56 protein-coding genes and 1 tRNA gene (2 of these 57 only partly in view) are annotated in these 56,438 nt (G+C 54.8%); 23 read left to right on the top strand and 34 right to left on the bottom strand.

What is annotated here, in order from left to right:
- On the bottom strand, positions 1 to 1,157 hold the 5' portion of the coding sequence (gene metC / locus JTA15_RS14025) for a cystathionine beta-lyase (protein WP_020883660.1). Its footprint begins 31 nt before the window's first position; 1,157 of the gene's 1,188 nt are visible here — the first part of the coding sequence; the start codon lies at positions 1,155 to 1,157; its stop codon lies off the left edge, out of view.
- A gap of 251 nt (positions 1,158 to 1,408) precedes the next feature.
- Here metC and exbB point away from each other — a divergent pair, with 251 nt between their 5' ends.
- Positions 1,409 to 2,140: a tol-pal system-associated acyl-CoA thioesterase gene (exbB, locus tag JTA15_RS14020; protein ID WP_014171611.1), complete on the top strand. Its 732-nt coding sequence runs from the start codon at positions 1,409 to 1,411 to the stop codon at positions 2,138 to 2,140.
- Between the two features lie 4 nt (positions 2,141 to 2,144).
- Entirely contained in the window at positions 2,145 to 2,570 is a 426-nt protein-coding gene (gene exbD / locus JTA15_RS14015; protein WP_014171610.1) for a TonB system transport protein ExbD, read from the top strand.
- Between the two features lie 45 nt (positions 2,571 to 2,615).
- On the opposite strand, the gene JTA15_RS14010 is transcribed toward exbD, so the two are convergent.
- Both JTA15_RS14010 and JTA15_RS14005 read right to left on the bottom strand, forming a co-directional pair.
- Positions 2,616 to 3,068 (bottom strand): cytoplasmic protein, encoded by a 453-nt coding sequence (locus JTA15_RS14010; protein ID WP_219372419.1) that lies wholly within the window; start codon positions 3,066 to 3,068, stop codon positions 2,616 to 2,618.
- A 1-nt stretch (position 3,069) separates the two neighbouring features.
- Positions 3,070 to 3,474 carry a hypothetical protein gene (locus JTA15_RS14005; RefSeq protein WP_020883662.1) on the bottom strand — a complete coding sequence of 135 codons (405 nt, stop codon included), beginning with the start codon at positions 3,472 to 3,474 and terminating at the stop codon, positions 3,070 to 3,072.
- 102 nt (positions 3,475 to 3,576) lie between these two features.
- Between JTA15_RS14005 and JTA15_RS14000 the strand changes: the two genes are divergently transcribed.
- Together JTA15_RS14000 and JTA15_RS13995 are read left to right on the top strand one after the other, a co-directional pair.
- On the top strand, positions 3,577 to 4,080 hold the full coding sequence (locus JTA15_RS14000; RefSeq protein WP_020883663.1) for an ESA_00282 family adhesion-associated protein: 504 nt from the start codon (positions 3,577 to 3,579) through the stop codon (positions 4,078 to 4,080).
- A gap of 81 nt (positions 4,081 to 4,161) precedes the next feature.
- Positions 4,162 to 4,650: a TIGR00645 family protein gene (locus JTA15_RS13995; RefSeq protein WP_014171606.1), complete on the top strand. Its 489-nt coding sequence runs from the start codon at positions 4,162 to 4,164 to the stop codon at positions 4,648 to 4,650.
- Positions 4,651 to 4,702: 52 nt separating this feature from the next.
- On the opposite strand, the gene JTA15_RS13990 is transcribed toward JTA15_RS13995, so the two are convergent.
- Together JTA15_RS13990 and JTA15_RS13985 are read right to left on the bottom strand one after the other, a co-directional pair.
- On the bottom strand, positions 4,703 to 5,743 hold the full coding sequence (locus JTA15_RS13990) for an aldo/keto reductase (protein ID WP_032680300.1): 1,041 nt from the start codon (positions 5,741 to 5,743) through the stop codon (positions 4,703 to 4,705).
- 148 nt (positions 5,744 to 5,891) lie between these two features.
- A complete protein-coding gene (locus tag JTA15_RS13985; protein ID WP_255580114.1) occupies positions 5,892 to 8,438 on the bottom strand; it encodes an autotransporter outer membrane beta-barrel domain-containing protein in 2,547 nt (848 codons plus the stop codon).
- A 553-nt stretch (positions 8,439 to 8,991) separates the two neighbouring features.
- Here JTA15_RS13985 and JTA15_RS13980 point away from each other — a divergent pair.
- Positions 8,992 to 10,539 (top strand): methyl-accepting chemotaxis protein, encoded by a 1,548-nt coding sequence (locus tag JTA15_RS13980; protein WP_032678967.1) that lies wholly within the window; start codon positions 8,992 to 8,994, stop codon positions 10,537 to 10,539.
- Between the two features lie 80 nt (positions 10,540 to 10,619).
- Here the strand turns inward: JTA15_RS13980 and JTA15_RS13975 are convergent, their stop codons facing one another.
- On the bottom strand, positions 10,620 to 10,952 hold the full coding sequence (locus tag JTA15_RS13975; RefSeq protein WP_020883667.1) for a glycine zipper domain-containing protein: 333 nt from the start codon (positions 10,950 to 10,952) through the stop codon (positions 10,620 to 10,622).
- A 160-nt stretch (positions 10,953 to 11,112) separates the two neighbouring features.
- The gene (gene yghU, locus JTA15_RS13970) at positions 11,113 to 11,982 is read right to left on the bottom strand and encodes a glutathione-dependent disulfide-bond oxidoreductase (protein WP_020883668.1); all 870 of its coding nucleotides are present in this window, start codon (positions 11,980 to 11,982) and stop codon (positions 11,113 to 11,115) included.
- Positions 11,983 to 12,195: 213 nt separating this feature from the next.
- Here yghU and gss point away from each other — a divergent pair, with 213 nt between their 5' ends.
- Positions 12,196 to 14,058, top strand: coding sequence for a bifunctional glutathionylspermidine amidase/synthase (gene gss, locus JTA15_RS13965; RefSeq protein ID WP_025203162.1), 1,863 nt, complete (start codon positions 12,196 to 12,198; stop codon positions 14,056 to 14,058).
- Positions 14,059 to 14,123: 65 nt separating this feature from the next.
- Here gss and pgaD read toward each other — a convergent pair whose 3' ends face one another.
- From pgaD to pgaA, 4 genes are read right to left on the bottom strand one after another with little or no spacing between them, the layout of a single operon-like run.
- Entirely contained in the window at positions 14,124 to 14,555 is a 432-nt protein-coding gene (pgaD, locus tag JTA15_RS13960; protein WP_014171599.1) for a poly-beta-1,6-N-acetyl-D-glucosamine biosynthesis protein PgaD, read from the bottom strand.
- Entirely contained in the window at positions 14,552 to 15,883 is a 1,332-nt protein-coding gene (pgaC, locus tag JTA15_RS13955; RefSeq protein ID WP_032678962.1) for a poly-beta-1,6-N-acetyl-D-glucosamine synthase, read from the bottom strand. The genes pgaD and pgaC overlap by 4 nt, the downstream gene beginning before the upstream one ends.
- The gene (pgaB, locus tag JTA15_RS13950) at positions 15,876 to 17,879 is read right to left on the bottom strand and encodes a poly-beta-1,6-N-acetyl-D-glucosamine N-deacetylase PgaB (RefSeq protein WP_219372417.1); all 2,004 of its coding nucleotides are present in this window, start codon (positions 17,877 to 17,879) and stop codon (positions 15,876 to 15,878) included. Before pgaB ends, pgaC begins: the two co-directional genes overlap by 8 nt.
- An 8-nt stretch (positions 17,880 to 17,887) precedes the next feature.
- Positions 17,888 to 20,326 (bottom strand): poly-beta-1,6 N-acetyl-D-glucosamine export porin PgaA, encoded by a 2,439-nt coding sequence (gene pgaA / locus JTA15_RS13945; protein WP_219372416.1) that lies wholly within the window; start codon positions 20,324 to 20,326, stop codon positions 17,888 to 17,890.
- A 671-nt stretch (positions 20,327 to 20,997) separates the two neighbouring features.
- Between pgaA and JTA15_RS13940 the strand changes: the two genes are divergently transcribed.
- Complete coding sequence (locus JTA15_RS13940) at positions 20,998 to 21,525, top strand: LuxR C-terminal-related transcriptional regulator (protein ID WP_151887187.1); 528 nt, start codon at positions 20,998 to 21,000, stop codon at positions 21,523 to 21,525.
- A gap of 54 nt (positions 21,526 to 21,579) precedes the next feature.
- Here JTA15_RS13940 and JTA15_RS13935 read toward each other — a convergent pair.
- Both JTA15_RS13935 and JTA15_RS13930 read right to left on the bottom strand, forming a co-directional pair.
- A tRNA-Phe gene (locus JTA15_RS13935) sits at positions 21,580 to 21,655 on the bottom strand.
- Between the two features lie 95 nt (positions 21,656 to 21,750).
- Complete coding sequence (locus JTA15_RS13930; RefSeq protein WP_025203244.1) at positions 21,751 to 22,464, bottom strand: DUF554 domain-containing protein; 714 nt, start codon at positions 22,462 to 22,464, stop codon at positions 21,751 to 21,753.
- Between the two features lie 255 nt (positions 22,465 to 22,719).
- Between JTA15_RS13930 and JTA15_RS13925 the strand changes: the two genes are divergently transcribed.
- Positions 22,720 to 24,855: an ornithine decarboxylase gene (locus JTA15_RS13925; RefSeq protein ID WP_219372415.1), complete on the top strand. Its 2,136-nt coding sequence runs from the start codon at positions 22,720 to 22,722 to the stop codon at positions 24,853 to 24,855.
- Between the two features lie 50 nt (positions 24,856 to 24,905).
- On the opposite strand, the gene JTA15_RS13920 is transcribed toward JTA15_RS13925, so the two are convergent.
- Complete coding sequence (locus tag JTA15_RS13920; protein ID WP_014171591.1) at positions 24,906 to 25,598, bottom strand: response regulator; 693 nt, start codon at positions 25,596 to 25,598, stop codon at positions 24,906 to 24,908.
- On the bottom strand, positions 25,588 to 27,213 hold the full coding sequence (locus tag JTA15_RS13915) for a sensor histidine kinase (protein ID WP_025203246.1): 1,626 nt from the start codon (positions 27,211 to 27,213) through the stop codon (positions 25,588 to 25,590). Before JTA15_RS13915 ends, JTA15_RS13920 begins: the two co-directional genes overlap by 11 nt.
- Positions 27,214 to 27,558: 345 nt before the next feature.
- Here JTA15_RS13915 and JTA15_RS13910 point away from each other — a divergent pair, with 345 nt between their 5' ends.
- Genes JTA15_RS13910 through citG form a run of 8 tightly spaced genes read left to right on the top strand, consistent with a single transcriptional unit; the run spans position 27,559 to position 34,876 of the window.
- Positions 27,559 to 28,920: a 2-hydroxycarboxylate transporter family protein gene (locus JTA15_RS13910; RefSeq protein WP_014171589.1), complete on the top strand. Its 1,362-nt coding sequence runs from the start codon at positions 27,559 to 27,561 to the stop codon at positions 28,918 to 28,920.
- 17 nt (positions 28,921 to 28,937) lie between these two features.
- Positions 28,938 to 29,801, top strand: coding sequence for a fumarylacetoacetate hydrolase family protein (locus tag JTA15_RS13905; RefSeq protein ID WP_014171588.1), 864 nt, complete (start codon positions 28,938 to 28,940; stop codon positions 29,799 to 29,801).
- A 10-nt stretch (positions 29,802 to 29,811) separates the two neighbouring features.
- The gene (gene citC / locus JTA15_RS13900) at positions 29,812 to 30,837 is read left to right on the top strand and encodes a [citrate (pro-3S)-lyase] ligase (protein ID WP_014171587.1); all 1,026 of its coding nucleotides are present in this window, start codon (positions 29,812 to 29,814) and stop codon (positions 30,835 to 30,837) included.
- Positions 30,838 to 30,853: 16 nt separating this feature from the next.
- Positions 30,854 to 31,147, top strand: coding sequence for a citrate lyase acyl carrier protein (gene citD / locus JTA15_RS13895; protein ID WP_020883681.1), 294 nt, complete (start codon positions 30,854 to 30,856; stop codon positions 31,145 to 31,147).
- Positions 31,144 to 32,019 (top strand): citrate (pro-3S)-lyase subunit beta, encoded by an 876-nt coding sequence (citE, locus tag JTA15_RS13890; RefSeq protein WP_014171585.1) that lies wholly within the window; start codon positions 31,144 to 31,146, stop codon positions 32,017 to 32,019. The genes citD and citE overlap by 4 nt, the downstream gene beginning before the upstream one ends.
- 10 nt (positions 32,020 to 32,029) lie before the next feature.
- Positions 32,030 to 33,547, top strand: coding sequence for a citrate lyase subunit alpha (citF, locus tag JTA15_RS13885; RefSeq protein WP_047356733.1), 1,518 nt, complete (start codon positions 32,030 to 32,032; stop codon positions 33,545 to 33,547).
- A gap of 2 nt (positions 33,548 to 33,549) precedes the next feature.
- On the top strand, positions 33,550 to 34,089 hold the full coding sequence (gene citX, locus JTA15_RS13880) for a citrate lyase holo-[acyl-carrier protein] synthase (RefSeq protein ID WP_032680312.1): 540 nt from the start codon (positions 33,550 to 33,552) through the stop codon (positions 34,087 to 34,089).
- Entirely contained in the window at positions 34,067 to 34,876 is an 810-nt protein-coding gene (citG, locus tag JTA15_RS13875) for a triphosphoribosyl-dephospho-CoA synthase CitG (protein ID WP_219372414.1), read from the top strand. The genes citX and citG overlap by 23 nt, the downstream gene beginning before the upstream one ends.
- A gap of 17 nt (positions 34,877 to 34,893) precedes the next feature.
- Here citG and JTA15_RS13870 read toward each other — a convergent pair whose 3' ends face one another.
- The 4 genes from JTA15_RS13870 to mutY all read right to left on the bottom strand — a co-directional run bounded on the left by JTA15_RS13870 (position 34,894) and on the right by mutY (position 38,874).
- Positions 34,894 to 36,150, bottom strand: coding sequence for a nucleoside permease (locus tag JTA15_RS13870; RefSeq protein WP_020883685.1), 1,257 nt, complete (start codon positions 36,148 to 36,150; stop codon positions 34,894 to 34,896).
- A 239-nt stretch (positions 36,151 to 36,389) separates the two neighbouring features.
- Positions 36,390 to 37,466, bottom strand: coding sequence for a membrane-bound lytic murein transglycosylase MltC (mltC, locus tag JTA15_RS13865; RefSeq protein ID WP_025203253.1), 1,077 nt, complete (start codon positions 37,464 to 37,466; stop codon positions 36,390 to 36,392).
- 56 nt (positions 37,467 to 37,522) lie between these two features.
- Complete coding sequence (locus tag JTA15_RS13860) at positions 37,523 to 37,795, bottom strand: oxidative damage protection protein (RefSeq protein WP_219372413.1); 273 nt, start codon at positions 37,793 to 37,795, stop codon at positions 37,523 to 37,525.
- A gap of 26 nt (positions 37,796 to 37,821) precedes the next feature.
- Positions 37,822 to 38,874: an A/G-specific adenine glycosylase gene (gene mutY, locus JTA15_RS13855; protein WP_169809773.1), complete on the bottom strand. Its 1,053-nt coding sequence runs from the start codon at positions 38,872 to 38,874 to the stop codon at positions 37,822 to 37,824.
- Positions 38,875 to 39,018: 144 nt separating this feature from the next.
- Here mutY and trmB point away from each other — a divergent pair, with 144 nt between their 5' ends.
- Genes trmB through JTA15_RS13840 form a run of 3 tightly spaced genes read left to right on the top strand, consistent with a single transcriptional unit; the run spans position 39,019 to position 40,837 of the window.
- Positions 39,019 to 39,738, top strand: coding sequence for a tRNA (guanosine(46)-N7)-methyltransferase TrmB (gene trmB / locus JTA15_RS13850; protein WP_020883687.1), 720 nt, complete (start codon positions 39,019 to 39,021; stop codon positions 39,736 to 39,738).
- Positions 39,738 to 40,064, top strand: a complete 327-nt coding sequence (locus tag JTA15_RS13845) for a YggL family protein (RefSeq protein ID WP_032678951.1) — start codon at positions 39,738 to 39,740, stop codon at positions 40,062 to 40,064. Before trmB ends, JTA15_RS13845 begins: the two co-directional genes overlap by 1 nt.
- Before the next feature lie 56 nt (positions 40,065 to 40,120).
- Positions 40,121 to 40,837, top strand: a complete 717-nt coding sequence (locus JTA15_RS13840) for a DUF2884 domain-containing protein (protein WP_020883689.1) — start codon at positions 40,121 to 40,123, stop codon at positions 40,835 to 40,837.
- Between the two features lie 61 nt (positions 40,838 to 40,898).
- Here the strand turns inward: JTA15_RS13840 and JTA15_RS13835 are convergent, their stop codons facing one another.
- The 6 genes from JTA15_RS13835 to JTA15_RS13810 all read right to left on the bottom strand — a co-directional run bounded on the left by JTA15_RS13835 (position 40,899) and on the right by JTA15_RS13810 (position 44,639).
- The gene (locus JTA15_RS13835; protein ID WP_219372412.1) at positions 40,899 to 41,261 is read right to left on the bottom strand and encodes an endonuclease domain-containing protein; all 363 of its coding nucleotides are present in this window, start codon (positions 41,259 to 41,261) and stop codon (positions 40,899 to 40,901) included.
- A 63-nt stretch (positions 41,262 to 41,324) separates the two neighbouring features.
- Positions 41,325 to 42,467, bottom strand: coding sequence for a radical SAM family heme chaperone HemW (hemW, locus tag JTA15_RS13830; RefSeq protein ID WP_219372411.1), 1,143 nt, complete (start codon positions 42,465 to 42,467; stop codon positions 41,325 to 41,327).
- A complete protein-coding gene (locus JTA15_RS13825) occupies positions 42,460 to 43,053 on the bottom strand; it encodes an XTP/dITP diphosphatase (protein WP_014171572.1) in 594 nt (197 codons plus the stop codon). The genes hemW and JTA15_RS13825 overlap by 8 nt, the downstream gene beginning before the upstream one ends.
- 3 nt (positions 43,054 to 43,056) lie before the next feature.
- Positions 43,057 to 43,353: a DUF167 family protein YggU gene (gene yggU, locus JTA15_RS13820; RefSeq protein WP_014885193.1), complete on the bottom strand. Its 297-nt coding sequence runs from the start codon at positions 43,351 to 43,353 to the stop codon at positions 43,057 to 43,059.
- Positions 43,350 to 43,916 carry a YggT family protein gene (locus tag JTA15_RS13815; protein WP_014171570.1) on the bottom strand — a complete coding sequence of 189 codons (567 nt, stop codon included), beginning with the start codon at positions 43,914 to 43,916 and terminating at the stop codon, positions 43,350 to 43,352. The genes yggU and JTA15_RS13815 overlap by 4 nt, the downstream gene beginning before the upstream one ends.
- Before the next feature lie 21 nt (positions 43,917 to 43,937).
- Positions 43,938 to 44,639 carry a YggS family pyridoxal phosphate-dependent enzyme gene (locus JTA15_RS13810; RefSeq protein ID WP_219372410.1) on the bottom strand — a complete coding sequence of 234 codons (702 nt, stop codon included), beginning with the start codon at positions 44,637 to 44,639 and terminating at the stop codon, positions 43,938 to 43,940.
- A 17-nt stretch (positions 44,640 to 44,656) separates the two neighbouring features.
- On the opposite strand from JTA15_RS13810, the gene JTA15_RS13805 reads away from it, so the two are divergent.
- Positions 44,657 to 45,682 (top strand): type IV pilus twitching motility protein PilT, encoded by a 1,026-nt coding sequence (locus tag JTA15_RS13805; RefSeq protein WP_219372409.1) that lies wholly within the window; start codon positions 44,657 to 44,659, stop codon positions 45,680 to 45,682.
- Here JTA15_RS13805 and ruvX read toward each other — a convergent pair.
- The 9 genes from ruvX to JTA15_RS13760 all read right to left on the bottom strand — a co-directional run bounded on the left by ruvX (position 45,648) and on the right by JTA15_RS13760 (position 53,089).
- On the bottom strand, positions 45,648 to 46,064 hold the full coding sequence (gene ruvX / locus JTA15_RS13800; protein ID WP_014171567.1) for a Holliday junction resolvase RuvX: 417 nt from the start codon (positions 46,062 to 46,064) through the stop codon (positions 45,648 to 45,650). The genes JTA15_RS13805 and ruvX overlap by 35 nt on opposite strands.
- On the bottom strand, positions 46,064 to 46,624 hold the full coding sequence (locus tag JTA15_RS13795; RefSeq protein ID WP_163329648.1) for a YqgE/AlgH family protein: 561 nt from the start codon (positions 46,622 to 46,624) through the stop codon (positions 46,064 to 46,066). The genes ruvX and JTA15_RS13795 overlap by 1 nt, the downstream gene beginning before the upstream one ends.
- An 86-nt stretch (positions 46,625 to 46,710) precedes the next feature.
- Entirely contained in the window at positions 46,711 to 47,658 is a 948-nt protein-coding gene (gshB, locus tag JTA15_RS13790; protein WP_020883696.1) for a glutathione synthase, read from the bottom strand.
- Positions 47,659 to 47,697: 39 nt separating this feature from the next.
- Complete coding sequence (gene rsmE, locus JTA15_RS13785; RefSeq protein ID WP_219372408.1) at positions 47,698 to 48,429, bottom strand: 16S rRNA (uracil(1498)-N(3))-methyltransferase; 732 nt, start codon at positions 48,427 to 48,429, stop codon at positions 47,698 to 47,700.
- Positions 48,430 to 48,481: 52 nt separating this feature from the next.
- Entirely contained in the window at positions 48,482 to 49,189 is a 708-nt protein-coding gene (endA, locus tag JTA15_RS13780; protein ID WP_020883698.1) for a deoxyribonuclease I, read from the bottom strand.
- A 94-nt stretch (positions 49,190 to 49,283) separates the two neighbouring features.
- Entirely contained in the window at positions 49,284 to 49,781 is a 498-nt protein-coding gene (locus JTA15_RS13775) for a SprT family zinc-dependent metalloprotease (protein ID WP_032670169.1), read from the bottom strand.
- Between the two features lie 58 nt (positions 49,782 to 49,839).
- On the bottom strand, positions 49,840 to 51,237 hold the full coding sequence (gene galP, locus JTA15_RS13770; RefSeq protein WP_014171560.1) for a galactose/proton symporter: 1,398 nt from the start codon (positions 51,235 to 51,237) through the stop codon (positions 49,840 to 49,842).
- 367 nt (positions 51,238 to 51,604) lie between these two features.
- Positions 51,605 to 52,759, bottom strand: coding sequence for a methionine adenosyltransferase (gene metK, locus JTA15_RS13765; protein ID WP_014171559.1), 1,155 nt, complete (start codon positions 52,757 to 52,759; stop codon positions 51,605 to 51,607).
- Between the two features lie 147 nt (positions 52,760 to 52,906).
- Positions 52,907 to 53,089: a hypothetical protein gene (locus JTA15_RS13760; RefSeq protein WP_025203262.1), complete on the bottom strand. Its 183-nt coding sequence runs from the start codon at positions 53,087 to 53,089 to the stop codon at positions 52,907 to 52,909.
- A 332-nt stretch (positions 53,090 to 53,421) separates the two neighbouring features.
- Here JTA15_RS13760 and yqgB point away from each other — a divergent pair, with 332 nt between their 5' ends.
- From yqgB to speB, 3 genes are all read left to right on the top strand, one after another.
- On the top strand, positions 53,422 to 53,553 hold the full coding sequence (yqgB, locus tag JTA15_RS13750; protein ID WP_071605459.1) for an acid stress response protein YqgB: 132 nt from the start codon (positions 53,422 to 53,424) through the stop codon (positions 53,551 to 53,553).
- A gap of 8 nt (positions 53,554 to 53,561) precedes the next feature.
- Positions 53,562 to 55,538, top strand: coding sequence for a biosynthetic arginine decarboxylase (speA, locus tag JTA15_RS13745; protein ID WP_020883700.1), 1,977 nt, complete (start codon positions 53,562 to 53,564; stop codon positions 55,536 to 55,538).
- Between the two features lie 209 nt (positions 55,539 to 55,747).
- Positions 55,748 to 56,438, top strand: partial view of an agmatinase gene (gene speB / locus JTA15_RS13740; RefSeq protein ID WP_014071686.1) — the 5' portion only. It continues 230 nt past the right edge of the window; the window shows 691 of its 921 coding nt (coding positions 1-691); it begins with the start codon at positions 55,748 to 55,750; its stop codon lies beyond the right edge, outside the window.

Genomic DNA, 56,438 nt, shown 5'->3' with positions numbered 1-56,438 from the left:
TCCGCAATTAAATCGTCAACATCTTCTAAACCAATATGCAGTCGGATCAGCGTGCCGCTGAAATCCACTTCTCCACCGGGGCGCAGAGCCGCAATTTGCTCCGGCTGGTTAGGCAGGATCAGGGATTCAAACCCGCCCCAGGAGTAAGCCATGCTGAAAAGGGTAAAATGATCCAGGTAGTTCGCCAGTTCGTCGTTATTGAGCCGTTTTTTAAGAACAAATGAGAACAACCCGCTACTGCCCGTAAAGTCACGTTGCCAGAATTCATGGCCTTTGCTGCCCGGAAGCGCCGGATGGTTAACGCGCTCGACCTGCGGGTGCCGGGCCAGCCATTCGGCCACCTTCAGGCTGCTTTCATGGTGCTGACGCAGGCGCACCCCCAGCGTACGGATACCGCGGCTGGTCATGTAGGCCGTATCCGCATCCACCATCTGGCCCATCAGGTAGGCATTCTCCCGAAGTTGATCCCAGCAGCGCGCGTTGGATACCGCAGTACCGATCATGCCATCAGAGTGGCCAATCAGATATTTGGTCGCGGCCTGAATAGAGATATCAATGTCGAATTCCAGCGCCCTGAACAGCACGCCCGCCGCCCAGGTGTTGTCGATCATGATGATTGCCTCGGGGGCTTTGCTGCGCACTGCTTTCACAATAGCCGGGACGTCGTGCACTTCCATGGTGATAGAGCCTGGGGATTCCAGAAACACAATGCGCGTGTTCGGCTGAATAAGTTCAGCGATACCTTCGCCAATCAGCGGATCGAACCAGCCGGTGGTCACACCGAGCTTGCTGAGGATTTTTGTGCAAAAATCCTGGCTTGGTTCATAAGCGGTATTGGTCATCAGGATATGGTCGCCCTGTTCCACAAACGCCAGAATGGTATTGGCGACTGCCGCCGCACCACAGGGGAACAGGGCGCAGCCCACGCCGCCTTCCAGTTCGCACATGGCTTCCTGAAGTGAAAAATGGGTTAGCGTGCCACGACGGCCATAGAACAGCCCGCCTTTGGCGCGGTTGCGCGTGGCGATTTTTTTATCCTCGACGGTATCAAATACCAGTGAGGAGGCGCGTTGAATCACGCTGTTGACCGATCCCTGAGTGTATTTTTTGCTGCGTCCTGCCTGTACCAGCGTGGTATCAAGATGCTTCTTTGTCATGTTCGCTAACCCTGTTTTTATACGTCTGGACGTCCAGACTACCACGATTGTAAAAATCTGCACCCGGGGGCTTATCGAATAAGCAGAAAATATTAGCAAAAATACGCATAAGAAATTTTTACTGCGTAAGCGCAAGGAAAGTGAACGAAAATTACGGCACTATGTAAATACTAATGAGAACTACTATCAATTCGACGGCGTTTTGATATTATTACGGTCAGATTTTGTGATTTGCGTCCTGGAGATACAGAGTGGGTAATAATTTGATGCAGACGGATCTCTCCGTCTGGGGCATGTATCATCATGCTGACATCGTGGTTAAGATTGTGATGATCGGCCTGGTTCTGGCGTCCGTGATCACCTGGGCTATCTTCTTCAGTAAGAGCGTCGAACTGCTGTCGCAGAAGCGTCGCCTCAAGCGGGAACAACAGCAACTGGCTGAAGCCCGCTCCCTGGATCAGGCCTTAGACATGACCTCATCCTTCCATGGAAAAAGCCTGACCACCCTGTTAGTCAACGAAGCACAGAACGAGCTGGAACTCTCCGCAGGCAGTGAAGATAACGAAGGCATTAAAGAACGTACCGGCTTCCGCCTGGAGCGTCGCGTTGCTGCCGTTGGCCGCCATATGGGCCGCGGTAACGGTTATCTGGCCACTATCGGGGCGATCTCACCGTTCATCGGTCTGTTCGGTACGGTCTGGGGCATCATGAACAGCTTTATCGGCATTGCGCAGACGCAGACCACCAACCTGGCGGTGGTTGCGCCAGGGATTGCCGAAGCGCTGCTGGCGACCGCAATCGGTCTGGTCGCGGCCATTCCTGCGGTCGTCATCTATAACATCTTCGCGCGTATGATTGGCAACTATAAAGCCACGCTCGGTGACGTCGCCGCGCAGGTGCTATTGCTGCAAAGCCGCGATCTTGACCTCAATGCCAGCTCCGTTAAACCGGTGCATGCGGCGTCTAAACTGCGCGTAGGTTGATTGTATGGCGATGCGTCTTAACGAAAATCTGGACGATAACGGCGAAATGCATGAAATCAACGTGACGCCGTTTATCGACGTCATGCTGGTTCTGCTGATTATCTTCATGGTGGCTGCGCCGCTGGCGACGGTCGACGTGAAGGTGAATCTGCCTGCCTCTTCCAGCCAGCCGCAGCCGCGTCCTGAGAAACCTGTCTATTTGTCGGTGAAAGCGGATAAATCGATGTTCCTCGGCAACGACCCGGTGACGGATCAGTCTGTTATCCCGGCGCTGGATCAGCTCACCGGCGGCAAGAAAGACACCACGGTCTTCTTCCGCGCGGATAAAACCGTCGATTACGAAACCATGATGAAGGTAATGGACACGCTGCATCAGGCGGGTTATCTCAAGATTGGGCTGGTCGGCGAAGAGAAAGCGGCCGCGAAATAACAAAGAAGCTGGCGAAAGCCGGCTTTTTTTATGCGTGTCGGGCGATCAGTTTTTTGTCTCAGTGGACGCAGGCGCAGGCGCGTGGGACGCCAGCGCGTCTTCATCAAGCGCAACGCAGGTGACGTTTGACGTGCGGTACTCGCCGTCAGACAGTTTGCGCATCAGACGCAGGGTGGCCACTTCTCTGGCGAGCAGATACTGATAATTGGCCTCCAGACGCCCGAGAAGCTTCTCTTTCAGCTCAGGCCGCTGTTCGATGAGGGTATTCATCACCGCGCCGTATATCTCTTCCTTCACCTGCAGAGGATAAATCTCGCGGCGATTATGCCATTTCAGGCGTACCAGCGTCGCCGGGATCGATACCAGGTCCTGAGTTATTCGCGTCATCTCGGCATTTTTTGTGTTTCGCAGTGCATCGAGATTCTGCTTTAAGATAAATTCATCACTTTTTTTGTTATCTAAAGCCAAATAAACGTCGTTATCTTTAATTTCTGTCACGTTACTCTTCCCCCAGGTTATAAAATATAGGGTTGTTGGTTTCACGCGTAATTAGATTAAGCCAAATTTCATTGCCGGCTTCGTTTATTTCTTTGGTTTTTTCCGCGATTATTTGACTTAGTTTCTGGGCATCTATTTCACCTTCGGCCTGCAGGTCATTCAGCAGGTGGACAAAGGCTTCTATTTTAACGGCGCGAAATAACCGGTCCTTTATATGACGGTCGTGCTCTTCCAGTAACATATTACGGGATTTACCGGTGCGAGAAACGCCTATTAATATGTCAGACTCGTAATCAGAGAGCTTTCTTTTCCCCTGAGTGAAATTAGCCTCTTTTTCTGCTTCCGTCGTTTGCTGTTCCACAGGCGCAATGTGGTACTTAGCCGGGACGAGGTAGTCGGGCAGCATTTTAATTTCCTTTAATTACAACAGGGTGGGGTTGGTAAAGGCGTGAGATTCGTTGACAATATCATGAGGCAATTTTAAAATCAAAAAAAATGGAGCCTACCCATGAACAGCATTTTTTTTACGGTCATCACATTACTATTACTGACCGCTGGTGTTCTTTTATTGATGCAGGAGTTCAATAAAACGCAAGTGTCGAAAGACGCCAGTGAACCTCCGCTACCTGAACTGATGACAAAAGAGGAAGGTGAAGACCATTTCTCCGTATTGATGAACTCGGTTACACCGGTTTGGTACTGGCGGGTGAACCATGAATATATCGACTTTTTGCACGCGACAATTAAGCGAATGAAAATGTCGGAAATTAATGACACGCCTGGGTTGTTTGAAGCGCAGCGCCGCTGCAGCGACCTGAATTCCGCGGTGTATAAATATTATGACAATATCAAAAAGCGTTGCCTTAACGGTGAGAAGGTCTCCTGTTCCGATCTGGACGTATTAAACCTGCGCCAGTGTTTTCGTGAGTTCAGCCTGGAGGCGTATCCGGAACTGGTGGTGCTGGTCTGGCCGGAGTACGCGCGCCCGGACGTTAATCCTGACAATGTCTGAACGTACAACGAGTGAGTTGTTGCAAACAGTCAGCGCCGTTGAGATATACTGGGCGCTGGTTTCGTTTGCAGACAGGACTTTATGGAACGCTTCTTTGAAAACGCGATGTACGCCTCTCGCTGGATACTGGCACCCGTCTATTTTGGCCTTTCGCTGGCGCTGATTGCGCTGACGATTAAGTTTTTCCAGGAAATCTTGCATGTTCTGCCGAACATCTTTTCCATTGCCGAAGCAGATTTGATTCTGGTTCTGCTTTCGCTGGTGGATATGACGCTGGTGGGCGGATTACTGGTGATGGTGATGTTCTCCGGCTATGAGAACTTTGTCTCACAGCTCGATATCGACGAGCGCAAAGAGAAGCTCAACTGGCTGGGCAAAATGGATGCCTCGTCGCTGAAGAATAAAGTGGCCGCGTCGATTGTGGCTATCTCATCTATCCACCTGCTACGCGTATTCATGGACGCCAAGAATGTCCCGGACAACAAACTGATGTGGTATGTGATTATCCATCTGACGTTTGTGCTGTCTGCGTTCGTGATGGGGTATCTGGATAAGATCAGTAAGAAGTAATTTCCCCCCCCTCTTCCCAGGGGAGAGGGGGGCGTGAGCGCGACAGACCGCGCTATTTATCCGACGATGCCTGCCACAAATTCAATTCCCCATCCGCAACATGCTGGTCAATCCTTTTCAGCTCATCGTCGCTAAAGCGCAGGTTATTCAGGGCCTGCACGTTCTCTTCGATCTGCTCCGGACGGCTCGCACCAATCAGTACGGATGTCACGCGTTCATCCTTCAGCAGCCAGCTCAGCGCCATTTGCGCCATCGTCTGACCACGGGCCTGTGCCATCTCATTCAGTAAACGCAGGCTGTTCAGGTTGGCTTCAGTCAGCATGTTTTCCGTCAGACCGCGCACCTTCTTGCCTTCACGCTGCATACGAGAATCTTCAGGAATACCGTTCAGGTATTTTCCAGTCAGCAGACCCTGCGCCAGCGGCGTAAACGCAATGCAACCCGCCCCGTTTTTCTCAAGCGTATCCAGCAGGCCGGTGTGATCGACCCAGCGGTTGAGCAGGTTGTAAGATGGCTGGTGGATAAGCAGCGGGATCTTCCACTCACGTAACAGGTCCGCCATTTTCTGGGTGCGCTCCGTGGAGTAGGAAGAGATACCGACATACAGCGCTTTACCGCTCTGCACGGCCTGGGCCAGCGCAGCGGCGGTCTCTTCCATCGGCGTATTTTCATCCACGCGGTGAGAATAGAAAATATCCACATACTCCAGCCCCATGCGCTTGAGGCTCTGATCGAGGCTGGCGAGCAGGTATTTACGCGACCCGCCCGACCCATACGGCCCCGGCCACATGTCATAGCCTGCTTTGGTTGAGATGATCAGTTCATCGCGATACGCGGCAAAATCTTCCCGCAGCAGACGACCCATGTTTTCTTCCGCGCTTCCCGCCGGCGGGCCGTAGTTGTTGGCAAGATCGAAATGGGTAATGCCGAGGTCGAAGGCTTTATGCAACAGCGCCCGCTGAGAGTCGAGAGGCTGTACGTGGCCGAAACTATGCCACAGACCAAGTGACAGCGCCGGCAGGCGCAGGCCGCTTTTTCCGCAGTAGCGGTACTGCATATTTTCGTAGCGGGCGGGGTAAGGGTGCCAGGACATGATGTCTCCTTTCTTGTCGATGAATTTTCGAAACAACGTTTTCATTCTGTGCTTATCAAATCACAAATCCTGTTGATAAGCGATGACATGCCTGATCACCCTGAATGATTAAAGCCCGGCAGCATCAGACTGACCGGGCGTTCACTCGTCAGAAGCTGTAGCTCATCCCCGCCTGCACGCTGGCATCGTTGTCCACGTCACCGGTGCCGACATACACCCCGGTATTGAGCGTGAAGTTATGCGCGATGGTTGCATTGATGCCTGCTCCGAAGATCCCCATCGTGTTGTTATGGCCGGAGGTGGTGTGGTAATCCGCCGCCTGAATATCAGTATCGTCGCTGAACTCTTTCTGGAAGCGTGCGTCGATCCACGGCATCATCTGCACGTTCTTGTTCAGATCGCGAAGCGTTGTGGTGAGTCTCAACCCGACCCCACTGTTCCAGGAAGAGACCTGACTGTCGGCGAAGGTCACTTCACTGTCGGAGAAGCCGTTTGCTTTGGTTTGATCCCAGCCTAAGGTGGCGTAAGGTTGCAGCAGGGTTTCACCTGGCAGCAACACGTTCACACCGGTACGCGCCTGCGCCATATACAGGGTGCCATCCGTCGAACCGTGCAGTGCTTCGGTCATGCCGCTGGTATTCCCCGTCACGTTATTCGCAGACAGGGTGTACCGCATATCGCCATAGCTGAAGCTACCGTCGGCAAACATACCCCATATTCTGCCGTTAAGCGCCTGCTGCCAGCCACCGTACAGGCTGTAGTAATTACCGTAGACGCTGTCATTAAAGCTATCAGCGCCGTCATGGGTATCCTGCACGCGGCTGCGTGTCCATGCCAGTGCAATACCGCCAGTGACGCTATCACCGTTGTCCAGATGCGCCGTCCAGTCCACGCCACCCTGAGCGCCCTGGGTGATGCTCTTATAGTCAACATCATTGCTGAAATTGCCATTCTGATAGAGGAAATCACCCCAGACCTGCGCACCTTCCTCCTGCTTGCCGAGCAGGTTAGCCAGATGCACCTGATTCATATGGTTGCTGATATCATCAGCCACCTGATGTCCGGCCTGCTCGGCAGCGTCCAGACCGGCAACAAGGCCCTGAACGTCGCTCGCGAGGCTGCCCTTCTGGCTGTTAAATTCGATATTCCACGACTGCGTATTATCGGCGGTAAGGCGTGTCTGCGGCGCGGTATCTACGGCCACAATATTCAGACTGTTGTCATAGTTATAAGCGCCGCTACGGTTTTCAACATTCTGTTGGCCATTTGTGAAGGTGGCCGCCGCATAATTTTGCGGGGTGCTGGTGCCTGAAGTGGTGAACGTACCCAGAATCACGTTCTGCTGATTTTGTGCCGAGGGAGTAATGCTGTTGACGACAACGGCGTTATTAACCCCGGTGATATTGCCGAAATCAACAAAGCTGTCGGTGCTCATATTTACCATCGCATTACTGCCGGTGGTTGTAGCGACAAGCGTTGAGCCATTTTGTAAACTCCAGCTGGTGGCATCGTTAATTTTATCAATGGCGATGCTGTTATTGCTGGTCGTGTTCACCGTCTCGAACTGACTAATTTCACCAGAAACAGAACTGCCGGCATCCATTGACAGCGTGTCGCTACCGTCACCGCCATCAACATTGCCGTTAACATGAGAATTATTGGTCAGCACGACCGTATCATCGCCCGCACCGGTTGTAATATCACCATTTACGGTGGCATCGTTTTGCAGCGTGATGGTGGTATTGCCGCTGTTTTGACCGGTATTTACCGCACCATTAATGGTGCTGTTATCCACCAGAACAGAATTCGCTGAACTGCCGTTCAGGGTAATATTGCCATTCACGACGCTCTTATTAGTAAACGTAAGTGATGTCGACCCCTTTTCATTAATAACGCCAATATCGCCAGTGACGGTACTGTTATTCAGGGCCAGGGAATCGGCCTGGGTGCCGTACATGGCGATGGCAAGATCGCCCACGCCATCCAGGTTGATGTCACTGAACGGCTTATACGCGCTGAGTTTTTCGGCCAGGTCGCCCATGTTCTGCGCGATTTCACTCTGCGAGGCATCGACGGTGGCTCCGGTCAGCGTAATGCGGGTATTTGATTGATCGCTCCCTGCATAAATACCGCCCTTATCCATTGTACTGTTGCTGAGGGTAATATCCTGTTCGCCAGCACCGGCGCTTACAATGCTGCCGTGCAGCACGCTCCCATTCTCAATATTGACGGTGTGGTAGCCTTTATCCAGTGGATCGAGATAAATCGCTGAGCCCATCATATAGGTTTTATCACGCTGGTAATTGCCTGTGCTGTTTTCACCGTTCAGCGTCGCGCCATCAACCGTCACGGTGGTATTGGTGGTCGCGCCTCCGCTACCGACTTCAATCATATCGGCCGTAGCGCCGTTATTCAGGGTGATATTCGCGGTACCGCCGTTGCTTCCCTGGATATAGTGGCCTGACATATCCGTTCCGGATACCGTTAATGACTGCGTGTCGCCATCACCTCGATGACCATCCATGAAAATATTATTCGCCGTGGCGTCGGCCATAACCGCATTTGTCACACCGGGATTTTGATAAAAGCTGTCATCGGTATATTTCGTTAATCCACAGGTTTGCGTCGTCACGCCATCCTCACACGGTGTCGCTGCCGTCATTGCTGCCTGGGTACCGAAAGAGGTTAAAGCCATTAAGACACACTGCGAAAGCAATGTGCGGTTCATAAATTTACGCATCTGAAACTCCGTTAATAAAAAATCGTCGACATCCTTGTAAAGGAATTTATTTAATTTAAGAAATTTCTCATAAGTGAAGGATGTAATGAAATTTGAAAAATGGGGAGGTAAGTTATTGGGGTATTTAAATCAGGAAATCTGATAATTAGGTGTTAATATATTTATGTGATAAATAGAACTGAATAGTTACCCTGCAAATTAAGCGGGTTTTCGCGAAAGGGTAGCGCTATTGATTGACGCAACCTGTTGATGATGTACTCCTCAGGAGGTATGGCCGTTAATTTAATGCGCTGCAGTTTTACATTTATTTATCCACTGACAAAGTAAAACACATTCTTAGCAGGGTAATTTTCCCCTTCGAAAGTGTCTCTTTTTTCTGAATGAATGCAGGGGCAGTAAAAATTTTAATAAAAATAATGCGTGAAAGGTGATGAATTTGCTCATTCCTGCCGATAACGAGGGTAAGACTCGCCTCTGGGCGAATTCACCCTCACGGCAAGGAAGACTTATGAATATGTTGCGTAATTTCACGATCCGTTTCGTCATGCTGACGATTCTCGGGATCTTTTGTTTAATGTGGGCGGGCGTGGGGCTTTACAGCACCTGGTCTCTGTCACGGGTATCAGAGGGCAATGAGGTGGATCGCCAGCTGGTCAAACAGATGACCATACTCAGTCAGGGTAACGATCAGTATTTTCGCTTTGTAACCCGGTTGAGTCGCGCGATGGAAGTGAAAGCCGCGGGCGGCACACCGGACCTGGCCCCTGCCCAGCAGGCGCTGGACAATATGGGGAAGAAACTGGCTGAGATGAAGGCAATCTCACCAGGACCGATGGATGAGCAAGTTTCAGCTCAGGTGATCGGTAGCTGGCAGGCTTTGCTTGAGCAGGGCGTAACGCCGCAAATGCAGCAGGCGAAGCAGTCCTCTCTGGAGGGCTACCGTCAGCAGGCGAATAACATCACCCCTCCGCTGAGTCGTGCGTTTGGTGCTGCTGCGGAGAACTTTAACAACGCGGCCGCCCGGGCACTCGACAGCACCCGAGTCGTCGTAGACAGCCTGACCAGCATGACCCGCACGGTGATTATCACCGCCACGATTATTGGCCTGTTAATACTGCTCTTCACCGACCGTTACCTGGTGGCGATGCTGGTAAAACCGCTGGCTCGCATTCGCCAGCAGTTCCGCCAGATTGCCCAGGGCGATCTCAGTCAACCGATTGAACCGTTCGGTCGCAACTGCGTGGGTCAACTGGTTCCTCTGCTGAGCGCGATGCAGGATAGCCTGCGAGAAGCGGTGAGCTCTATTCGCTCCGGCAGCGAGAATATCTGGCGCGGCGCGACGGAAATCTCCAGCGGTAATAACGATCTCTCGTCCCGTACCGAAGAGCAGGCTGCCGCACTGGAAGAGACGGCGGCCAGCATGGAACAGCTGACCGCCACCGTGAAGCTGAACGCGGAAAGTGCGCGTCAGGCCAGCCAGCTGGCGGATGTGGCGTCAACAACGGCCAGCCGCGGCGGCTCGCTGGTGGAAGAGGTGGTGACCACCATGAGCGGTATTTCTGAGAGCTCGAAGAAGATTGCTGAAATCACCAATGTGATCAACAGCATTGCCTTCCAGACCAATATCCTGGCGCTCAACGCTGCCGTGGAAGCGGCGCGCGCGGGCGAGCAGGGACGTGGGTTTGCCGTCGTGGCCGGCGAGGTGCGTAACCTGGCAAGCCGCAGCGCCAACGCGGCAAAAGAAATTGAGGGATTGATTACCGATTCCGTTTCCCGCGTAGAGCAGGGCGCAAAGCTGGTGGGCGACACGGGCACCACCATGGATGCCATTTTGCGTGATGTGACGGAAGTGACGACCATCATGAAGCAAATCGCGTCTGCGTCTGAGGAGCAAAGTAAGGGGATTTCGCAGGTGGGTATTGCTATCACGCAAATGGATGGCGTGACACAGCAAAACGCCTCGCTTGTGGAAGAGGTCTCGGCAGCGGCCTCCGCGCTTGAACGTCAGACCGAAGAGCTCCAGCGGTCGGTGCAGAAATTCCGCCTCTCGGCATAAACACTGCTAAAAGGCCGCCGTGTGCGGCCTTTTTTTCGGTTAAATGCAGGCGAGCCAAACGGAGCGCCGCCCGCCGCTTATCAGTGGGTGGCTTCACCAATCAGTGCGCCAGAGCCGGCACCGACGGCGGCCCCTTTCAGTACGCTGTTGCCTGTTACCGCTGCAGCACCTGCGCCCACCACGGCACCCACCGCACCGCCTTTACGCGCAGCTTTACCTTTGTCGCCGTTTTTGAACATCGCACCGGTACCCGCGCCAACGACCGCACCGCCTACCGTGGATTTCAAATCTTTGCCCGTGGCTGCGCCAATTGCCGCACCGGCCACTGCACCGGCGGCGGTTTTATCTATCGCCATACCAGAAGTGGAAAAGATCAGGGTGCTGATAATCAGCGCTGTTTTCATCAATTTCATAACAAATCCTTTGTGACTGCTGTCGGTTGAGTCCGTTTTTCTCGTCATCTGATCTGAGAAAAACGTCCGCATAGTGCCAGTAATACCGGCTCAACCCTTAAGCAAATCATGCCCCTGGCAGGGATCCCTGTTGCCGGGCGGTGGTCCGCCCGGCAGAGAATTACGCCTGACGCTTGTCTTCCGTATTGGTCTCGAAGTCGCTCGCCGCGTGGCGTTCGTGGAGCTGCTCGTTGAGCTCGCCGCTGGTGCGGTTAACGATACGCCCGCGCTTCACGGCAGGGCGGTGTGCCACATCTTTCGCCCAGCGCTGAACGTTGGTGTACTTCTCAGCGTCGAGGAACTCGGCGGCGTTATACACGCTACCCAGCGCCACGCAGCCGAACCACGGCCAGACCGCCATATCGGCGATGGTGTACTCTTCACCGGCCACGTAGCGGCTACGCGCCAGCTGTTTATCCAGCACGTCGAACAGGCGTTTGGCTTCCATCGTGAAGCGGTCAATCGCGTACTCAATCTTCACCGGTGCGTAGTTATAGAAGTGGCCGAAACCGCCGCCGAGGAACGGGGCCGCGCCCTGCAGCCAGAACAGCCAGTTCAGGGTTTCCGTACGTCCCGCCGGATCTTTTGGCAGGAAATGGCCGAACTTCTCTGCCAGATAGAGCAGGATGCTGCCGGATTCAAATACGCGCGTGGGTGGCGTCGTGGAGTGGTCACGCAGCGCCGGTATTTTCGAGTTCGGGTTCACTTCAACAAAGCCGCTGGAGAACTGGTCGCCTTCACCAATGCGAATCAACCATGCATCGTACTCGGCACCCGTCACGCCAAGCGCCAGAAGCTCTTCCAGCATGATGGTCACTTTCTGCCCGTTTGGTGTGCCCAGAGAATAGAGCTGCAGCGGATGCGAACCCACGGGTAACTCTTTCTCATGCGTGGCACCGGAGATCGGACGGTTAATATTGGCGAACGCGCCGCCGCCGTTCTTTTTCCATTCCCACACTTTGGGTGGCTGATAGGTATTTTCGTCTGACATGTTGGCCTGCCTTTTTTGTGATGTGTTGAGGGAGTGTAGCAGGAGTTCATAGGAGGGTTTAGCGAACTGAGCGCAATACATTTCCCCTTCGCGCCACACTACACAGACAGCGGAACGGGTGTATGATAAATCCCACCTCTGTCAGGTTAATTACAACGTGCAGACGACGACAACCCTTTCAACATTGCCGCCTGCCCGTCTTAGGTTGGATACATGCGTAAAGGAAAGTTAAGCAGTGACGCGCCATTCGGGACGTTATTAGGTTATGCGCCGGGTGGCGTGGCGATTTACTCTTCAAACTACGGCAGTCTCGATCCGCGTCGTTATCCGGAAGACGCGGATTTTCGCAGCTATATTGGCAATGAATACATGGGCCACAAGTGGCAGTGTGTTGAGTTCGCCCGCCGTTTTCTGTTCCTCAATTATGGATGTGTTTTCACCGACGTCGGTATGGCGTGGGAGATCTTCTCTCTGCGCTTTTTGCGCCAGGTCGTGAACGATAACATCCTGCCGCTTCAGGCCTTTGCCAATGGGTCGAAACGTGCGCCGCAGGCCGGGGCGTTGCTTATCTGGCAAAAGGGCGGGGAGTTTCATGAGACCGGCCACGTTGCCGTGATCGCGCAACTGTTAGACGATAAGGTGCGCATTGCCGAGCAGAACGTTATTCACTCTCCGCTCCCGCTCGGGCAGCAGTGGACGCGCGAGCTGCGAATGACCGTTGAGAACGGTACTTACACGCTGCATGACACCTTTAACGATACCGAAATTCTCGGCTGGATGATCCAGACGGACGACACGGAGCACAGCATCCCGCAGCCGGAACTCGACGGTGAACTGCTGAAAATCAGCGGTGCGCGGCTGAAGAATAAACGTCAGTTTGACGGGAAATGGCTCAACGAAAACGACGCCCTGCAGCAGGCGTATGTCCGTGCAAACGGCCACTTTATCAATAAAGATCCCTGCCAGTATTTTACCATTACCGAAAGTGCCGAGCAGGAGCTGATCAAAGCGACCAATGAACTGCACCTGATGTACCTGCACGCGACCGACAAAGTGCTGAAGGACGATAACTTACTGGCGCTTTTTGACATCCCTAAAATCCTCTGGCCGCGTCTGCGCCTCTCATGGCAGTGGCGTCGTCACCATATGATCACCGGTCGTATGGATTTCTGCATGGATGAGCGTGGCATCAAGGTTTACGAGTACAACGCCGATTCCGCCTCCTGCCACACGGAAGGGGGATTAATCCTCGAAGAGTGGGTGAAGAACGGTTACCGAGGTAACGGCCACAATCCGGCGGAAGGTTTGCTGGAAGAACTTACCGGCGCGTGGAAGCACAGCCATGCGCGTCCGTTCGTGCACATCATGCAGGACAATGACGTCGAAGAGGATTATCACGCGCTCTTTATTCAGCGCTCTCTGCTGCAGGCCGGGTTTGAAACCAAAATTCTGCATGGGCTTAACGCTCTCAGCTGGGATGCGGCCGGGCAACTGATTGACGACGAAGGCCGTCACGTTAACTGCGTGTGGAAAACCTGGGCGTGGGAGACGGCGATAGAGCAGATCCGCGAGGTGAGCGAAACCGAATACGCCGCCGTGCCGATCCGCACCGGGCATCCGGCAGGTGACGTACGGCTGATTGACGTCCTGCTGCGTCCGGAAGTGCTGGTGTTCGAACCGCTGTGGACGGTTATTCCCGGCAACAAGGCGATCCTCCCGGTGCTCTGGCAGCTGTTCCCGAATCACCGTTATCTGCTCGATACCGATTTCGAGGTTAACGACCTGCTGAAACAGACCGGTTACGCCATCAAACCGATTGCCGGACGCTGCGGCAGCAATATCGATCTGATTAGCGCCGGGGATGAAGTGCTGGATAAGTCGAGCGGCAAGTTTGTCGATCGCAAAAATATCTACCAGCAGCTGTGGTGCCTGCCGAAGGTGGATGGCAAGCATATCCAGGTCTGTACGTTTACCGTGGGCGGTAACTACGGCGGCACCTGTCTGCGCGGGGATGATTCGCTGGTGGTGAAGAAAGAGAGCGACATCGAACCGTTGATTGTGGTGAAAGACAAGTAAGCTGTTCCGGCTGTCAACACACACCCGCAAGTGTTCCTTGCGGGTGTTTTTCGTTTTCTGGCGGCTCAGGGATGCTCGTCGTGCTGCTGACTTATCTTCAGGTCAATGATGCGGCCGATCTGGTCATGATAGACCGTCAGCAAATTGTACTGACTCATCTCTGAAATGATTTGTGGGGGAACGTTAAAGCTTCTCGCCAGCTCATCGTGACGCCAGGCATCGGGACGCCGCCGCCTTACCTGAGCGCGACGGCGATTGTACTGATACCACAGAATGAGCAACCAGCCGTTAAGCGCGGCGATCAGCAAATAGATCAGCACCGTATTAAACGAGGCAATAATAATGCCCCAGCGGTAGTTGCTCTCCTCGGTTACCTGCATCCACAGATTGGCATAGAGGAAAAACAGAAAACCTCCCCATGCCAGCAGCGTCAGCACCGCATCAAAAAGACGGGGCAATAGCCGATGTTCAGTCAGAATTAGCGTATTTTCGTTCATTGAATGCTTCCTTTTCCCCGGTCCGGACTGATCCAGCGCGCACGTGCACGCTGGCGTTTAAGCATGACTTTTGGAAAGGCGACGAGGGTGGTGAACAGACCAATCATCCAGTACACCATCGGGAACCAGATCACCCAGAAAAGTGAACTCGCCACGTTTCTTTCATAGCGTCGCTCGATATACAAACTGACGAGGAATTGCATCAGACACATGACCCCCAGAAGCAACCCGGTAAATTCAGGGGGAAACAGGCTCTCGACGGTCAGGTTTGTGGGTAACGTAATGATATGGCTGACAATGAACAGCAACACGGTCACCGCATAGGCGAATGCCCACAGCGTTGACAACGCGTACTCTAAAAACAGCGGCCACATGCGATGATGTTCCCAGCGCACGATCTTACGAAGGTTAACCAGAAAGACCTCTGCACCGCCCTGCGCCCAGCGTAAACGCTGTTTCCACAGACCTTTTAACGTCTCTGGCATCAGGATCCAGCACAGCGCCCGCGGCTCAAAAAAGATATCCCAGTGTCGAAGCTGAAGCTTCCAGCTGATGTCGATATCTTCGGTGATCATATCCGGGCTCCAGTACCCCACATCTGCCAGCGCCTGCCGGCGAAAGGCCGCAATAACCCCGGAGACGGTAAAGACCCTGCCGTAGATCCGCTGTGTCCGTTTGATGAGACCAATAATCGATGAGAACTCGCCTACCTGAATACGGCCAATCAGCGTTGATCGTGTGCGAATACGCGGATTCCCGGTGACGGCCCCGACGTGGGGATACTTAATCAGCGGCTCTACCAGATAGGCTGCGGTATCACGATCGAGCAGGGCGTCGCCATCAATACAGACCAGCAGATCGCCGCGCGCCGCCGCCGCACCGGCCTTAAGCGCCACCGCCTTTCCCTGATTTTCTGCGAGGTGAATGACGCGCAGGCGCGGCTGTTCCTGCGCCAGCTGCTGCAGCACCTCTGCGGTGTTGTCGGAAGAACCATCGTTGATCGCGATAACTTCGATATGGGGGTAGCGCTGATCCAGCGCGGCGCTAATGGTCTCCCGGGCATTTCTTTCCTCGTTGAAACACGGGATCAGGATTGAAATTAACGGATCGCCGTCTAACGTGGGAGCGGGCGTCTGCTTATCCCATGACCAGTGCCGTTCAAGCTGAAACCAGAAATAGAGCCCCCCGGTTATCCAGAGCACGGACATGAACAGTGGCCAGAAGAAGACAAAATCCAGAATCAGTTCTCCGGTAAAGAGGGCAGCCACGCCCAGAGGCAACCCGAATACCAGGCATAAAATAGAGAATGCGATAATGCGATCAGTCATTGTCAGGGTACCAGTACGAAGAGAATTCAGGCCTGATGCGTGAAATATCAGGTTGGTTGTTGATGAAATCGTCGGGGTAGTAACCATAATTTTTGATGCCGTTCAGCTGGAGAACGCGCATCCACTGCGCCAGACGCGTGTCGGGCACGGCACGTTGAGGTTTCTGCTCCCAGTCCCGGGCCTGTAGCTCGAAAAGGGTTTTATTGAGCGCACCGGGCCGTGCGGCAACGGCGGCGATCAACCGCGTGAGCCAGGCATCGCTTTCCTCGGCCGGAACGGATTCCATCAGCGGCATAGCCATCGGAACCGTCCAGTCGTAGGTCATCAGAAAATCATCCAGATTTTGTGCAAACCACGCTTCGCTCTCGGGCTGCAGGATGGGCAGGGCGAACATATTCCGCGCAGTTTTAATCTGCGGGCCGCGTATGTTTTTCACCGCCTGGCTAAGGCTGCGGGTAAAGCCGATGAGCGTCTGACTTTTAAAGCGACTCCAGGCATGAAGGGCGGCCGGATCGTGTTGCATCGCGGCGATGCTGCGGTTATTCCAGGCGCGCAGGGCATCCGGGCCGGCATCTTCAAAGTCTGTCAGCACCGCATCGTCGTGAAATAAGATCCCATTGAAGCTGGCGTAGCGGGCAAGATCTTCATAGATTTCCGTGACCTGCTGACGAACCTCGGGGTTCCACGGGGAGAGGCGGATATAGGGATCGGTAGCCTCGTGCAATTGGCCCGTTTGACGATCCCAGCGCTGTACCCGCGGGAGTGCGGGTGAGAGATCGAAAGAGAGCACCGGCATCCACGCATAGACTTTTACGCCTGCACGGGTTTGCAGCTGCCAGGCGACAAAATTAAACAGATCGGCGCGCACCGGAAGCCGGCTGTTAGGGAAGTAGAGCGCTTTGATCGTGCCATCGCCCACTGGATCGGAAAACGCCTGCAGGAAAACATGACTGATTTTCATGTCGTAAACCCGCTGGACAAGTTTGTTGATGTTGTTGGTTTGCTGGGCCGGATCGGGATCGTAGACATAATCGAGATCGACATGCATGACGCGCACGGGATCGGCCTCCTGAATCTGGCTGACCGTGCTGGCAAAGGATTTGAGCGAGGGATTTCCGGAAATCAAAAGACGCGGAATATTGCCGAGATCGCGCACATCCGCCAGCCCATCCTCAAGGGTAAAGGCCAGCTGATAACCTTGCTTTCTGGCGATGGCGAGCGATGTGCCGTTCGCGGCGCCATAGGGCCAGACCCAGGCGCGGGGCGCTTTTCCCGTCACCCGGGTAATTTTGTCGGTAACTTTGCGCACGTCATCAGCGATCCGCTGGTTGAACTGCCGATCGGTTTCATAACGCCCCGTCGCTTTATCGTAAAAGCGGTTGGCGATGGCGGGTTCACGGCTTCCCTGTGGGTTAGCCGGTATGCCGTAATGCGAAGCCCAGGTATGCGAGCCAATCTCAACCAGCGGAGACTGGCTTAGCTCCCGCACCATATCCCAGGTTGCAAAGCGCTCGCGGGGCGTCATCAGTCCGCCGAAATTGACCTGCTGATTCGCTGGTGTATCTACCCAACTGCCCACCGGTGCCCACAGCGCAGGGACGCTCCAGGCCTGAAGGAGTGGCCAGACGCGGGTGTAGAAACTGCTGTAGCCATCATCAAAGCTGAGTAAATAGGCTCTGGGCGGCAGCGTTTTTTTGCCCTCATGCGCATCCAGAATATCCTGCACGCTAATGGCGTGATAACCGTGATGCACAAGCCAGCCGATCTGCTCGTTTAGGGCGCTGGTACGAACGGACAGGTAGCGCTGATCGGCTGCATCATCTTCAACGTCATGGTAGGCCAGAACCAGAAAATGGTTTTTTGGCCAGGGTTTACTTGCCTCAGGCTGTGGCCGTTCCTGGGGGGACATAAACGAGAGGGCCTGAGCGCAGACGCTCGCGCTGAGGCATAACCAGCCGATAATTATCAGGCTCACAGAAAAACGTTTGTTCAGCATATTCATCCTTAAAAGCGTAAATTCGCATCAAACGTGACGGAGAGATTGCTTTCTCGTTTACCGTCGAAAGGGCGCTTGTCCCAGTTCAGCATCACGCCGCTATCAATGACGTTGTTCCATTGAATGCGCTGCCCGTAACCCAGCAGGGCGATGGCACCAGCAGGCTGATTTTTCTGCCAGTATTCCCCGCCGCCGAGAACGACCTGCTGGCTCCAGAGCGTGTCGTAATGGCGGTACATCTGATGATCGACGGACAGGGCTGCCGTTACGGACAGATCCCGCTCCGGGTTGTAATAGAGCGTGTCCCGCAGGGTGTTAGTACTCGCTGATATACCCGGTTCGAGATCCAGCGTCAGGGTGGGTGTCTGCCACAGCCGCTCTTTACCCGTAAGGGCGAACTCCTGGCGGCGGTTATGGTCGGAAAAGTGGCTGGCAGAAGCGTTAAACTGGTACTCACGGCGTTCGTTTTGATACCAGCGGACCCAGCCTTCTCCCCGGTTTGCGCTGACGCCATTACGCAGTGCCCGTAAAGGCGTCGTGCGTGAAAGACGTTCAAGGTTTCCGCCCACCTGCCAGCTATCGTTCAGGCTGTACGCCGCCGAGAGGCGAGCACCGGGCTTGTTTGCACCGTGATAATGGTTACCGGAGAGTTCTGCTTCGACCAGAAGGTCGCGAGGCCGCCATTCGATGCCGGCAAACAGGTGGCGGCTGCTGCCTTTGCCTTCGTCGAAATTGCCCTGCGCAAATCGGGTTCCACCAAAAAGCCGCCAGTTATCCGCGACGGGCGGACCGTAGAGCGTGGCATCCCAGCTCAGATCGTGTGTGCCGCTGACGGGGTTATCAGAGTGCAGTCCTTTGCCCGCGTTCAGACGCAGTTCGGACAGATGATGGACGTTTCTGAGCCTGTCCAGACGTCGGGCGCTCCCGTCGACAGGCGCGCGGGCGATAACGTCATCGGCCAGTAAATCCATCTGTCGCCACTCCTGCAGATCCATTGCGACGTAGGCCTGCTGCCGTTCCAGCTCGATATTGGATGGCTCCAGCGTCTCGGCCATTTTGAGCTTTTGCTCCGCCGCCCGCGGCAGACCCCGCGCCTGAAGTAAGGTGGCGTAATCAATCTGTAATCCCTGATTTCCCGGCGCTGACGCAGCCAGACGTTGCGCCAGCTTTTCGGCTTGCGGAAGGGCATTGGTCATCAGCAAATAGTTAAAGGTGAGCGACTGCCCGATGAGCCATTGATCGTTGGGTTGCGGGGTTGGCGAACCGAAATCGTAGCGGGTCCAGGGCGTGTTACGGGTTATCTTCTCAACATACTGGCGAGCGGCCTGATACTGCCCGGTATCCAGCCAGGCGTAGAAAAGCGCATGATCGTCGTCCTGCGGATCCGGCGCATAGTCTGGATAACGTTTGAGAAGCGAGAGGGCGGCATCGGCATTTTTCTCCTCCAGATACGCGGAGATAACCCAGCCAATTGCCCAGGTCGGCACGGGATGCTGAGCCGACGTTAACGCCTGATATTCCCTGATGACCTGTGGATAATCACCGTGGGCGTGAAGCGCACCAAGCCGATCGACACGGGCCCGGATAACGTCCTCCGCTGCCTGAGGTTCGTTTTGCCAGCGGGACAGCAGCTCGTCATAGCGGTTCAGCGCCGCTTGCGCGAGCTGCAAACGCTCTGTTTCAGTACGGGCAGGCACATCGGCGAGGCGTACCATTTCGGCGGCGGCGTTGAGTGCCAGACGGCGGCGTTGCGCGGGGGGCAGCGTCACCGTTTGTGAAAGCCGCAGGGCAGGCGTGTCGGCCCGGTTGTCTGTTAACGCATCAATCAACTCAGTACGAAGGGCGTCATCCGCTGGCGCACTATTCAACGCGCGGATGTCTGCTAAAAGCCGCTCCTGGTTTTTCCCCAGGCGTGAATAGACATAAGAGAGCATCTGGAGGTGAGCCAGAGAGGGCTTTTCCGCCACCCGTTGCCGGGCTTCCTGCAGAGCCAGTGTATCCATGCGGGCGTCGGCGAGGGTTTTGATGTAGCCGATGCGATAATCGTCGTTATCCGGTGCAAGGTTACACGCCTCCTTCCAGAGCATTAACGCAGGTTGCCACGCCTTTTGGTTTCGCCTTGCCTGAGCAGCAGCAGCCACGCCACGGGCAGGAAGAGCCATATAGACCTTATAACGCAGCCAGACCTGAATAACGTCGTCATCACGACCCGCCCAGGACGCCACCTGCAACCAGTCCGCAACCTGCTCAGGCGTCAGGGCATGTTGCTGCTGATAACGCTGAAGATATTGCAGAAAAGGTGCGTAATTACCGTTACGCGCCTGCTGAATCTGTTGTTCATATACTGATTCTGCTGCCTGAACCAGAAAGGGGAAAAGTAATAACAGAAACAATAAAGCGGGAGTGCGGTAAAAGAATAACGTATTGAAGCGAAGTGATCTTTCCATATCTATTTGCCATTTGTTTATCATAAATCCATTGCATAACACGGCCGCCTTTAAGCACGGGGTTAAAGGCCATAAATGAGAACGTTTAATCTGAATGCAGTTACGTTATGGGGTACTTACTTAAAGGTAATTATGGGTCCTTATGGTCAGGGCTAAGTGGCTGGTAATGTACACCCGATATGTTGGCAGATAAATATGTTGAAAAGCAGGGTGGTTGTTTTGAGATAATTCTGTAATGAGCTGTCCTAAACGATTATTTTGAAATGAGTTTATATTTGTAATTTTATGATTTTATTGGTTTTTATTTATATTGTGACAAATTTGTTTATATTTTTAATGTGCCTTATTGGTGTGAATTAAAGTACTTTCCGGTGCATGTTTGGGAAGTTTCATGACAAAAATTCTTAATATCCATAAAAGTGACTTTTCTGAGATTGTTTTTTACTTATAATTAATGGCAGCCATTGAATGATAGTCTATGGGAAGGCGTATCAATGAATGTGCGAATTGAGGGTCAATCAAAGCCAGAATACATTTATCGTTAATATAAAAGCGCTATAAAACGAAGGCGGACTTCTTTCCGAAGGGTCGTTCTTGCTTTAATCTAAAAGGGATGGTTAGTGGCAACTTCAATAGTGTTAGTGACACAGGATCGCTACCTTGTCAGGGGGATGAGGATATTTTTTCCGGATATAATCCTGCTGGACTCCATTGACAGAAAGATATTTGATAACGGCGCAGATGAATATTCTGTATTGATTGATAGCCGTGCACCGCTGCGTTTATATGATTACCTGATACGCCATCCGGCCAGAACGAAAAAAACAATCTGCTGCGTTATGCTCGATATGCGGCATCGCGAGGAGAATCTGCTCAGCATGAAGTTGTTTATGAACACGTCGCTCACGGCACCCGATATGGCGTCGTTATTCAACCTGGTACTCAACATGAAGGGCAAACGTCTGACAACAAAGTGGCTGCTGAACGTACGGCTGAGCACGCATGAAGCCATTATGCTGCGGTTGCTCAGGGCTGGCATGGCGATGGAAGAGGTGGCACAGGAACTGAATACGTCGATTAAAAGCCTCTACCGTAAACGGACCGCGCTCTCAGAACGGCTGGGGGCAGAGAACTTCAACGAGGCTTGTTTGTTTATCTTTAAAAATAAACTGCTGGATTCGGATGGGAACGATCCCTAGCTTTGCTTTACCCCAAAAGCAAAAACCCGCCACGAGGGCGGGTTTTCTGAAGAGTGGTGCCCGGACTCGGAATCGAACCAAGGACACGGGGATTTTCAATCCCCTGCTCTACCGACTGAGCTATCCGGGCAACGGGGCGCATTAAACCTGATATGCCCTCTGCCGTCAACGAAATTTGTTGTTTTCGTAACGGACTGCACACTCTCTCACCAGTTCGCCGTAAACTTAAGCAAAAAAGTGCGTCCAGAGCGCGGATAGCGGCATTGCAATCAACAACGCGGGCAGCATATTCACCACCGCAAACATCTTTATTCCGCATATCCGCAGCCCTGTCGCCAGCAGCAGCAGGCCACCGACGGCGGTGAAGTCGGCCATCATTGCCGGCGTGGTGAGAGGAAGGATCAGTGTGGCGCAGGTAGCGAGGGCCAGCTGGATAAGCAGCATGGGCACGCAAATCGCGGCGACGGCGATGCCGAGGGTCGTGGCAAAAATGGTGGCCGTGAAGAAATCAAGAAACGCCTTCGCAATCAATATGCTGGGGTCGCCAGTCATGCCTTCCTGCATTGAACCGAAAATGCCTGTGCCGCTGGCGCAAAAAAGAATAATTATCGCGACGTAGTTCTGAATAAACGACTCGTGAGTGCCGTTTTTCGCCTTGCCCGGGTGGGCAATCAGGTTTTTGGCTTTGCTGACCGCATTGTTAATACCCTTTTCCAGATAGCAGAACTCGCCAATGAGCGCGCCGAGCAGGGTAGCAAGCACCATCACCGGCAGGTTGGCGCACTTGATCACCAGTAAAATGCCGATACCTAACGAGGCCAGGCCGAATATTGAGGGCATGGAAGAGCGAATACGCTCCGGCAACCGCTGACTTAATACGGCGCCAAGTACGCCGCCCAGCAATACGGCACCGGCATTGATAAAGGGTCCGATAACCACCGTGAACTCCTGTTAGTTAATCATGGGTATTGCAGGATTATGACACGCCAGGGGCCTGTTAAGCTTAGGTTTAGGCGGGTTAACGCATACTGATTGCTTCTTGCACCTCAAAATAAAAGGTGACATGATTGCGCGAAATTTCTCCTTCCTGTGTACGGAGCCGCCAATGATGATGTTGTCTGTCGCTGCGCGAACGCTCACCCGTATCGATATTATCTACTCCTGTCTCACCGTTCGGTGAGGGTAACTGCACTTATGAAAACCATGAAAATCGCCGTCAGCCGCGAGCTGGTCTCTACTGTGTCTACGCACCGCGAAAAGGTGACGCTGGATAACACTGATTTTACGGATGTGGCGGCAGTCGTCATTACCCCCGTGGAAAGTTGCAGCGGCATTCTGGCATTGCTTAAACGCACGGGCTTTCAGCTTCCGGTGTTTATTTACTCGCAAGAGCCGTCTGACGTTCCTGATGGCGCAACGGCAGTGATATCAGGTAAAGCTCAGGAGTTTCTGGAACTGGAGACGGCGGCCAGCCGGTATGAAGAGAATCTGTTGCCGCCATTTTTTGACACCCTGAGCCAGTACGTGGCGATGGGCAACAGTACTTTTGCCTGTCCGGGACACCAGCACGGTGCATTTTTTAAAAAACACCCTGCGGGACGGCAGTTCTATGAATTCTTCGGCGAGAACGTATTTCGCGCCGATATGTGCAATGCCGATGTGAAACTGGGCGATCTGCTGATCCACGAAGGCTCCGCCAAGCATGCCCAGAAGTTCGCAGCAAAAGTCTTTAATGCTGATAAAACCTACTTTGTGCTGAACGGCACCTCCGCTGCAAATAAGGTGGTCACCAATGCGCTGCTGACCCGCGGCGACCTGGTGCTGTTCGATCGCAACAACCATAAGTCCAACCACCACGGTGCGCTGATCCAGGCGGGTGCCACGCCGGTTTATCTTGAAGCGGCGCGTAACCCGTTTGGTTTTATTGGCGGGATTGACGCGCAGTGCTTTGACGACGCGTACCTGCGAAATCAGATCCGTGAAGTTGCGCCGGAAAAGGCCATGGAGAAACGCCCGTTTCGTCTGGCGATCATTCAGCTTGGCACCTACGATGGCACGATCTACAACGCCCGTCAGGTGATCGACAAGATCGGCCATCTTTGTGACTACATCCTGTTTGATTCGGCCTGGGTGGGCTACGAGCAGTTTATTCCGATGATGGCGGAAACCTCTCCGCTGTTACTGGATCTGAACGAGAACGATCCGGGCATTTTCGTGACGCAGTCGGTGCATAAACAGCAGGCCGGGTTCTCGCAGACTTCGCAGATCCATAAAAAGGATAATCACATTCGCGGCCAGGCGCGTTTCTGTCCGCACAAGCGCCTCAACAATGCGTTCATGCTCCATGCCTCGACCAGTCCGTTCTATCCGCTGTTCGCGGCTCTCGATGTGAACGCGAAAATCCATGAAGGGGAGAGCGGGCGCCGGCTTTGGGCGGAGTGTGTTGAGCTGGGCATTGAGGCCCGCAAGGCGATCATTGCCAACTGCCATATGATCAAACCGTTTATTCCGCCAATGGTGGCCGGGCGTCCATGGCAGGATCATCCCACATACGCCATCGCCAGCGAGCGCCGCTTCTTCAGCTTTGAGCCGGGGGCTAAATGGCACGGGTTTGAAGGCTATGCCAGCGAGCAGTATTTCGTCGATCCGTGCAAGCTGCTGCTGACCACGCCGGGTATTGATGCGGAAACCGGGGAATATACCGAGTTCGGTATTCCGGCGACCATTCTTGCGCACTACCTGCGTGAAAACGGTATTGTGCCTGAGAAATGCGATCTCAACTCGATCCTCTTCCTGCTGACGCCTGCCGAAAGCAGTGAGAAGCTGGGGCTGCTGGTGGCGATGCTGGGTCAGTTTGAACAGCATATTGAAGACGATACGCCGCTTGCTGACGTCCTGCCGACCATCTACCAGAAATACCCGGTACGGTATCGCGATTACACCCTTCGCCAGCTCTGCCAGGAGATGCACGATCTCTACGTGAGCTTTGACGTTAAAGATCTGCAGAAGGCAATGTTCCGTAAAGAGAGTCTGCCAGAACGGGCGATGAATCCGCAGGATGCGAATCAGGCGTATATTCGCGGGAAGGTGGAGTTGGTGCGCATCCGTGATGCCGGCGGACGCATTGCCGCCGAGGGCGCGCTGCCGTATCCCCCTGGCGTACTGTGCGTGGTGCCGGGTGAAATCTGGGGTGGGGCGGTACAGCGTTACTTCCTGGCGCTGGAGGAGGGCATCAACCTGCTGCCAGGCTTCTCGCCGGAACTGCAGGGCGTTTACAGCGAAAAGGATCCCGACGGGATTAAGCGACTGTACGGGTATGTTTTGTCATAGCCGCCGTCATCCGTAATCCCGGCCCTCTCCCCAAAAGAGAGGGTCAGGGCTCACACCGCACTTCTCTTATACATCCTCCGCGGATGCCCAATCTTTCCGTACAACATCTCTACGCTCAGAAACCCCGCCTCCACGCAGTGCTCCAGATAGCGTCGGGTGGTGGTTTTACTTAATCCTGTCTCCTGCACGACTTCGTCGACGGAAAAACAGTGTGTCGCCTTGTCGTTAAACAACGCCTGTACCCGTGCCAGCGTATTCTCCTCAATGCCTTTGCTGCCGTTATCCAGACGGTAGTTTTTCGCCTGCAGCTGGTAGAGCGAGTCGACGTTCTGCTGGTCGACAATCTTCCAGACCCGCTGTTGTTCGGCAAACTGCACAAAGCGTTCAAGCGACTGGCTGAGGCGTTTCCAGGAGACCGGCTTCAGGATGTAATCAAAGGCGCCATTCCGGATGGCCTGGCTGCAGGTGTCCATGTCGCTGGCAGCAGTAATGAAAATCACCGAACAGTTGGCGCGGGTGAGCATGGGGTCATTGATCAGTGTGATCCCTTTACCGTCCGGCAAATAGTTATCCAGCAGCATAAGCTGCGGCTGCTTGCTTTCAAGCTGGACCTGGGCGGCAGCGAGAGACGAGGCGATCCCTACCAGCCTCAGGCGCGGATGTTTACCGATAAGTTCCGCGTGCAGTTGCGCCAGTTCGTTCTCGTCTTCAACAATCAATACGTCGATAAGTTCATGTTGCATAGTCGGTATCTTCCAGTTGCTGGGCGGGACGCCGGGCGGGAATAAACAGTGAGAAAATGGCGCCGCGCGGGGTGTTATCGGCAATTTCTATCGCGCCGCCAGCCTGCGTAACATAGCTTTCGATCAGATACAGGCCAATCCCGTGATCGCCGCGTGTTTTGGTGGTGATGCCGCGTTCAAATATCCTGTCACGGATCTCCGGTTTGATGCCAACGCCCTGGTCGGCCACTTCGATAATCAGCTCCTGCTCGCTCAGTTTGATCAGCACTTCGACCGGTGCATGGGGAAGCGGTGAGCGCTGCGTCGCTTCGATGGCGTTATCCAGCAGGTTGCCGATGATTGAGATCAGCTCTTCTTCAGCCAGCGACGGGAACGGCCTGTCCAGCCGGCAGGCCGGGTCAAAACTGAGCTCGACCCCTTTCTCCCGCGCGCGGGCGGCTTTACCCAGCAACAGGCCACACAGGGTCGGGGAGCTGAAGCGGGAAGAGATAAAGTCCAGCAGCTCCTGAGCGTGTTCCGACTGCGCCTGAATATAGCCAATCGCCTCTTCATAGCGGCCCATGTGCAGCAGGCCGGATAGAGTGGTCATGCGGTTCAACTGCTCATGACGCATGATGCGCAGGTTATCGACATAGCGTTTAACCTGGCTGAGCTGGGCGCTAAGCGAGTCAATTTCATTCCGATCGCGGAAGGTGATCACCCAGCCCTGCAGCGAATCCTCAAGCATGATGCGCACCCGGCTGGCAATCACCGTGAGGGTGTTAAAACGGCAAATTTCATCATGGGTATCTTTCGCCAGCATCGTCTGCGTCGAGAAGAACGGGACAGGGTCGATAACCTGGCTAATCAGCTGCCCGCGCAGTTCACGGGCTGGCTGGCTCAGGCCAAGCAGCTTGCGCGCCGCCTGGTTGATCACCTCAATGCGCAGCTCATCATCAATGGCGATCACCCCTTCATAGATAGACTCCATCATCGCCTTTTGCTGGCGCACCAGCAGGCCGATTTCCCGTGGCTCCAGGGAGAAGATCTGCTTCTTGATACTGCGGGTAAAGAACCAGGAGAAGATAAAGAGCGCAATCAACAGCAGCACGGCGGCCAGCAGGATATTGACCACTTTGCTGACGGTAATGGTATCAAGGTAGCTGGTGAGATAACCCACCGAGACAATCCCCACCACTTGCCCCGCATCGTTGAAGATGGGCGCTTTGCTGCGCAGCGAAATACCCAACCCCCCTTTGCGGATGGTGGTGGTGCTTTTTCCCTGCAGGACCTCCTCATTGTCTCCACCGATAAGCGTCTTGCCCACTCTGTCGGCAAAGACCGAATGAAAAAGATGCAGACCTTTATTATCTCCAATCACAATAAAGCTGGCATCACTGTGAGCGGCAATTTTCTGCATAAAATCATGGATGGCTTTGATATCTTTTTGTTCAACCTCATCACGTAATGAGGGAATAAGTGCGATCTCTTCCGCCTGTATTTTGGCACGTGCACTCATTTCCTGATAAAGCTGCTTGCCGACATCGACGTAATAATATCCGCCCAGTAACGCAAAAAGTACTGAGAAAAAGGCGACCAGCGAAATAAACAGCTTAATCTGAAACGATACTTTCATAACTATCACGCGAGGTAGCAGCAAAGATTGCCAATATATCATCTTTTTTCGCGCGGATACCCGGTTTGCCGAAAACTTGTGATCCCTTGCACAGCAGGCCCTGTAAAAGAATTTTCCGAATAGTCTATGCGGCTGAAGCCGTCTGGAGAAATGTTATTTGATTGTTCATTTTAGAAAAGAAACCATAAAAACCACGGCAATAAATAAGGCGTAAATCACATTAAATAAAAGAAACCATTAAAACCATAGCTGCCATAAAAACTTCGCTTTTAATATGCCATTCCTCACATAAAGTAAGCCTTTGTGACTCTAAGCTGAACGCACAAAATAACTAAGGGGCTTATTATGAGCACAACTGACGATTCTTTCTCTGTTACCCACGACCCGATTGATATTCAGCGACCATCACTCAAAGAGCGCTGGTGGCATATTATGGATACGTGGAAAATCGGAATTATCCCTCTGCCACTGTTTGTCCTGGCTGGCGCGCTGATTGCCATTGATTGCCTCGGCGGCAAACTGCCCAGCGATATCGTGGTGATGGTCGCCACGCTCGCGTTCTTCGGTTTTGCCTGCGGTGAGTTTGGCAAGCGCCTGCCGATTGTCGGTAAACTCGGTGCGGCGGCGATTTGCGCCACCTTTATTCCTTCGGCACTGGTCTATTACGGTCTGCTGCCGGATGTGGTGGTGGAGTCCACCACGAAGTTCTACAAATCCACCAACATTCTGTATCTCTACATCTGCTGCATCATTGTCGGCAGCATCATGAGCATGAACCGCACCGTGCTGATTCAGGGCTTCCTGCGCATCTTCTTCCCGATGCTGTGCGGCGAAATTGTCGGCATGATTGTTGGCATGGGCGTAGGGATAGCGCTGGGCCTTGAGCCATTCCAGATCTTCTTCTTTATCATTCTGCCGATCATGGCGGGCGGTGTTGGGGAAGGGGCGATCCCACTCTCCATCGGCTATGCCACCCTGCTGCATATGGACCAGGGCGTGGCGCTCGGTCGCGTTCTGCCTATGGTTATGCTCGGCGGCCTGACGGCAATCATCATCTCCGGTTGCCTCAATCAGCTCGGTAAACGTTACCCGCACCTGACCGGCGAAGGCCAGCTGATGCCTAACCGTGCGAATACCGATGAAACCACCGCACAGCCTGCGTTCTCCGGTAAAGCAGACGTCACCACGATCGCTTCTGGCGCACTGCTGGCCGTTCTGCTCTACATGCTGGGGATGCTCGGTCACAAGCTGATTGGCCTGCCCGCACCGGTTGGCATGCTGTTTATGGCGGTGCTGGTCAAGCTCTGCAATGGCGCCTCTCCGCGTCTGCTGGAAGGCTCTCAGGTGGTGTACAAATTCTTCCAGACGTCAGTAACTTACCCCATTCTCTTCGCCGTGGGCGTGGCCATTACCCCCTGGCATGAGCTGGTCGCCGCATTCACGCTGACCAACCTGCTGGTGATTGTCAGCACCGTCTCCGCGCTGGTGGCGACCGGTTTCTTCGTGGGCAAAAAGATTGGCATGCACCCGATTGATGTCGCCATCGTCTCCTGCTGCCAGAGCGGCCAGGGCGGTACCGGTGACGTGGCGATTCTGACTGCAGGCAACCGTATGAGCCTGATGCCCTTCGCCCAGATTGCAACCCGTATTGGCGGCGCGATTAACGTCTCCATCTCTCTGCTGATACTGGGCAACTTCCTCGTTTAAGTTTTCAGGAAAGAACAATGAAACTCGCAAGCTTTTTATACCAGGGAACACGCAGCTACGGCATCGTTCAGGCCGAAGGTGTGATTGATTTAGGTCGCCGTCTCGGCGACCGCTACAGCGACCTCAAAGCGCTGCTGCAGGGCAACGGGCTGGCCGAGGCCACCCGTTATCTCAACGACGCCGTGGATGTCCCTCTGAATGCCATCACCTTCTTACCGGTGATTGAGCAGCCGGAAAAAATCCTCTGCGTGGGCATGAACTACGCCGACAAACGCAAAGAGTTTGACCAGCACAACCCGGCGCCGACGCTGTTTGTCCGCTTCCCGGATTCGCAGACCGGCCATAACGAACCGGTGCTGAAGCCGCGTCACTCCAGTGAATTCGACTACGAAGGAGAGCTGGCGGTCATCATCGGCAAAGCCGGAGAGAACATCAGCCGTGATGAGGCGCTGCGCCATGTGGCGGGTTACAGCTGCTATATGGACGGCTCCGCCCGCGACTGGCAGCACACCTGGTTTACGGCAGGCAAGAACTGGCGTCAGACCGGAGCGTTTGGCCCGTGGATGGCGACGGCTGATGAGATCCCGGACCCGCACCAGCTGGCGATCCGCACCTGGCTTAACGGCCGTATGGTGCAGGAAGACAACACCAGCAGCATGATCCACAAGGTCGCGGAGCTTATCGAATACATCAGCACCTTTACCCGTCTCAGCCCGGGCGATGTGATCATCACCGGCTCCCCTGGCGGCGTCGGCAAAAAGCGCAACCCGCCGCTGTTCATGAAAGAGGGCGATCGCATTGAGGTGGAGATCGAGCATATCGGTCATCTGAGCAATGTGATCATGGAAGCGCCCGCCACCGGGCTTGCGGCAGCACACTGAGTAAAACGGCATGAACAGTCAACCCACTATCGATTTTCGCCACACCCTTGTGGCGAAACACCCGGAACGCTTAAGCCAGATCCGTTACCTGCTGGCAGACAGCGGCCTTGGCCTGGACAACGACATCACGCTGTTTGTCGAAGCCTGGTCCGGCACGCAGCTGGTGGGTTGTGCCGGGCTTGCCGCTAACGTCATCAAGTGCGTGGCGGTAAACGAGCAGCTTCGTGGGGAGAACCTCAGCGCACGGTTGCTGGCAGAGGTGGAAAATGCGGCGCTGGAGCGCGGCCATTTTCACCTCTTCCTCTGCACCCGTCCGTGCAACAAGGAGCGCTTTGGCCGCAGCGGCTTCTGGCCGATTGCCCAGAGCGGGAACAACGCGGTGCTGATGGAGAACACCCCGCAGGGGATCCAGCGCTACTGCCGCGCGCTCAAGTGCCAGCGCAAGGCCGGGAAGAAGATTGGCGCGATCGTGATGAATGCGAATCCGTTTACCCTCGGCCACCGGCATCTGGTCGAGCAGGCCGCGGGGCAGTGCGATGCGCTGCATCTGTTTGTGGTGCGCGAGGATGCCTCGTTCTTCCCGTTCAGCGCCCGGCTAGAGATGGTACGGGCGGGCGTGGCGCATCTGCCGAACGTGATTGTGCATGAAGGATCGCAGTACATCATCTCCCGCGCCACGTTCCCAGCCTACTTCCTGAAAGAGACCGGCAAAGTACAGCAGGCGTGGAGCGAAATCGATGTGCTGATCTTTCGGGACTTCATCGCCCCGGCGCTGGGTATTACGCATCGCTTTATCGGTTCGGAGCCGTTTTGCGATATCACCCGTCAATACAACCAGACGCTGCACGACCTGCTGGCCTCGCAGATTGACGTGGTGGAAATGCCGCGCATCAAGGTCACCGGCAACGCTATTTCCGCGTCGGAAGTCCGCCGCTTGCTGAAGACACAGCAGTTTTCCCGGATCCGGGAGATTGTCCCGGACTCCACCTTCGCGCACCTCGAAACGCATTACCGTGCGAGCGCGGAAGTCGCATAACTATCAGGAATTTATCATGAAAATTGTAAGGGAGGCGCTGGCCGGTACACAGGAGTCCAGCGACCTGATGGTAAAAATTGCCCCCGCTCAGGGTGAGCTGGAAATTATCATCCACAGTGAAGTGATTAAGCAGTTTGGCGAACATATTCGCCAGGTCGTTAACGACACATTGCGCGCCATGAACGTGCACCAGGGATTAATTATTGTTGAAGACAAAGGGGCGCTGGACTGTGTGATCCGCGCCCGCCTGCAAAGTGCGCTCCTGCGCGCAGCCGATGAGCCGACACTCAACTGGGGGGCGCTGAAATGAGCAAACTCCGCCGCAGTATGCTGTTCCTGCCGGGCGCAAACGCCGCCATGCTCTCTACGGCATTTATCTACCGCCCGGACTCCATCATGTTTGACCTTGAGGACGCCGTCGCCCTGCGCGAGAAGGATACCGCGCGCATGCTGGTGTTTCATGCCCTGCAACACCCGATGTATCAGGATATCGAAACCGTGGTGCGCATTAACCCGCTGAGCACGCCGTTTGGCTTGCTGGATCTGGAAGCCGCCGTGCGGGCAGGGGTGGACGTGATTCGATTGCCGAAAACCGACACCCCAGAGGATATCGATGAGCTGGAAGGGCATCTGGCGCGTATCGAGCGTGAATGTGGGCGCGAGCCGGGCTCGACCCGCGTCATGGCGGCTATTGAGTCGGCGATTGGGGTGATTAACGCCGTGGCCATTGCCCGCAGTTCTCCGCGCTTAATCGGGATCGCGCTGGCCGCCTTTGACTATGTGATGGACATGCAGACGGAACGCGGGGATGGCACTGAGCTGTTTTATGCCCGCTGTGCCGTGCTGCACGCCGCCCGCGCCGCGGGTATCGACGCTTTCGACGTGGTGTGGTCGGACGTTAACGATGAAGCCGGCTTCCTGCGCGAGGTCGATTTGATCCGCAAGATGGGCTTTAACGGTAAATCGCTGATTAACCCACGTCAGATTGACCTGTTACATAACGCCTATGCCCCAACCCAGCAGGAAGTGGATCACGCGAAACGGGTGATTGAAGCGGCAGAAGAGGGGGAGCGTAACGGCCTGGGCGTCGTGTCGCTCAACGGCAAAATGGTCGATGCCCCTATTATTAACCACGCGCAGATGGTGCTGGAACGCGCGGCGGCCTCCGGCGTGCGTCGTTAAGGATTACACAATGAATCAGACAGAACTTCTCCATGTGAATTTCCCCCATCTGCGGGACTTAAAACCGTTTGATGCCGCCCACAGCGCAACACCATGGCTGAACAGCCCTGACGAAAAACACACCCGTAAGCTCTGTGCTTCGGTCGAAGAGGCGGTGTTACGCAGCGGGTTACAGGACGGGATGACCGTCTCCTTCCACCACGCGTTTCGCGAAGGCGACCGGGTGATCAATACCGTCGTGGCGCTGCTTGCGCGTATGGGCTTTAAAAACCTGACGCTGGCTTCCAGCTCGCTGATGACCTGTAACGACGCGCTGATCGAACACATCGAAAGCGGCGTCATCACCCGGATTTACACCTCCGGTATGCGGGGCAAGCTGGCGGACGCTATCTCACACGGGTTGATGGCCGAGCCGGTACAAATTCACTCCCACGGCGGGCGCGTGAAGCTGTTGCAGGACGGCGAGCTGAATATCGACGTGGCGTTTCTTGGCGTGCCGTGCAGCGATGAATTTGGCAACGCCAACGGCACGCATGGGAAATCGTGCTGCGGCTCGCTTGGCTATGCAATGGTGGACGCGCATTTCGCCCGCAAGGTGGTGCTGCTGACCGAAGAACTGGTGCCGTTCCCGAATATGCCCGCCAGCCTGGTGCAGGATCAGGTGGATTACATTGTGCAGGTGGAGAGCGTGGGTGACCCGGCGAAAATCAGCGTCGGTGCGGCTCGCGTGACCAGTAATCCGCGTGAGCTGATGATTGCCCGCTACGCGGCGGATGTGATTGAACATTCAGGCTATTTCAAACCCGGTTTTTCCATGCAGACCGGCTCCGGTGCGGCGGCTACCGCCTGTACCCGCTTTATGGAGGAGAAAATGGAGCGCAGCGGCGTGAAGGCGCGCTTCGCGCTCGGGGGCATTACCGGCAGCCTGGTGGATCTGCACGAGAAAGGCCTGATCGAAAAGCTGCTCGATACCCAGTGTTTCGACGGCCAGGCCGCGGCCTCGCTGGCACGAAATCCGAATCATGTGGAGATCTCCACCAACGTTTATGCCAACCCCGGCAGCAAGGCAGCAAGCTGCGACCAGCTTGATGTGGTGATCCTCAGCGCCCTGGAAATTGACGTCGATTTTAACGTCAATGTTATTACCGGCTCTGACGGCGTAATGCGTGGGGCATCCGGCGGACATTGTGATGTGGCCGCGGCGGCGAACCTGACCATCGTAGTCGCCCCCCTGCTGCGTAGCCGTATTCCAACCGTCGTGAAGCGGGTGACCACCCGGCTGACGCCCGGGGAGAGCATCGACGTGCTGGTTACCGATCACGGCATCGCGGTTAACCCGGCACGCCCGGAAATCCGCGAACGACTGCTTGCCGCAGGCCTCAACGTTGTCGATATCAACGCGCTTTTCGAGCGGGCGATATCACTGACCGGCGTACCAAAACCCATTGAGTTTACCGACAAAATCGTCGGTGTGATCCGCTACCGCGACGGCAGCGTCATCGACACCGTTCGACAGGTGAAGGAGTAATGATGACTGTAGCGACACCCGTGCGGGCGGGTGTCAGCCTGGAGGAGCTGCTGGCGGCGAAAGAGCGCCGTGCAGCACGCCAGACTGACTGGCTCACGCACTATCAACAACCGGTGATTTCTCTCACGCTCGTCACCCCCGGGGAGATCAAAGACAGCCTGCGCTATCGCAATACGATGGGCGTGGCATTGCAGATGTGCGACCAGCTGCTGTGGGAAAACCGCTGGCAGGTGCTGGACCGCCAGGTGCTGTGGCTGCCCACCGGGCCAGAAGCAATCTGGTGCGTGGCGCATCCGGCGGCGGAAATCAAAGCGCACTGTACGGATCTGGAGCAGACTCACCCGCTCGGCAGGCTGTGGGATTTGGATGTGATCTGCCCGGCACAGGGGCATGTGGGGCGCCAGTCTTTAGGGGCACACCTCCGGCGCTGTCTGGTATGTGATGAGCCTGCCCACGCCTGTTCCCGTTCGCGTAAGCATCCTGTAGAGCAGGTGGTGGCTCGCGTGGAGAAGATGATCGATGACTGGTTTGCTCGCGACTAACCCGCAGCCATGCGATGTGCCAGGGCTCGCCGAAGAGGCGTTATGGCAGGAGCTGGCGTTGACGCCCAAGCCGGGTCTGGTGGATAAGCTCAACAACGGTGCACACCGCGATATGGACCATGCGCTGTTTGCCCGCAGTATTGCGGCCATCACCCCGTGGTTTGCGCGCTTTGCAGAGCTGGGTCATACCCATGCGGATACACCCGCGGCGGAACAAATACGGATCATTCGCCCGATGGGCATTGCCTGTGAACAGGCAATGTACGCTGCAACATGCGGGGTGAACACGCATAAAGGCGGCATTTTTGCCCTCGGTTTGCTGTGCTTTGCCGCCGGACGTGTGAAACACGCCACGGCTGAGAGCCTCTGTAGTGAGGTGAGTCACCTCTGTCGCGGGCTGGTGGCGCGTGAGCTGGCGGCGCGCAGTGGACAGGCGACGGCAGGGGAGCGGCAGTTTCAGCAGTATGGTTTAACCGGCGCGCGGGGCGAAGCGGAAAGCGGTTTTGCTACGGTGCGTGCAGCGCTGGCGCAATGGAACGGGCACGCGCTGCATGACCTGCTGCTGCGCCTGATGGCGATGAATCAGGACAGTAACCTGGTGTCGCGCGGCGGTATGGAAGGGCTGCGTTATGTGCAGGGTTATGCGCGGGCATTACTGACGCGTGGCTGGGATCGTGATGCATTAATACAGATGGACAATGCGCTCATTGAACGGAATTTAAGCCCGGGGGGCAGTGCGGATTTATTGTCGGTAGGATGGGTGCTGGCGAAATTACCCCTCTCCTGAAAGGAGAGGGGTAATCATTAATGCGCGATAGGCTGCGCAGCGTGCGGTTCGCGTACGTGCTTGTACTTGAACAGTGCGATAAACGCGAAGAACAGTACCAACGAGTACGCGGCGAAGATAAGCCACACGGGCTGCCAGTTGGTGATGCCGTTAGTGGTGTACATCTCAACCACTTTACCGCTCACCACACCGCCCAGAATACAGCCGAAGCCGTTGGTCATCATCAGGAACATACCCTGAGCACTGGCGCGAATTTCAGGTTTCACCTCTTTTTCCACAAACACCGAACCAGAGATGTTGAAGAAGTCGAAGGCGCAGCCGTAAACAATCATCGACAGAACCAGCAGCACGGTACCGAACGGGCTTGGGTCGCCGTAGGCAAACAGACCGAAGCGCAACATCCATGCAGCGATACTGATCAGCATGACGTTCTTGATGCCGTAGCGGCTCAGGAAGAACGGGATGGTCAGGATGAACAGCGTCTCAGAGATCTGAGAGATGGACATCATCACTGACGCATGTTCAACGATAAAGCTGCCAGAGAACAGCGGGTTATTGTCGAAGCTGTGCAGGAAGGTGTTGCCGAACATGTTGGTGATCTGCAGTTCCGCACCCAGCAGCATGGAGAAGATAAAGAAGATCGCCATGCGTTTGTTTTTAAACAGCGCAAAGGCGTCCAGACCGAGCATGGTGCTCCAGCTCTGGTTTTTCTGCTGGTTAGACACCGGAATATGCGGCAGGGTCAGGGTGAACAGCGCCAGCACCACGGAGAGTGCCGCCCCGATGTAGAGCTGCATATGGCTCAGTTCGAAGCCTGCGAAGCTCACGCCCCACATTGCCATGATAAAGCCGATGGTGCCCCAGATACGGATTGGCGGGAAATCGGTGACGATTTCCATACCGGCAGATTTCAGGCGGTAGTAGGAGATGGTGTTGATCAGGCCAAGCGTTGGCATGTAGGCCAGCGAGTTAAACAGGATCACCATGAACATCGCCCCCGGCGTGGTGACCTGGGCTGCCATAAACAGCGTCCCCGCACCCACCAGATGGCAAAGCATGTACAGCCATTTCGCACTTAACCATTTATCCGCCACGATCCCCAGCAGCGTTGGCATAAAGACAGCCGCAATGCCGAGCGAGCTGTAGACGGCACCGATAGACGCACCATCGAACTTGAGCGTCACAAACATATAGGAGCCGAGTGTAGTCAGCCAGCTACCCCACAGGCAGAACTGCAGAAACGACAATATTTTAAGCTGCAGCTTAAGGTTCATGTTACTTTCCTCACAAGTGAGCGGGAGATATGTTGTTATAGGAACATTCAGGGTTGTTATTTGATGCAATTCTATCAGCAGGAGAGGTTATGTTTTGTTACCTCCCGCAAAAAAATGCAATCCACATTAATTTGCAGTTTGGATTGTGATGCAAATAACATTTTCGTATGGGTGGGGGCGGGGAGGGAGCGGTCTGATGCCCTCACCCTCTCCCACAGGAAGAGGGCAGGGTAAAGGGTTTAGCGTCGACGGTAGTTTTTTTGCGCCGTGTTCACTTTATACAGATAACGACGCGATTCCGCAGACGGGTGTCGGGTGGTGAGCGTGGAATAGACATCCCCCGGCGCCATACTGTTGATGATATTCGCCGCCTGCACTTTGTCACTCGAGAAGACGCGCAGGACGCTGCCCGCTCCGCCGTTATACGCGGTGATCACCGCATAGCGACGTGATGTCGGGTTATCAATCCCGCCCAGGTAGACATTGTTGAGCATCGCCAGGTAGGCGGTACCGGTATCAATGTTGCTTTGCGGATCGAACAGATAACTGCGGCTCGGCGTACCGGATTTACCCTGAGCGCGGAAGACGTCTTTACCTGCGCTGTGCTGCACGACCTGCATCAGTCCCAGCGCGTCGGAACGGCTTACCGCGTACGGGTTAAACGACGATTCGGTCTGCATGATCGCCAGGATAAGCGACTCATCCACGCCGTACTTACGCGAGGCCTGACGTACCATGCCAATGTACTTATGCGCACGTTTGTCGAGGTGGTTCGGCACGAGGTTGATGGTGACGCTGTAGATGATCTTCAGGCCGTTAGAGCGGCTTTTCAGGCGTGTCTGCAGCAGATAATCGGCAAATTTTGTGGCACGCCCTTCCCAGCGAATGGCCTGTCCGGTCTGATCGACAACCTGGCCGTACAGGAACGGTTCTTTGGAGATGGTGATGTCATCGGCGTCGGAGTAGAGATCGATTGAGCCTGGATCATCACCCATCAGTAAGGTTTTCACGATCGCCTGACGTAACCGTGCGGCAGGTTCGGTGCCTGCGATGGTTTCAACCGTGATAGTCCCCTCATCAAAGTTGATGTGGCTACGGGTCTGATAGGCGTCGGTGTACTTAACGTAGTCCTTAGGTCCGGCAATAAGAACTTCGTTAAATCCCCATATATTTTCGATGTTATGGGCAAACTGCCCCATCAAAATGTCAAAACCGTTGGTGTCCTTTATCCAGGCTTCGTTGTAATCATCGCCTTTTTTGGAAGAACAAGAGACAAGCAACGGCGCAACAAGGGCTAGCGCTAAAAATTTTTTCATCATTCCGGGAGTGCGTGTTGTGTTTGCTTGTACGGCGGAGTTGCCCCCGCACGCTGTTATTGTTCCGGCGGCGTATAGCCTTCGATGTGGACGTCTTTGCCTTCGAACAGGAAGTTCACCATCTCCTGTTCAAGCAGTTTGCGGTGCTCCGGGTTCATCATGCTGAGTTTCTTCTCGTTGATCAGCATGGTCTGTTTTTTCAGCCACTGTCCCCAGGCTTCTTTGGAAATTTCGTTATAGATGCGCTTACCCAGTTCGCCCGGATAAAGCTGGAAATCCTGGCCTTCAGCGTCACGCTGCAGGAAAGTACAAAAAATAGTTCTGGCCATACTCATTCCTCTGTTGGTGGCTGATGCTAAACCATTGCACCGGCACGTAATTGCTGTAACAGGCGCTCCACGGGAGCCGCCAGCCCGACTGATGGCGGTTGCGCTAAGTTATACCAGAGAGCCGTTCCTTCATCCATGCAGGCAGTGATTGAGGACACGGGAAGCCACATCGGTACAATATCCAGATGGAAATGGCTAAAGGTATGACGAAACGCGGTCAGCTGCGTCAGGTTATCGGCAGCGATGCCGCGCTGTTTAAGCCATTCCCGTAACAATTCTTCATCTTCAAACTGTGGGAAGCAGTATAGACCACCCCACAGGCCGCTCGGCGGCCGCTGCGCCAGAAAGACGCCATCGCCATGCTGCATCAACAGCATGTAGCCGGTGCGCTCTGGCAGCGTCTGCTTTGGCTTTTTGCCCGGATACTGCGCCCATGCGTGGTTCGCATAAGCCACGCAGAGATTATTGACCGGGCAAAGTTCGCATTTCGGTTTTGATCGCGTGCAGACCATGGCCCCCAGGTCCATCATCGCCTGGTTAAAGCGCTCCACGCCTTTTGCCGGGGTAACCGCTTCGCTGATCTCCCACAGCCGTTTTTCGACCTCTTTTTTTCCCGGCCAGCCGTCAACGGCATAGCATCGTGCGAGGACGCGCTTCACGTTGCCGTCGAGGATCGGGAAATGTTTACCTAAAGACAGGGAGAGGATTGCGCCAGCAGTTGAACGTCCGACGCCGGGCAAATCAGCCACTTCATCGAAGGTTTCCGGAAATGTGCCGTGGTGTCGGGTCGCCACCTGCTGCGCGGCTTTATGCAAATTGCGCGCACGGGCGTAGTAACCGAGACCGGTCCACAGGTGCAGCACCTCGTCTAAGGGCGCATTGGCCAGGTCGGTCACCGTTGGGAAACGTGCCATAAAGCGCTCGAAGTAGGGAATCACCGTAGCGACCTGCGTTTGTTGCAACATCACTTCGGAGAGCCATACTTTGTAAGGCGTTTTTTCAATTTGCCAGGGCAGGGTTTTACGCCCGTATTTGTCGTACCAGTCCAGCACCTGGGCTGAAAATTGAGAGGCTTGCATGGTCATCGATTCGCATAATCAGGGACGCCGATTGCAGCACAGCGTCAATCTGCTGTAAACCGGATCTTTCCCATGCTTGCATAGAAGCCTTAACTTTGGATAATGCCCGTTTCCCGAACATTCTCACAAGCAGACAACTCTTTTATGAAAAACGACGTCATTTCACCGGAATTTGATGAAAACGGTCGCCCGCTGCGCCGTATTCGCAGCTTTGTCCGCCGTCAGGGTCGCCTGACCAAAGGGCAGCAACATGCGCTGGACAACTACTGGCCGGTGATGGGCGTTGAGTTCAGCGAGCAGCCTCTGGACTTTACCGAGCTGTTTGGTCGCGACGCGCCGGTAACACTGGAGATTGGCTTCGGTATGGGGTCTTCACTGGTTACCATGGCCCACGCGCGCCCGGAGCAAAATTTCCTCGGCATTGAGGTGCACTCACCAGGCGTAGGCGCATGTCTGGCAACGGCTCATGAAGAGGGCGTTGAGAACCTGCGCGTTATGTGTCACGACGCGGTTGAAGTGCTGCACAAAATGATTCCTGACAATTCTTTGACCATGGTTCAGCTCTTTTTCCCTGACCCGTGGCACAAAGCACGGCATAATAAACGCCGTATCGTTCAGGCGCCGTTTGCTGAGCTGGTAAAAAGTAAGCTGAAACTGGGCGGTGTCTTCCATATGGCGACCGACTGGGAACCTTATGCGGAACATATGCTGGAAGTCATGTCGTCTCTGGACGGGTATAAAAACCAGTCTGCAAGCAACGACTATGTACCGCGTCCGGATTCACGTCCGGTGACAAAATTTGAACAGCGTGGCCATCGTCTTGGTCACGGCGTATGGGACTTAATGTTCGAGAGGGTGAAATAATGGCAAAGAATCGTAGCCGTCGTCTGCGTAAAAAAATGCACATCGAAGAATTCCAGGAAGTGGGCTTCTCCGTTGCGTGGCGTTTCCCGGAAGGCACCAGCGTAGACCAGATCGATCAGGACGTAGATGCGTTCATTAATGAAGTGATCGAGCCAAACAAGCTGGCCTTTGATGGTAGCGGTTACCTGGCATGGGAAGGTCTGATCTGCACCCAGCAAGTCGGTAAATGCACCGAAGAACATCAGGCGCTTGTACGCAAATGGCTTGAAGACCATAAACTGGAAGATGTCCGCGTCAGCGAACTTTTTGACGTTTGGTGGGACTAATTAAGCAGTAAGGGGCCAGCATTAGCTGGCCCATTTTGTCTGAGGGAGTGTTTAAGATGCGCAAAACGTTGCTGGCTGTTGCCTTAATGGCAACCGGATTCACCGCTCATGCGGAGTATAAATGTAGCGTCACCCCGCGTGATGACGTGGTGTTAAGCCCGCAAACCGTGCAGGTCAAAGGCGAGAACGGTCATCTGGTGATTACGCCGGACGGGAACGTCACATTTAACGGTAAACAGTACAACCTGACCCCCGCTCAGCGTGAGCAGGCGAAAGACTACCAGGCCGATTTGCGTACCGCGCTGCCGTGGATTGATGAAGGTGCCCTGACGCGCGTAGAGAAGAGCCGCGTTGCGCTGGATAAGATCATCACCAAAGAGGTGGGAGAGAGCAGTAACATGCGCACCCGCCTGACGAAGCTCGACAAACAGCTGAAAGAGCAGATGAACCGCATTATTGAGCATCGCTCCGACGGCCTGACGTTCCATTACAAGGCAATCGATCAGGTTCGTGCCGACGGTCAGCAGCTGGTGAACCAGGCAATGGGTGGCATCCTGCAGGACAGCATTAACGAGATGGGGGCTAAAGCGGTGCTGAAAGGCGGCGGTAACCCACTGCAGGGCGTGCTCGGTAGCCTGGGTGGGCTGCAGACCTCGATTCAGAACGAGTGGAAGAACCAGGAAGACGATTTCCAGCAGTTCGGCAAAGACGTCTGTAAACGCGTGGTGTCGCTGGAAGATAGCCGCAAGGCGCTGGTGGGAACGCTGAAGTAATTTCCCCTCACCCTAACCCTCTCCCCAAAGGGGCGAGGGAATGGTTTGCTCCCTCTCCCTTTCAGAGAGAGGGCCGGGGTGAGGGTTGCAGCATTTGCAGTGTTTCAAGGATCTTTTTTAACACCGCCTCTTCGTTATTCCAGAGTTCGTTGTTCCAAAATCGAATGACATACCAGCCTTTCTCGTTAAGCCAGCACGTTCTTTGACGATCGTATTCCTGCTTTTCATCATGTTGCCCGCCATCCAGTTCAATAGCCAGATGAGCCGCGCAGCAGGCGAAATCCAGAATGTAGTGATCTACAGGATGTTGTCGACGAAATTTATAATTTTCGAAACGGCGGCTGCGCAGTAGATACCAAAGCCGTCTTTCTTCTTTTGTCAGCTCCCGTCTGAGCTGTTTTGCATAAGTACGAGTAATATCCATCCCCACACTCTGCCAGCCTTTTCCTCAGTCGGCAGAATGGGGTGCAAAATCCTGAATCAGCCTTCAGGAATCTTCTGCGAGGAACAACTCAAGCAGGGAGTTTAAAAACAGTTTGCCGTGCTCGGTGATCTGCCAGTAATCCTCACACTCGGTGAGATATCCCTGCGCCAGCGCCTCGTCAATCTGCGGACGAATCGTGGATTCCGGCAATCCGGTATAACGCGCAAACTCCGCACGTGGTGCGGGTTCCAGCAAGCGGAAGCGGTTCATAAAGAACTCAAACGGTTTATCCGCCGCCTCAACATCATGCTGACGTTCAAGGTAGCGGCCTTCCATGTAACCACGCGGATGACGCGTTTTGGCGGTACGCAGGATGCGCCCGTCAGGGAAGGTCACTTTACCGTGCGCGCCACAGCCAATCCCCAGATAATCACCAAAGCGCCAGTAGTTCAGGTTGTGCTGACACTGGTAACCCGGCTTCGCGTATGCGGAGGTTTCGTATTGCTGATAACCTGCCGCGGTCAAAAGCTGATGACCTTGCTCAAAGATATCCCACAGGGCGTCATCATCCGGCAGCACCGGCGGACGGGAACCAAACAGCGTGTTTGGCTCAATAGTCAGCTGATACCAGGAGAGATGCGGTGGGTTAAGCGCGATCGCCTGACGCAGATCGTCCAGCGCTTCCTCCAGCGACTGGTCCGGCAGGCCGTGCATCAAATCCAGGTTAAAGCTGCGCAGGCCTAAGCCAGTGGCCAGGTTTGCCGCGCGCTTTGCCTCTTCCGGGCCGTGAATGCGTCCCAGACGTTTCAGCTTCGGCTCGCTAAAGCTCTGGACACCGATCGAGATGCGGTTCACGCCTGCACGTTGATAATCGACAAAACGGTCGGCTTCAACGGTGCCGGGGTTGGCTTCCATTGTTATTTCAGCATCCGCGGCCAGGTTCAGGCGCGCACGCACGCCGTCCAGCAGCGTTTGCATCGCCGGGCCAGAAAGCAGGCTCGGCGTACCGCCACCAATGAAAATGGTCTTAACTTCACGTCCCTGTGCGTAAGGTACATCGGCATCCAGGTCGGCCAGCAGATGCGCAACGTAGTCATCATGCGGCACTTCACCTTTCAGCGCGTGCGAGTTGAAATCGCAGTACGGGCATTTCTGCACGCACCACGGGATGTGAATATAAAGACTCAGAGGCGGCAAATTAGCCATTACGCAGTGCTTCCAGTAACAGTTTCAGGGCGCGTCCACGGTGGGAAATCGCGCTTTTCTCTTCGCGGGACAGTTCCGCAGCGGTTTTGCCCTCAGACGGGACAAAGAAAATCGGGTCGTAGCCAAAGCCACCACTGCCTGCCGCTTCACGGGTAATCACACCCGGCCAGCTGCCGTGGCAGACGACTGGCGTAGGGTCTTCGGCATGACGCAGATAGACCAGTACGCAGTGGAACTGAGCCTGGCGTTTATCATCTGGCACGTCTTTCAGCGCGACAAGCAGCTTTTCCAGATTCTGCTGGTCGGTGGCATCGACGCCTGAATAGCGTGCGGAGTAGATACCCGGCGCACCGCCAAGGGCATCTACCGCCAGACCGGAGTCGTCGGCAATCGCGGGCAAACCGGTAATCTGTGCGGCATGGCGCGCTTTCAGGATCGCGTTTTCGATAAACGTCAGCCCTGTCTCTTCGGCGGAATCCACACCCAGTTCGGTCTGTGCAACGACATCCAGTCCAAAATCATTTAATAGCGAGGCCAGCTCGCGCACTTTACCGGCGTTACCGGTAGCGAGAACAACTTTCTGCATGGTTTAATCCTGCTCTGTCAGCGCCGCGACTTCCGTCGGGATAGATTGCGGGTTGAGAATTTTTACCTGTTTATGCCGCCCAAGTTCACCTTTCTCGATGATCACCTGGCTTTTGGCGACACGAAACTGTTTTGCCAGATATTTGGTCAGATGCGCATTCGCCTGGCCATCAACCGGTGGGGCAGTGATGGCGACTTTTAGCTCGTCGCCATGCAGTCCAACAATACTGTCACGGCTGGCTTTCGGCTGAATATACAGCCGTAAAACCAGCCCGTCAGCGCAGGTGCTCACTGCACTCATAGCGCCATCCACAGCCCCGGCAGCAGCATATCGCCCGTGGACTGTAACAGCTCAGCGATCCCCATATTCACGACGTACAGCAGCAGAACCAGGATCATCGGAGAGAAATCGATGCCGCCCATAGACGGAAGCAGGTTACGGATTGGACGCAGCAGCGGCTCAGCCAGCTGAATTAACGCGTACTCCACCGGGCTACGGCCCTGGCTTACCCAGCTCATGATCGCCATGACCAGCAGCACCCAGAAGATCAGCAGACCGACGGTTTTTATCAGGATCAGAACGGCGGCAATCCAGATTATCGGCTGGAAGGTGATAACCATAAACAGCACAATCGCTTTGATAACGCTCAGAATAAACGCGACCAGCAGAGAAGCACTGTCAATGGGGCCCATCGCCGGAATGACGCGACGCAGCGGTCCTACGATAGGTTGCGTGATTTTCACGACAAACTGCGAGAACGGATTGTAAAAATCACAGCGGGCCCACTGCATCCAGACGCGCAGTAACAGCGCCATCGTATACAGCTCAATGACCGTTGAAAGCAGGAAAGTCAACGTCTTCATGGCGTTCCTCAGGTTTCCTTATTATTGGGTGTAATCGCGCGCACCGAAAATTGCCGTGCCGATGCGTACCATAGTGCTGCCTGCCGCGATGGCGGCTTCCATATCATCCGACATGCCCAGAGAAAGCGTGTCTACCGTTTCATAGCGCGCTTTAAGCGCCTCAAATGCTACAGCCATTTGCTGTGCCACGGCAAACTGCCTTTCATAACTTGACTCCGGTGCCGGGATGGCCATTAACCCGCGCAGGGTTAAGCGCGGCAGTGCCACGACGTCTGCTGCCAGCGCATCCAGTTCTTCCAGCGCAATACCGGACTTGCTGTTTTCGTCACTGATGTTGACCTGAATCAGCACATTCAGCGGCGGTAACGCTTCAGGGCGCTGGTCGTTCAGACGCGAAGCAATACGCAAACGGTCAATGGTATGGCACCAGTCGAAATGTTCAGCGACCAGACGGCTTTTGTTCGACTGCAAGGGGCCAATAAAGTGCCATTGCAGATCCGTCTTCCCATGTTCCTGGAAGAAGCGAATTTTATCCACGCCCTCCTGCACGTAGTTTTCACCAAACGCATGCTGACCCGCCTCAATCGCATTTGCGATGGCGCTCGCAGGCTTGGTTTTACTCACTGCAAGTAACGTAATTTCTTCTGAAGCACGGCCGCAACGTGTTGCTGCAGCTGAGATTTTGTCCCGGACCTGTGCCAGGTTGTGCGCAATGTCGTTCATTTTCCGAGGAGTATTGTATGGATGTGGAAGAAATTGTGGCCCTTAGTGTAAAGCATAATGYCTCCGATCTACACCTGTGCAGTGATTCACCACCGCGCTGGCGCAGAGCAGGTCGTCTTGAACCCGCGCCGTTTCCGCCTCCCGAAGTCGATACGCTATTAAAGGCGTGGCTCAACGATGAACAGCAGGGAACGTGGTGGGCGAACGGGCAGGTGGATTTTGCCGTTACCCTGGCGGGCAATCAGCGCCTGCGCGGAAGCGTGTTTAAACAGACAAGCGGCGTCTCAATGACGCTGCGGCTGTTGCCCGGGGTCTGCCCGCAACTCTCCGCGTTGGGGGTGCCACGGGTTGTTCCTGAGCTGTTATCCAGTGACAACGGGTTGATCCTGGTCACCGGGGCAACCGGCAGCGGTAAGTCCACTACGCTGGCAGCGATGGTGGATTTTCTTAATCACCATACTGACGGGCATATTCTGACGCTCGAAGACCCGGTGGAGTTTCTGTACCAGAGCGAACGGTGCCTGATCCAGCAGCGCGAGATTGGCCAACACAGCCCGTCATTTGCCGACGCGCTGCGCGGGGCGTTACGCCAGGATCCTGATGTCATACTGCTGGGTGAGCTGCGCGACAGTGAAACAATCCGCCTCGCGCTGACGGCGGCGGAAACCGGACATCTGGTGCTCGCGACACTCCATACCCGCGGGGCAGCGCAGGCGATTGAGCGGCTGGTCGATACGTTTCCGGCGCAGGAGAAAGATCCGGTGCGCAATCAGCTGGCCGGCAGCCTGCGGGCGGTGCTGGCGCAAAAGCTCCTCCCCGATGCGCAGGGCGGGCGCGTGGCGCTTTATGAGCTGCTGGTGAATACTCCGGCGGCGGCGAATCTCATTCGCGAAGGAAAAACGTGGCAATTGCCCGGTATTATTCAAACCGGCCAGCAGTCGGGGATGCAGAACTTTGACCAGAGCCTGGCTGAAAGACGGGCGCAGGGGCAACTCCAGGCCCCGGCGCTCAATAACCCTGTTCGAAATAGCTTTCGAGAATGATGACAGCAGACGCGGAGTCAACGCTGCCTTTGTTGAGAGCCCTGAAGCCGCCGTGTTCAAAAAGACCTGCGCGTGCTTCAACGGTGCTCAGACGCTCGTCGTGGAGCTTCACGGAGACGCCAAAGCGGCCATGGATTTTATTGGCGAACTTACGCGCTCGGGCGGTAAGCGGTTGTTCAGTGCCATCCATGTTCAGCGGTAACCCAACGATGACGTCATCCGGCTGCCACTCTTTTAGCAGGCGCTCGATGAGGTTCCAGTCCGGTGTGCCGTCACTGGCCTTCAGGGCCGTGAGCGGGCGTGCGGTACCCGTGATTCGCTGACCCACGGCGACGCCTATGCTTTTGGTGCCAAAATCGAAGGCCAGAAGTGTTCCGCTCATCAGGCATGCCCCGCTACGCCAGGCATAGTCAGGATATCAATGCCGATCAGTTTCGCGGCGTCACGCCAGCGATCGGCAATAGGGGTTTTAAACAGAATGTTCATGTCCGCAGGCGCGGTCAGCCAGGCGTTATCGAGGATCTCTTGCTCAAGCTGGCCTTTCTCCCAGGAGGAGTAGCCCAGGGCCACCAGCACTTCCGACGGCTGCTCAGCGGTACCCAGCGTTTCGAGCACGTCGCGAGAGGTCGTAATGACGGTCTTGTCAGAGATGCGAATACTGGAAGAGAAGACCGGCGGCGTATGCAGGATAAAACCGCGATCCTCTGCGAGTGGCCCGCCCAGCATCACCGGTTTATCAAGCCTGATTTCCGGCAGACGCTCTTCAGCCGAAATTTTCAGCTTGTCCAGAATCCCTTCAACCTGCAGGTTTTCCAGCGGTTTGTTGATGATAATGCCCATCGCGCCGTCTTCATTGTATTCACAAATATAAACCACGGCGCGGCGAAAAATCGGATCCTGGAGAGCAGGCATGGCAATAAGAAAGTGATGCTGTAAATTCATTGTCAGAGGTACTGTTTCCTGGTTTAAAAAGCGACAGCCCCAGTATGCGGACAAACCGGGGTGCTGTCACTAATAGTATTGAAAGGTTATTTCTGTAAACGTTTCTCGATGGCGTCCATCAGCATTCCGGTGATCGAAATCGGGAATTCCGCTTCGATTTCACGAATACAGGTTGGGCTGGTCACGTTCACTTCGGTCAGACGATCGCCGATGATATCCAGGCCGACAAAAATCAGGCCCTTGGCTTTCAGTGTCGGGCCAACGCGGCGGGCAATTTCCCAGTCGCTTTCACTTAACGGGCGCGGCTCACCGCGGCCACCGGCCGCCAGGTTACCGCGGGTTTCGCCGCCCTGCGGGATACGCGCGAGGCAATACGGCACCGGTTCACCATCCACCACCAGAACGCGTTTATCGCCATCTTTAATGGCCGGGAGGTAGTTTTGTGCCATGCAGTAACGCGTGCCCAGCTCGGTCAGCGTTTCGGCAATCACCCCAATATTTGGGTCGCTCTCTTTCACGCGGAAAATAGATGCGCCGCCCATGCCGTCCAGCGGTTTCATGATGATGTCGCCGTGTTTCTGCCAGAACGCTTTCAGCTGTGCCTTGTTGCGGGTCACCAGCGTTTCAGGCGTCAGGTCAGAGAACCATGCGGTGTAGAGCTTCTCGTTACAGTCGCGCAGGCTCTGCGGTTTGTTGACGATCAGCGTTCCTTTCTCTTCCGCGCGCTCAAGGATATAGGTGCAGTAGATGTATTCGGTGTCGAACGGAGGGTCTTTACGCATCAGAATGACATTGAGGTCGGCAAGGGCAATATCCTGCTCGGTGCCGAATTCATACCATTTGTCGTAATTCTGCTCGACGTTAACGATGCGGGTACGTGCGCGGGCTTCACCGTTGATCAGGTAAAGATCGTTCATCTCCATGTAGTGGAGTTCATAGCCGCGACGCTGCGCTTCCAGCAGCATCGCGAAGCTGGAATCTTTCTTGATGTTAATGTTTGCGATGGGATCCATCACGATGCCGAGCTTGATCATTTTCATCTCCGTTAAAAGCCTGAGGGCTCAGGCTTAGCGTTAACCCAGATCGCCAAAACGCACCTGTAGCGCGGTAATGGCTGTGAGTGCCGTTGTCTCAGTACGCAGAACGCGAGGTCCCAACAGAATATCAGTAAACTGGTAACGCGCCGTCATGGCAATTTCGTCAGCGGACAAGCCGCCTTCCGGACCAATCAGCAGGCGAACACGTTCAACGGGTAGCGGCAGCGTATTGATGCTGGCGCTGGCGCGTGGATGGAGATTGAGCTTCAGCCCGCTTGCCTCTTCAGCACACCAGTCCTCCAGATCCATCGCCGGGCGGATCTCCGGAATACGGTTGCGGCCACTCTGTTCACAGGCAGCAATGGCAATTTTCTGCCACTGCTGGATCTTTTTATTCAGACGTTCCGCATCCAGTTTAACGCCACAGCGCTCAGAAAAAAGTGGCGTAATGAGGCTTACACCCAGTTCAATGGATTTCTGGATGGTGAACTCCATCTTTTCTCCGCGCGACATCACCTGTCCCAGGTGTATGTGCAGCGGAGATTCACGGTCATCCACTTCGCCGCGCAATATCGTTACATGCACGCTTTTTTTATCAGCACGCGTAATTTCCGCGTCGAAAACCTGATTCGAACCATCAAACAGCTGAATAGCTTGTCCTGCTCCCATGCGCAGTACGCGACCAACATGGTTGGCGGCATCGTCAGAGAGGGCAATTTCGCGGCCGACGGTAATCAGCTCAGGGTGGTAGATGCGAGGAATGCGCATAGTCAGAAATTCCATATGTCATGCGGTGTAAGCGAATTGCCGCTAGTGTAGGTTAGCTCTTTTGCGCCTGGCAAGCCCGCTGGACGTAAGGGTTGTGATTACCCTGAACTTTCGCGATGCGCGCGTCACGCTGGCATTCCCATTCCGTCACCGGATATTGCTTGTCCCATGCGTTGAAAAGCTGCGTCTGCTGGCGGGAAAGGTTGAGGTCGTAACGGTCACGCATATAGAAATAGGTGCGGGCGATACTGCCGCGCGCGCGGGCCGGGGGCTCAGCGACTTTCTCTTTAAAATCAACCTTCATGCCGCACTGGCCGTACTGACCCTCTCCGCCGTTCCACTGGCTGTACATAAAGTTGCCGCGATCGCCATTCACCTCGCCAACCGCGGGTTGCAGGTTGTGCATATCGCTTTCCATCTGGCGATAGACCGGATCTTTGGCGCAATTTTTACGACCGCCATCCTGCCAGCACTGACGCTGGTGGCCAAACTGCCATGCCGGCACCACGTGTTCCCACTCGATGCGGCTGGCGCGGTTTTCATTCTTACGCACTTTATAGCCGCAGGATTCGAGATCAACGATCCCTTTTTTACCCTGCCAGTTAATCTTACAGCCGCAATAAAAATCACCGGGAACATCCGCGTTGACCTTTACGCCTGCCGCTTTTGCCTGGGAGAAACTGTTAATACCGTCGGCCAGAGCCTGGCCGGAGAGTGCTGTCGCCAGAAAAGCGACCGCGAGAGAAAAATTACGGGACATCTTACACTCCGTGTCAAAACGAGCCCGCAACGTAACGAATGTTGTTCCTGTATGCAATCAGTCAGATCAGGAAAGTTCCTGAAAGTTCAGTTGGTTATTCCGCGACCAGCGGTTCACCACATTTGACGCAACGGTAGGTGGCCTCGCCGCGCACCACGCGATTATGACGGCGGACGGTAAGCTGATGCTGCTGACACTGGCAGCGGTAGGGGAAGGTATTGCGGCGTACCGACTCAAGTTCAAACTGATGGGTTCTGCGTGCCGGAACGCCCAGCACGGCTTCCATCATCCACTTCCACTCTTTGCCGTGGGGTGCCACGCGGCCAAAGTGTTTCCATACCAGCAGGTGCGCCAGCTCGTGCGGCACCACTTCCTCAATAAACGCCTGCTGATTTTCCAGCATCAGCACCGGGTTCAGACGGATCTCATAGGATTCGAGCCACGCCGTGCCCGCCGCCGTGCCACGCTGTTGGTAGACGAGTTTCGGCTCAGGGTAATTCCGGCCGAGTTTCAGGTTGGCCTGGGCGAGTTTTTCCCGCAGGCTGCGCATAACGGCTTGCTGAAGGGCGATGGGGAGACGGGGTGCTTTCATAGGGGCAGAGCATAAAGCGCGAAGCGGGGAGGTGCAAGAGGCACCTCCCGCCAGAGAATTAGTCGTGTGCGCCAATCTCGCGCAGTGGACGACCCTTCATCAGGTTACGTTCAATATGTTCCAGTGACACGTGTTTGGTTTCAGGAACCAGCCACAGCGTCAGAACAATAAAGAAGATGTTCAGGCCGGAGTAGACCCAGAAGGTGTTCGCGTTGCCCAGCGTATTGAGCATGGTCAGGAACGTCGCACCGACAATCATGTTGGCAATCCAGTTGGTCGCGGTGGAGCAGGTGATACCGAAATCACGCCCTTTCAGCGGCTGGATTTCAGAGCACAGCACCCAAATCAGCGGACCGGCGCTCATCGCAAACCCGACGATAAACATCAGCAACATCCCCACAGCGAAATACTGGGCGGTTGGAGAGTGAATCCCCACGTGCATCATCGTGCCGAGAACACCCATACCGGCGGCCATCACCAGGAAGCCCAGCGTCAGGGTTGGCTTACGGCCCCAGCGGTCCACCAGACCGATAGCGATAAAGGTCGCCAGAACGTTGGTCAACCCAACGATGACGGTCCCCCACATCTGCTCGGTGGTGTTGGTATACCCCGCCAGTTCAAAGATTTTTGGCGCGTAGTACATGATGACGTTCATCCCGGTGAACTGCTGCATCACCTGCAGGAGCACGCCCAGGAATACCGCACGACGGAAGTTGCTGTTCTCTTTAAACAGCGCCCAGCCTGACTGTTTTACCTTCAGGCTCTCGCGGATCTCTTCCAGTTCGTTTTTCGCTTCCGCGCTGGTATCGCGCAGTCGCAGCAGCACGCGTTCGGCATCGACGAAACGACGCTTCGCTGCAAACCAGCGTGGGCTGTCCGGCAGGAAGAAAACGCCAATCAGCAGCAGAATGGCAGGGATAATGATCACGCCAAGCATCCAGCGCCATGCGCCGCTGTAGCTGAACGCGGTATCGGAAAGGTAAGCTCCGAGGATGCCGATGGTGATCATCAGCTGGTACATCGAAATCATACTGCCACGGATTTTCTCGGGTGCGATTTCAGAGAGATAGAGTGGGGCGGTATACGACGCCACACCCACGGCCAGGCCAAGCAGCACGCGAGAAAGCAGCAATACCTCAACGTTTGGAGCCGCTGCTGAGAAGAGCGAACCGGCAACAAACAGGATTGCACCGATCATCAGGCTCTTTTTGCGGCCTAGCCTGAAAGAGAGCCAGCCGCTGCCCACGGCACCCACGGCCGCACCAAACATCATGGAACTTACTACCCACTCCTGGGTGTGAGCGCTTATCTGGAACTCTTCAGTGATAAAGGGTAACGCACCGGCAATCACGCCAATGTCCAGGCCAAAAAGTAATCCTGCCAGGGCGGCGAGGAAGCAGACGAAAAATGTCATCGCCTTATTGGACGTACGCCCCTGTTTTTTATTGTCAGGCATTATGCCCTCCAGTTGGGTTATCAGTTTTATCGATGTTAAGGGTAAGTGAGCAACCCGTATAAATATGTGAGATAAATCACATTGGTGTAATCGGTTACACTAGTCTGCAACCGTAAATAAAATTAAAGCTTTGAAAATATAGAGGTAAATTAGTTGATGCGCATCGCGTTTGAATGAATTTCAGACTTAACTGAAAGGAAATGTAACAGCATAAGACATGCGATCATGCAAAGAGATTATTCTGAAAGCGAGGTATATCGGGTGGAGTGTAATCGGTTTCACGCAAAGCGCAATGTCAGGCTCTCTGGCTGACAAAAGCAAAAGGCCAGCACGGGGCTGGCCTTTTTTAACATTCGCTGTCAGTCGATTATTTCAGACCAGCAGCTTCACGCAGCAGAGCGGCTTTGTCGGTTTTTTCCCATGGAAAATGTTCACGACCAAAGTGACCGTATGCAGCGGTTTCTTTGTAGATTGGGTGCAGCAGATCCAGCATCTGAATCAGACCGTATGGGCGCAGGTCAAAGAACTCGCGCACCAGCAGCGTCAGTTGCTCGGATGGCACTTTCTCGGTACCAAAGGTTTCAACCATGATGGAGGTCGGTTCAGCCACGCCGATAGCGTAGGAAACCTGAATCTCACAGCGGTCAGCCAGGCCAGCAGCAACGATGTTTTTCGCAACATAACGCGCAGCGTACGCAGCAGAACGGTCAACTTTAGACGGGTCTTTACCGGAGAAGGCACCGCCACCGTGACGCGCCATGCCGCCGTAGGTATCAACGATGATTTTACGGCCGGTCAGACCGCAGTCACCCATTGGGCCGCCGATAACAAAGCGTCCGGTTGGGTTGATGAAGTATTTGGTTGCGGAGCTCAGCCATTCAGTTGGCAGAACCGGCTTGATGATCTCTTCCATCACTGCTTCCTGCAGGGATTTCTGGTCGATCTCTTCGGAATGCTGAGTAGACAGAACGACCGCGTCAATACCGACGATTTTGCCGTCGTCGTACTGGAAGGTCACCTGGCTTTTCGCATCAGGACGCAGCCACGGCAGGGTGCCATTCTTGCGCACTTCAGCCTGACGCTGCACCAGACGGTGTGCGTAGGTCACTGGCGCTGGCATCAGCACGTCAGTTTCGTTGGTTGCATAACCAAACATCAGGCCCTGGTCGCCCGCGCCCTGTTCCAGCGGATCGGCACGGTCAACGCCCTGGTTGATGTCCGGAGACTGTTTGCCAATTGCGCTCAGTACCGCGCAAGAGTTGGCATCAAAGCCCATATCAGAATGGACATAACCGATCTCACGAACCGTGTTACGGGTGATCTCTTCGATATCCACCCATGCGCTGGTGGTGATCTCACCGCCAACCAGAACCATGCCGGTTTTGACGTAGGTTTCACACGCGACGCGCGCTTTTGGATCCTGCGTCAGGATCGCATCAAGCACCGCATCGGAGATTTGGTCAGCAATTTTATCTGGATGTCCTTCTGATACGGACTCGGACGTAAACAGGTGTTTTGCCATGTTTTATTTCACCTAAAAGGAATTTGTTTAGCTCAAGCTGCTGTGTGGAATAGCCAAAGGAGATAATTCTACCAAGGCCTGCAGGTTAATGACACTGGCAGTCTGAGTGTTAATCAGTATGGATGGATTAACATCTGGATGGCTATTTTAGGTCAGTTCTTCGCCCGATTTCCAGTTTTTTTTGACTAACCTCTCACTGAGTTGAATTCGCTGCTGGAAATTTTTCCTGACGGCGCTGGCAACCCGCGCATTTATCTTTTGCAATTTACCCCTGTTCTCGGTATAAAACGCGGCGCGCGGCTCATACCAATAAGCGCTCGATGAACTCATCGTGTCGCCACTTCCAGCCGGGTTAAGCAGTGAACTTTTAGCTTTGGCTTGTGGTCCGTTTCAGCAGGAGCGGCCGTGGAGGTGATACGAGATAATGAACCAGTGTTTTCCGCTAATTCAGCGCAGCCGTTCTGGCGCGTATTTGATTCCCGCAACCCGCATTTCTAATCTGCAAACCTGCCGATGTTATACCCATCTCGGGGCTTCTCAGGATTCCAGGGCCGGTCACGCTTTGTGAAAACTGAACAAGGGCGCTCTTGTTAAGACAAGAGTTTTCTCGTGGTTTCGCCGAACGTTGTCATAATTAAGTTCGGACACGTGTTTACAATGATATGAATATGAAACCGGTCGCACGGTCTGGTTTTCAGCATAGTCTGCTGGGAAATGGATCCGTTTATGGGTTGTTATCGCCGTATAACGCTGCGATAGTAGTCAACTGTTTTACACTTAATACAAAGAGTTGAGGTTCGCTATGTCTGACGACATGTCTTCGCTTTCGCCTTCGTCAGCGGGCGAACAGGGTGTACTACGTTCCATGCAGGAGGTTGCGATGAGCTCCCAGGAAGCCAGCAAGATGCTGCGCACTTACAATATTGCCTGGTGGGGCAATAACTACTACGACGTCAACGAACTGGGCCATATCAGCGTTTGCCCGGATCCTGACGTTCCTGAAGCGCGCGTGGATCTCGCCAAACTGGTGAAAGCACGCGAGGCGCAGGGCCAGCGTTTGCCTGCACTGTTCTGCTTCCCGCAGATCCTGCAACATCGTCTGCGTTCCATTAACGCCGCGTTTAAACGCGCGCGTGAATCTTACGGCTATAAAGGCGATTACTTCCTGGTTTACCCTATCAAGGTGAACCAGCACCGCCGCGTGATTGAATCCCTGATCCACTCCGGTGAACCGCTGGGCCTGGAAGCGGGTTCCAAAGCGGAGCTGATGGCCGTGCTGGCACATGCTGGCATGACCCGTTCGGTGATCGTCTGTAACGGTTATAAAGACCGTGAATACATTCGTCTGGCGCTGATTGGCGAAAAGATGGGCCACAAGGTCTATCTGGTAATCGAGAAGATGACAGAGATCGCTATCGTGCTGGAAGAGGCGGAGCGTCTGAACGTTATCCCGCGTCTGGGCGTGCGTGCGCGTCTGGCGTCGCAGGGTTCCGGTAAATGGCAGTCCTCAGGCGGCGAAAAATCCAAATTTGGTCTCGCGGCGACCCAGGTTCTGCAGCTGGTTGAGATTCTGCGTGAGCGTGGTCGTCTGGACAGCATTCAGCTGTTGCACTTCCACCTCGGCTCGCAGATGGCCAACATTCGCGACATCGCCACCGGCGTACGCGAATCAGCACGTTTTTACGTTGAGCTGCACAAGCTTGGCGTAAACATTCAGTGCTTCGACGTGGGCGGTGGTCTGGGCGTGGATTATGAAGGTACCCGCTCGCAGTCCGACTGTTCCGTGAACTACGGCCTGAACGAATATGCCAATAACATCATCTGGGCGATTGGCGATGCCTGTGAAGAGCACGGCCTGCCGCACCCAACGGTGATCACTGAGTCTGGTCGCGCGGTTACCGCACACCACACCGTGCTGGTATCGAACATTATCGGCGTTGAACGCAGTGAAATTTCCGAGGTAACCCCGCCGGCTGAGGACGCGCCTCGTGCGCTGCAAAGCATGTGGGAGACCTGGCAGGAGATGCACGAGCCGGGTACCCGCCGTTCGCTGCGCGAGTGGCTGCACGACAGCCAGATGGATCTGCATGATATTCATGTGGGGTATTCATCGGGCACGTTCAGCCTGCAGGAACGCGCATGGGCAGAGCAGCTTTATCTGAACATGTGTCACGACGTACAGCAGCAGCTGGACCCGAGCAACCGTGCTCACCGTCCGATTATTGACGAACTGCAGGAGCGCATGGCGGACAAAATGTACGTCAACTTCTCGCTGTTCCAGTCGATGCCGGATGCCTGGGGTATCGATCAGCTGTTCCCGGTTCTGCCGCTGGAAGGGCTGAACCACGCCCCGGAACGTCGTGCGGTGCTGCTGGACATCACCTGCGACTCCGACGGTGCTATCGATCACTACGTTGACGGCGACGGTATCGCGACCACGATGCCTATGCCAGAGTACGATCCGGAGAACCCGCCGATGCTGGGCTTCTTCATGGTCGGTGCTTATCAGGAGATCCTCGGCAACATGCATAACCTGTTCGGTGACACCGAAGCGGTTGACGTGTTTGTCTTCCCTGACGGCAGCGTGGAAGTTGAGCTGTCCGACGAGGGGGACACCGTGGCGGATATGCTCGAATACGTTCAGCTGGATCCGAAAAAGCTGCTGACCCAGTTCCGTGACCAGGTGAAAAATACCGGTCTGGACGATGCGCTGCAGCAGCAGTTCCTGGAAGAGTTTGAAGCGGGTCTTTACGGATACACCTATCTGGAAGACGAGTAAGTAAACCTGCCTCTCTCTGTTGGAGAGGGGCGGCGTGAGGGCAAGGGGCAGTACCCTCGCCTATACTCACTTGAACCCGTATGAATTAGCGGCGATAATTCGCCCCAATAAGCGATTTACAAATCAATCCCTTCCTCGTCGGGTTTAACGACGCGGAGGGGATTTTTTTTCATCTGTTTTTAATGTATCGACTTTAAAGAGGTCAGGACATGAGCACTTTAGGCCATCAGTACGATAACTCTCTGGTATCTAACGCGTTTGGTTTTTTACGTCTCCCGATGAACTTCCAGCCGTACGACAGTGACGCTGACTGGGTGATCACCGGCGTGCCGTTTGATATGGCCACGTCAGGCCGTGCTGGTGGCCGTCATGGTCCGGCAGCTATTCGTCAGGTCTCCACTAACCTGGCCTGGGAGCACAACCGCTTCCCGTGGAACTTCGACATGCGCGAGCGCCTGAACGTGGTTGACTGCGGTGACCTGGTGTACGCCTTTGGCGACGCGCGCGAGATGAGTGAAAAACTGCAGGCCCATGCCGAAAAACTTCTGGCTGCCGGTAAACGCATGCTCTCCTTCGGGGGTGACCACTTCGTCACGCTGCCGCTGCTGCGTGCTCACGCGAAGCACTTCGGTAAGATGGCGCTGGTGCATTTTGATGCCCATACCGACACCTATGCGAACGGCTGTGAATTCGACCATGGCACCATGTTCTTCACCGCGCCAAACGAAGGTCTGATCGATCCAAACCACTCTGTGCAGATTGGTATTCGTACCGAGTTTGATAAAGATAATGGCTTCACCGTGCTGGATGCCGGCCAGGTGAACGATCGCGGCGTGGATGACATCATCGCTCAGGTAAAACAGATTGTCGGCGATATGCCGGTTTACCTGACCTTCGATA

The organism is Enterobacter sp. BIDMC 29 (assembly GCF_019378755.1).
GTDB lineage: Bacteria > Pseudomonadota > Gammaproteobacteria > Enterobacterales > Enterobacteriaceae > Enterobacter > Enterobacter ludwigii.
This window is presented reverse-complemented; position numbering and strand designations above follow the sequence as displayed.

Bases quoted from the DNA above. Each gene is read 5' to 3' on its own strand.
- JTA15_RS13985 (WP_255580114.1), bottom strand. From the start codon at position 8,438: ATGGCTTTAACCTCTTTCGGTACCCAGGCAGCAATGACGGCAGCGACA.
- pgaD (WP_014171599.1), bottom strand. From the start codon at position 14,555: ATGAACGAAAATACGCTAATTCTGACTGAACATCGGCTATTGCCCCGT.
- JTA15_RS13845 (WP_032678951.1), top strand. From the start codon at position 39,738: ATGGCAAAGAATCGTAGCCGTCGTCTGCGTAAAAAAATGCACATCGAA.
- hemW (WP_219372411.1), bottom strand. From the start codon at position 42,467: ATGGCTAATTTGCCGCCTCTGAGTCTTTATATTCACATCCCGTGGTGC.
- JTA15_RS13910 (WP_014171589.1), top strand. From the start codon at position 27,559: ATGAGCACAACTGACGATTCTTTCTCTGTTACCCACGACCCGATTGAT.
- JTA15_RS13995 (WP_014171606.1), top strand. From the start codon at position 4,162: ATGGAACGCTTCTTTGAAAACGCGATGTACGCCTCTCGCTGGATACTG.
- gss (WP_025203162.1), top strand. From the start codon at position 12,196: ATGCGTAAAGGAAAGTTAAGCAGTGACGCGCCATTCGGGACGTTATTA.
- citC (WP_014171587.1), top strand. From the start codon at position 29,812: ATGAACAGTCAACCCACTATCGATTTTCGCCACACCCTTGTGGCGAAA.
- JTA15_RS13795 (WP_163329648.1), bottom strand. From the start codon at position 46,624: ATGAATTTACAGCATCACTTTCTTATTGCCATGCCTGCTCTCCAGGAT.
- yggU (WP_014885193.1), bottom strand. From the start codon at position 43,353: ATGAGTGCAGTGAGCACCTGCGCTGACGGGCTGGTTTTACGGCTGTAT.
- JTA15_RS13835 (WP_219372412.1), bottom strand. From the start codon at position 41,261: ATGGATATTACTCGTACTTATGCAAAACAGCTCAGACGGGAGCTGACA.
- JTA15_RS13940 (WP_151887187.1), top strand. From the start codon at position 20,998: ATGAGGATATTTTTTCCGGATATAATCCTGCTGGACTCCATTGACAGA.
- JTA15_RS13980 (WP_032678967.1), top strand. From the start codon at position 8,992: ATGAATATGTTGCGTAATTTCACGATCCGTTTCGTCATGCTGACGATT.
- citF (WP_047356733.1), top strand. From the start codon at position 32,030: ATGAATCAGACAGAACTTCTCCATGTGAATTTCCCCCATCTGCGGGAC.
- rsmE (WP_219372408.1), bottom strand. From the start codon at position 48,429: ATGCGCATTCCTCGCATCTACCACCCTGAGCTGATTACCGTCGGCCGC.
- JTA15_RS13920 (WP_014171591.1), bottom strand. From the start codon at position 25,598: ATGCAACATGAACTTATCGACGTATTGATTGTTGAAGACGAGAACGAA.
- JTA15_RS13975 (WP_020883667.1), bottom strand. From the start codon at position 10,952: ATGAAATTGATGAAAACAGCGCTGATTATCAGCACCCTGATCTTTTCC.
- JTA15_RS13775 (WP_032670169.1), bottom strand. From the start codon at position 49,781: ATGAAAGCACCCCGTCTCCCCATCGCCCTTCAGCAAGCCGTTATGCGC.
- pgaA (WP_219372416.1), bottom strand. From the start codon at position 20,326: ATGGAAAGATCACTTCGCTTCAATACGTTATTCTTTTACCGCACTCCC.
- JTA15_RS14000 (WP_020883663.1), top strand. From the start codon at position 3,577: ATGAACAGCATTTTTTTTACGGTCATCACATTACTATTACTGACCGCT.
- JTA15_RS13810 (WP_219372410.1), bottom strand. From the start codon at position 44,639: ATGAACGACATTGCGCACAACCTGGCACAGGTCCGGGACAAAATCTCA.
- speA (WP_020883700.1), top strand. From the start codon at position 53,562: ATGTCTGACGACATGTCTTCGCTTTCGCCTTCGTCAGCGGGCGAACAG.
- JTA15_RS13760 (WP_025203262.1), bottom strand. From the start codon at position 53,089: ATGAGTTCATCGAGCGCTTATTGGTATGAGCCGCGCGCCGCGTTTTAT.
- yghU (WP_020883668.1), bottom strand. From the start codon at position 11,982: ATGTCAGACGAAAATACCTATCAGCCACCCAAAGTGTGGGAATGGAAA.
- pgaB (WP_219372417.1), bottom strand. From the start codon at position 17,879: ATGCTGAACAAACGTTTTTCTGTGAGCCTGATAATTATCGGCTGGTTA.
- exbD (WP_014171610.1), top strand. From the start codon at position 2,145: ATGGCGATGCGTCTTAACGAAAATCTGGACGATAACGGCGAAATGCAT.
- gshB (WP_020883696.1), bottom strand. From the start codon at position 47,658: ATGATCAAGCTCGGCATCGTGATGGATCCCATCGCAAACATTAACATC.
- ruvX (WP_014171567.1), bottom strand. From the start codon at position 46,064: ATGAGCGGAACACTTCTGGCCTTCGATTTTGGCACCAAAAGCATAGGC.
- JTA15_RS13840 (WP_020883689.1), top strand. From the start codon at position 40,121: ATGCGCAAAACGTTGCTGGCTGTTGCCTTAATGGCAACCGGATTCACC.
- mltC (WP_025203253.1), bottom strand. From the start codon at position 37,466: ATGAAAAAATTTTTAGCGCTAGCCCTTGTTGCGCCGTTGCTTGTCTCT.
- JTA15_RS13905 (WP_014171588.1), top strand. From the start codon at position 28,938: ATGAAACTCGCAAGCTTTTTATACCAGGGAACACGCAGCTACGGCATC.
- JTA15_RS13990 (WP_032680300.1), bottom strand. From the start codon at position 5,743: ATGTCCTGGCACCCTTACCCCGCCCGCTACGAAAATATGCAGTACCGC.
- JTA15_RS14005 (WP_020883662.1), bottom strand. From the start codon at position 3,474: ATGCTGCCCGACTACCTCGTCCCGGCTAAGTACCACATTGCGCCTGTG.
- citX (WP_032680312.1), top strand. From the start codon at position 33,550: ATGACTGTAGCGACACCCGTGCGGGCGGGTGTCAGCCTGGAGGAGCTG.
- metK (WP_014171559.1), bottom strand. From the start codon at position 52,759: ATGGCAAAACACCTGTTTACGTCCGAGTCCGTATCAGAAGGACATCCA.
- yqgB (WP_071605459.1), top strand. From the start codon at position 53,422: ATGAATATGAAACCGGTCGCACGGTCTGGTTTTCAGCATAGTCTGCTG.
- JTA15_RS13815 (WP_014171570.1), bottom strand. From the start codon at position 43,916: ATGAAGACGTTGACTTTCCTGCTTTCAACGGTCATTGAGCTGTATACG.
- JTA15_RS13860 (WP_219372413.1), bottom strand. From the start codon at position 37,795: ATGGCCAGAACTATTTTTTGTACTTTCCTGCAGCGTGACGCTGAAGGC.
- trmB (WP_020883687.1), top strand. From the start codon at position 39,019: ATGAAAAACGACGTCATTTCACCGGAATTTGATGAAAACGGTCGCCCG.
- mutY (WP_169809773.1), bottom strand. From the start codon at position 38,874: ATGCAAGCCTCTCAATTTTCAGCCCAGGTGCTGGACTGGTACGACAAA.
- JTA15_RS13925 (WP_219372415.1), top strand. From the start codon at position 22,720: ATGAAAACCATGAAAATCGCCGTCAGCCGCGAGCTGGTCTCTACTGTG.
- citE (WP_014171585.1), top strand. From the start codon at position 31,144: ATGAGCAAACTCCGCCGCAGTATGCTGTTCCTGCCGGGCGCAAACGCC.
- JTA15_RS13870 (WP_020883685.1), bottom strand. From the start codon at position 36,150: ATGAACCTTAAGCTGCAGCTTAAAATATTGTCGTTTCTGCAGTTCTGC.
- JTA15_RS13825 (WP_014171572.1), bottom strand. From the start codon at position 43,053: ATGCAGAAAGTTGTTCTCGCTACCGGTAACGCCGGTAAAGTGCGCGAG.
- JTA15_RS13915 (WP_025203246.1), bottom strand. From the start codon at position 27,213: ATGAAAGTATCGTTTCAGATTAAGCTGTTTATTTCGCTGGTCGCCTTT.
- citG (WP_219372414.1), top strand. From the start codon at position 34,067: ATGACTGGTTTGCTCGCGACTAACCCGCAGCCATGCGATGTGCCAGGG.
- citD (WP_020883681.1), top strand. From the start codon at position 30,854: ATGAAAATTGTAAGGGAGGCGCTGGCCGGTACACAGGAGTCCAGCGAC.
- pgaC (WP_032678962.1), bottom strand. From the start codon at position 15,883: ATGACTGATCGCATTATCGCATTCTCTATTTTATGCCTGGTATTCGGG.
- endA (WP_020883698.1), bottom strand. From the start codon at position 49,189: ATGTCCCGTAATTTTTCTCTCGCGGTCGCTTTTCTGGCGACAGCACTC.
- galP (WP_014171560.1), bottom strand. From the start codon at position 51,237: ATGCCTGACAATAAAAAACAGGGGCGTACGTCCAATAAGGCGATGACA.